General features: G+C 70.1%; 52 protein-coding genes and 2 pseudogenes (1 of these 54 cut by a window edge). 32 read left to right on the top strand and 22 right to left on the bottom strand.

All coding sequences use genetic code 11. From position 1 onward, the window contains the following. The 5 genes from ACFWP5_RS04810 to ACFWP5_RS04790 form a co-directional block, all read left to right on the top strand. On the top strand, positions 1-1,166 hold the 3' portion of the coding sequence (locus ACFWP5_RS04810; RefSeq protein WP_384150222.1) for a DUF6421 family protein. 232 nt of this gene lie to the left of the window's left edge; the window shows 1,166 of its 1,398 coding nt (coding positions 233-1,398); its start codon lies off the left edge, out of view; the stop codon is at positions 1,164-1,166. Between the two features lie 38 nt (positions 1,167-1,204). After that, positions 1,205-1,951 carry an SDR family NAD(P)-dependent oxidoreductase gene (locus ACFWP5_RS04805; RefSeq protein ID WP_384150549.1) on the top strand — a complete coding sequence of 249 codons (747 nt, stop codon included), beginning with the start codon at positions 1,205-1,207 and terminating at the stop codon, positions 1,949-1,951. Continuing rightward, on the top strand, positions 1,948-3,018 hold the full coding sequence (locus tag ACFWP5_RS04800) for a threonine aldolase family protein (protein WP_384150219.1): 1,071 nt from the start codon (positions 1,948-1,950) through the stop codon (positions 3,016-3,018). Before ACFWP5_RS04805 ends, ACFWP5_RS04800 begins: the two co-directional genes overlap by 4 nt. Before the next feature lie 97 nt (positions 3,019-3,115). Next, on the top strand, positions 3,116-3,688 hold the full coding sequence (locus tag ACFWP5_RS04795) for a transglutaminase domain-containing protein (RefSeq protein WP_384150216.1): 573 nt from the start codon (positions 3,116-3,118) through the stop codon (positions 3,686-3,688). An 8-nt stretch (positions 3,689-3,696) separates the two neighbouring features. Next, on the top strand, positions 3,697-4,389 hold the full coding sequence (locus ACFWP5_RS04790) for a B3/4 domain-containing protein (RefSeq protein WP_384150212.1): 693 nt from the start codon (positions 3,697-3,699) through the stop codon (positions 4,387-4,389). Between the two features lie 4 nt (positions 4,390-4,393). On the opposite strand, the gene ACFWP5_RS04785 is transcribed toward ACFWP5_RS04790, so the two are convergent. Then, a complete protein-coding gene (locus tag ACFWP5_RS04785) occupies positions 4,394-5,122 on the bottom strand; it encodes a 1-acyl-sn-glycerol-3-phosphate acyltransferase (RefSeq protein WP_019062581.1) in 729 nt (242 codons plus the stop codon). A 186-nt stretch (positions 5,123-5,308) separates the two neighbouring features. After that, positions 5,309-5,725 carry a DUF4395 domain-containing protein gene (locus tag ACFWP5_RS04780; protein ID WP_384150209.1) on the bottom strand — a complete coding sequence of 139 codons (417 nt, stop codon included), beginning with the start codon at positions 5,723-5,725 and terminating at the stop codon, positions 5,309-5,311. Between the two features lie 75 nt (positions 5,726-5,800). Between ACFWP5_RS04780 and ACFWP5_RS04775 the strand changes: the two genes are divergently transcribed. The 4 genes from ACFWP5_RS04775 to ACFWP5_RS04760 all read left to right on the top strand — a co-directional run bounded on the left by ACFWP5_RS04775 (position 5,801) and on the right by ACFWP5_RS04760 (position 9,050). Next, a complete protein-coding gene (locus ACFWP5_RS04775) occupies positions 5,801-6,214 on the top strand; it encodes a thioredoxin family protein (RefSeq protein WP_318014728.1) in 414 nt (137 codons plus the stop codon). 208 nt (positions 6,215-6,422) lie between these two features. Next, positions 6,423-6,938, top strand: a complete 516-nt coding sequence (locus ACFWP5_RS04770; RefSeq protein WP_384150205.1) for a flavin reductase family protein — start codon at positions 6,423-6,425, stop codon at positions 6,936-6,938. 242 nt (positions 6,939-7,180) lie between these two features. Then, positions 7,181-7,969 carry an electron transfer flavoprotein subunit beta/FixA family protein gene (locus ACFWP5_RS04765; RefSeq protein ID WP_266868343.1) on the top strand — a complete coding sequence of 263 codons (789 nt, stop codon included), beginning with the start codon at positions 7,181-7,183 and terminating at the stop codon, positions 7,967-7,969. Between the two features lie 118 nt (positions 7,970-8,087). Continuing rightward, entirely contained in the window at positions 8,088-9,050 is a 963-nt protein-coding gene (locus ACFWP5_RS04760; RefSeq protein WP_384150201.1) for an electron transfer flavoprotein subunit alpha/FixB family protein, read from the top strand. 81 nt (positions 9,051-9,131) lie between these two features. Here the strand turns inward: ACFWP5_RS04760 and ACFWP5_RS04755 are convergent, their stop codons facing one another. Further along, positions 9,132-10,025 (bottom strand): endonuclease/exonuclease/phosphatase family protein, encoded by an 894-nt coding sequence (locus ACFWP5_RS04755; RefSeq protein WP_384150198.1) that lies wholly within the window; start codon positions 10,023-10,025, stop codon positions 9,132-9,134. A gap of 184 nt (positions 10,026-10,209) precedes the next feature. Here ACFWP5_RS04755 and ACFWP5_RS04750 point away from each other — a divergent pair, with 184 nt between their 5' ends. Then, positions 10,210-11,514, top strand: coding sequence for a DUF6986 family protein (locus ACFWP5_RS04750; RefSeq protein ID WP_384150195.1), 1,305 nt, complete (start codon positions 10,210-10,212; stop codon positions 11,512-11,514). A gap of 71 nt (positions 11,515-11,585) precedes the next feature. Continuing rightward, positions 11,586-13,787 (top strand): serine/threonine-protein kinase, encoded by a 2,202-nt coding sequence (locus tag ACFWP5_RS04745; RefSeq protein WP_384150192.1) that lies wholly within the window; start codon positions 11,586-11,588, stop codon positions 13,785-13,787. Here the strand turns inward: ACFWP5_RS04745 and ACFWP5_RS04740 are convergent. Both ACFWP5_RS04740 and ACFWP5_RS04735 read right to left on the bottom strand, forming a co-directional pair. After that, entirely contained in the window at positions 13,733-14,545 is an 813-nt protein-coding gene (locus ACFWP5_RS04740) for a hypothetical protein (protein WP_384150546.1), read from the bottom strand. The genes ACFWP5_RS04745 and ACFWP5_RS04740 overlap by 55 nt on opposite strands. Positions 14,546-14,576: 31 nt before the next feature. Continuing rightward, a complete protein-coding gene (locus tag ACFWP5_RS04735; protein WP_384150543.1) occupies positions 14,577-15,614 on the bottom strand; it encodes a LacI family DNA-binding transcriptional regulator in 1,038 nt (345 codons plus the stop codon). Between the two features lie 205 nt (positions 15,615-15,819). On the opposite strand from ACFWP5_RS04735, the gene ACFWP5_RS04730 reads away from it, so the two are divergent. Then, positions 15,820-16,773, top strand: coding sequence for an ROK family protein (locus tag ACFWP5_RS04730; protein WP_384150189.1), 954 nt, complete (start codon positions 15,820-15,822; stop codon positions 16,771-16,773). 101 nt (positions 16,774-16,874) lie between these two features. On the opposite strand, the gene ACFWP5_RS04725 is transcribed toward ACFWP5_RS04730, so the two are convergent. Next, positions 16,875-18,899: an NPCBM/NEW2 domain-containing protein gene (locus ACFWP5_RS04725; protein WP_384150186.1), complete on the bottom strand. Its 2,025-nt coding sequence runs from the start codon at positions 18,897-18,899 to the stop codon at positions 16,875-16,877. A 184-nt stretch (positions 18,900-19,083) separates the two neighbouring features. Here ACFWP5_RS04725 and ACFWP5_RS04720 point away from each other — a divergent pair, with 184 nt between their 5' ends. From ACFWP5_RS04720 to ACFWP5_RS04685, 8 genes are all read left to right on the top strand, one after another. Then, positions 19,084-20,055: a TIGR01777 family oxidoreductase gene (locus tag ACFWP5_RS04720; RefSeq protein WP_384150183.1), complete on the top strand. Its 972-nt coding sequence runs from the start codon at positions 19,084-19,086 to the stop codon at positions 20,053-20,055. 30 nt (positions 20,056-20,085) lie between these two features. Further along, positions 20,086-20,280 carry a hypothetical protein gene (locus tag ACFWP5_RS04715; protein ID WP_384150180.1) on the top strand — a complete coding sequence of 65 codons (195 nt, stop codon included), beginning with the start codon at positions 20,086-20,088 and terminating at the stop codon, positions 20,278-20,280. A 143-nt stretch (positions 20,281-20,423) separates the two neighbouring features. Next, on the top strand, positions 20,424-21,464 hold the full coding sequence (locus ACFWP5_RS04710) for an NUDIX domain-containing protein (protein ID WP_384150177.1): 1,041 nt from the start codon (positions 20,424-20,426) through the stop codon (positions 21,462-21,464). Positions 21,465-21,714: 250 nt separating this feature from the next. Beyond that, positions 21,715-23,532: an ABC transporter family substrate-binding protein gene (locus ACFWP5_RS04705; protein WP_384150174.1), complete on the top strand. Its 1,818-nt coding sequence runs from the start codon at positions 21,715-21,717 to the stop codon at positions 23,530-23,532. 119 nt (positions 23,533-23,651) lie between these two features. Then, positions 23,652-24,638 carry an ABC transporter permease gene (locus ACFWP5_RS04700; protein ID WP_384150171.1) on the top strand — a complete coding sequence of 329 codons (987 nt, stop codon included), beginning with the start codon at positions 23,652-23,654 and terminating at the stop codon, positions 24,636-24,638. Then, positions 24,631-25,551, top strand: coding sequence for an ABC transporter permease (locus tag ACFWP5_RS04695; protein ID WP_327405882.1), 921 nt, complete (start codon positions 24,631-24,633; stop codon positions 25,549-25,551). Before ACFWP5_RS04700 ends, ACFWP5_RS04695 begins: the two co-directional genes overlap by 8 nt. Before the next feature lie 17 nt (positions 25,552-25,568). Beyond that, positions 25,569-26,666, top strand: a complete 1,098-nt coding sequence (locus ACFWP5_RS04690; protein ID WP_384150540.1) for an ABC transporter ATP-binding protein — start codon at positions 25,569-25,571, stop codon at positions 26,664-26,666. After that, positions 26,663-27,733 (top strand): ABC transporter ATP-binding protein, encoded by a 1,071-nt coding sequence (locus ACFWP5_RS04685; protein WP_384150167.1) that lies wholly within the window; start codon positions 26,663-26,665, stop codon positions 27,731-27,733. The genes ACFWP5_RS04690 and ACFWP5_RS04685 overlap by 4 nt, the downstream gene beginning before the upstream one ends. Here the strand turns inward: ACFWP5_RS04685 and ACFWP5_RS04680 are convergent. The 3 genes from ACFWP5_RS04680 to ACFWP5_RS04670 are packed head-to-tail and all read right to left on the bottom strand — an operon-like array spanning position 27,706 to position 30,480. Beyond that, positions 27,706-28,761 (bottom strand): protein kinase family protein, encoded by a 1,056-nt coding sequence (locus tag ACFWP5_RS04680; RefSeq protein ID WP_384150164.1) that lies wholly within the window; start codon positions 28,759-28,761, stop codon positions 27,706-27,708. The two genes, ACFWP5_RS04685 and ACFWP5_RS04680, sit on opposite strands and share 28 nt — an antisense overlap. Positions 28,762-28,775: 14 nt before the next feature. Then, complete coding sequence (locus tag ACFWP5_RS04675) at positions 28,776-29,078, bottom strand: DUF1905 domain-containing protein (protein ID WP_384150161.1); 303 nt, start codon at positions 29,076-29,078, stop codon at positions 28,776-28,778. 46 nt (positions 29,079-29,124) lie between these two features. Further along, positions 29,125-30,480: a dipeptidase gene (locus tag ACFWP5_RS04670; RefSeq protein WP_384150158.1), complete on the bottom strand. Its 1,356-nt coding sequence runs from the start codon at positions 30,478-30,480 to the stop codon at positions 29,125-29,127. Positions 30,481-30,612: 132 nt separating this feature from the next. On the opposite strand from ACFWP5_RS04670, the gene ACFWP5_RS04665 reads away from it, so the two are divergent. Continuing rightward, complete coding sequence (locus tag ACFWP5_RS04665) at positions 30,613-31,881, top strand: geranylgeranyl reductase family protein (RefSeq protein WP_384150155.1); 1,269 nt, start codon at positions 30,613-30,615, stop codon at positions 31,879-31,881. Here the strand turns inward: ACFWP5_RS04665 and ACFWP5_RS04660 are convergent. Next, positions 31,871-32,320, bottom strand: a complete 450-nt coding sequence (locus ACFWP5_RS04660) for a nitroreductase family deazaflavin-dependent oxidoreductase (RefSeq protein ID WP_384150152.1) — start codon at positions 32,318-32,320, stop codon at positions 31,871-31,873. The genes ACFWP5_RS04665 and ACFWP5_RS04660 overlap by 11 nt on opposite strands. A 209-nt stretch (positions 32,321-32,529) precedes the next feature. Between ACFWP5_RS04660 and ACFWP5_RS04655 the strand changes: the two genes are divergently transcribed. From ACFWP5_RS04655 to ACFWP5_RS04645, 3 genes are all read left to right on the top strand, one after another. Continuing rightward, positions 32,530-33,222, top strand: a complete 693-nt coding sequence (locus ACFWP5_RS04655; protein WP_384150149.1) for a TetR/AcrR family transcriptional regulator — start codon at positions 32,530-32,532, stop codon at positions 33,220-33,222. A 221-nt stretch (positions 33,223-33,443) separates the two neighbouring features. Further along, positions 33,444-34,679 (top strand): sensor histidine kinase, encoded by a 1,236-nt coding sequence (locus ACFWP5_RS04650; protein ID WP_384150146.1) that lies wholly within the window; start codon positions 33,444-33,446, stop codon positions 34,677-34,679. Next, positions 34,676-35,341, top strand: a complete 666-nt coding sequence (locus tag ACFWP5_RS04645; RefSeq protein WP_384150143.1) for a response regulator — start codon at positions 34,676-34,678, stop codon at positions 35,339-35,341. The genes ACFWP5_RS04650 and ACFWP5_RS04645 overlap by 4 nt, the downstream gene beginning before the upstream one ends. On the opposite strand, the gene ACFWP5_RS04640 is transcribed toward ACFWP5_RS04645, so the two are convergent. After that, a complete protein-coding gene (locus tag ACFWP5_RS04640) occupies positions 35,302-35,589 on the bottom strand; it encodes a DUF6332 family protein (RefSeq protein WP_384150140.1) in 288 nt (95 codons plus the stop codon). The two genes, ACFWP5_RS04645 and ACFWP5_RS04640, sit on opposite strands and share 40 nt — an antisense overlap. A gap of 212 nt (positions 35,590-35,801) precedes the next feature. Further along, positions 35,802-37,283, bottom strand: a pseudogene (locus ACFWP5_RS04635) (MFS transporter). An 87-nt stretch (positions 37,284-37,370) separates the two neighbouring features. On the opposite strand from ACFWP5_RS04635, the gene ACFWP5_RS04630 reads away from it, so the two are divergent. Continuing rightward, positions 37,371-37,748, top strand: a complete 378-nt coding sequence (locus ACFWP5_RS04630) for a MarR family winged helix-turn-helix transcriptional regulator (RefSeq protein ID WP_384150138.1) — start codon at positions 37,371-37,373, stop codon at positions 37,746-37,748. A 107-nt stretch (positions 37,749-37,855) separates the two neighbouring features. Here ACFWP5_RS04630 and ACFWP5_RS04625 read toward each other — a convergent pair whose 3' ends face one another. Beyond that, entirely contained in the window at positions 37,856-38,824 is a 969-nt protein-coding gene (locus tag ACFWP5_RS04625; RefSeq protein ID WP_384150135.1) for an alpha/beta hydrolase, read from the bottom strand. A 194-nt stretch (positions 38,825-39,018) separates the two neighbouring features. Here ACFWP5_RS04625 and ACFWP5_RS04620 point away from each other — a divergent pair, with 194 nt between their 5' ends. Together ACFWP5_RS04620 and ACFWP5_RS04615 are read left to right on the top strand one after the other, a co-directional pair. Next, positions 39,019-39,474 carry a MarR family winged helix-turn-helix transcriptional regulator gene (locus ACFWP5_RS04620; protein ID WP_384150132.1) on the top strand — a complete coding sequence of 152 codons (456 nt, stop codon included), beginning with the start codon at positions 39,019-39,021 and terminating at the stop codon, positions 39,472-39,474. A gap of 507 nt (positions 39,475-39,981) precedes the next feature. Next, positions 39,982-41,616 carry an MFS transporter gene (locus ACFWP5_RS04615; RefSeq protein WP_384150129.1) on the top strand — a complete coding sequence of 545 codons (1,635 nt, stop codon included), beginning with the start codon at positions 39,982-39,984 and terminating at the stop codon, positions 41,614-41,616. A gap of 129 nt (positions 41,617-41,745) precedes the next feature. Here the strand turns inward: ACFWP5_RS04615 and ACFWP5_RS04610 are convergent, their stop codons facing one another. From ACFWP5_RS04610 to ACFWP5_RS04600, 3 genes are all read right to left on the bottom strand, one after another. After that, entirely contained in the window at positions 41,746-41,892 is a 147-nt protein-coding gene (locus ACFWP5_RS04610) for a hypothetical protein (RefSeq protein ID WP_384150126.1), read from the bottom strand. After that, positions 41,892-42,386 carry a TetR/AcrR family transcriptional regulator gene (locus tag ACFWP5_RS04605; protein WP_384150123.1) on the bottom strand — a complete coding sequence of 165 codons (495 nt, stop codon included), beginning with the start codon at positions 42,384-42,386 and terminating at the stop codon, positions 41,892-41,894. Before ACFWP5_RS04605 ends, ACFWP5_RS04610 begins: the two co-directional genes overlap by 1 nt. A 112-nt stretch (positions 42,387-42,498) precedes the next feature. After that, positions 42,499-43,107 (bottom strand): flavin reductase family protein, encoded by a 609-nt coding sequence (locus ACFWP5_RS04600; protein WP_384150120.1) that lies wholly within the window; start codon positions 43,105-43,107, stop codon positions 42,499-42,501. Positions 43,108-43,197: 90 nt separating this feature from the next. Between ACFWP5_RS04600 and ACFWP5_RS04595 the strand changes: the two genes are divergently transcribed. Further along, positions 43,198-43,431, top strand: a complete 234-nt coding sequence (locus tag ACFWP5_RS04595; RefSeq protein ID WP_384150537.1) for a DUF2637 domain-containing protein — start codon at positions 43,198-43,200, stop codon at positions 43,429-43,431. 520 nt (positions 43,432-43,951) lie between these two features. Here ACFWP5_RS04595 and ACFWP5_RS04590 read toward each other — a convergent pair. From ACFWP5_RS04590 to ACFWP5_RS04565, 6 genes are all read right to left on the bottom strand, one after another. Continuing rightward, entirely contained in the window at positions 43,952-45,424 is a 1,473-nt protein-coding gene (locus tag ACFWP5_RS04590) for an aminotransferase class I/II-fold pyridoxal phosphate-dependent enzyme (protein WP_384150117.1), read from the bottom strand. Positions 45,425-45,672: 248 nt separating this feature from the next. Beyond that, entirely contained in the window at positions 45,673-47,211 is a 1,539-nt protein-coding gene (locus ACFWP5_RS04585) for an FAD-dependent oxidoreductase (protein ID WP_384150115.1), read from the bottom strand. A gap of 38 nt (positions 47,212-47,249) precedes the next feature. Continuing rightward, positions 47,250-48,305, bottom strand: coding sequence for a DNA topoisomerase IB (locus tag ACFWP5_RS04580; protein ID WP_384150112.1), 1,056 nt, complete (start codon positions 48,303-48,305; stop codon positions 47,250-47,252). Then, the gene (locus tag ACFWP5_RS04575; RefSeq protein WP_384150109.1) at positions 48,302-48,613 is read right to left on the bottom strand and encodes a DUF3040 domain-containing protein; all 312 of its coding nucleotides are present in this window, start codon (positions 48,611-48,613) and stop codon (positions 48,302-48,304) included. Before ACFWP5_RS04575 ends, ACFWP5_RS04580 begins: the two co-directional genes overlap by 4 nt. Positions 48,614-48,998: 385 nt before the next feature. Further along, positions 48,999-51,020 (bottom strand): CocE/NonD family hydrolase, encoded by a 2,022-nt coding sequence (locus ACFWP5_RS04570; RefSeq protein WP_384150106.1) that lies wholly within the window; start codon positions 51,018-51,020, stop codon positions 48,999-49,001. 7 nt (positions 51,021-51,027) lie between these two features. Then, complete coding sequence (locus ACFWP5_RS04565) at positions 51,028-52,338, bottom strand: acetyl-CoA carboxylase biotin carboxylase subunit family protein (RefSeq protein ID WP_384150103.1); 1,311 nt, start codon at positions 52,336-52,338, stop codon at positions 51,028-51,030. A gap of 169 nt (positions 52,339-52,507) precedes the next feature. Here ACFWP5_RS04565 and ACFWP5_RS04560 point away from each other — a divergent pair, with 169 nt between their 5' ends. The 4 genes and pseudogenes from ACFWP5_RS04560 to ACFWP5_RS04545 all read left to right on the top strand — a co-directional run. Further along, positions 52,508-53,560 (top strand): iron-containing redox enzyme family protein, encoded by a 1,053-nt coding sequence (locus tag ACFWP5_RS04560; protein WP_384150100.1) that lies wholly within the window; start codon positions 52,508-52,510, stop codon positions 53,558-53,560. Then, on the top strand, positions 53,557-54,210 hold the full coding sequence (locus ACFWP5_RS04555; protein WP_384150097.1) for a HemK2/MTQ2 family protein methyltransferase: 654 nt from the start codon (positions 53,557-53,559) through the stop codon (positions 54,208-54,210). Before ACFWP5_RS04560 ends, ACFWP5_RS04555 begins: the two co-directional genes overlap by 4 nt. Beyond that, entirely contained in the window at positions 54,191-54,427 is a 237-nt protein-coding gene (locus ACFWP5_RS04550; protein WP_384150094.1) for a CDGSH iron-sulfur domain-containing protein, read from the top strand. The genes ACFWP5_RS04555 and ACFWP5_RS04550 overlap by 20 nt, the downstream gene beginning before the upstream one ends. A 235-nt stretch (positions 54,428-54,662) precedes the next feature. Next, positions 54,663-54,826 (top strand): annotated as a pseudogene (locus ACFWP5_RS04545) (LLM class F420-dependent oxidoreductase); the annotation flags it as partial.

Raw genomic sequence — 54,826 nt, 5'->3', positions numbered from 1 at the left:
CGCATGACGCGGCCTACCACGCCGCACTTGTCAGGGATCTGGCGCAGTGGGCCGACGACGGCTTCCAGGTGCCCGACTTCCTCGACTCGCTGCTGGCCTTCCAGCCCGCCGCGAACCGCCGGGACGGACTCCAGCACTTGGTCGTCTTCCCGATGTACACGCAGAACGGCAACCCGGACCGCAACCTCGAAGCGGTCGTCCTGCGCATGGTCTGGCCCGACTGGCTGGCCGAGCTGGAGGCGACCCGCTACGACAATCCGCTGTTCTGCGGCATCACCTTCGAGGACTTCACGTCCGGCTACGACACCAACTCGGCCGTCCTCTTCCCGGAGACCATCGCCGTACGGCAGGCGCCGGAACGCTTCTCCTGGGGTGGCATCTTCTGCGACCGCGAGGCCGCCCGCTTCCGCCGGGTCACCGAGGCCGCCGTCGACATCCTGGGCATGCGACTGCCCGAGGACGTCGCCACGATGGTCGACGACCAGAAGCGCTGCGAGGAGGCCTTCGTCCTGTGGGACATGGTCCACGACCGCACCCACAGCCACGGCGACCTGCCCTTCGACCCGTTCATGATCAAGCAGCGCCAGCCGTTCTGGATGTACGGCCTGGAGGAGCTGCGCTGCGACCTCACCGCCTTCAAGGAGGCCGTGAAGCTGGAGGCCGACGGCGTCCCGCAGGCCCGTGACGTGCAGTACGCGGTCCTCTGCGACCGCATGTTCCGCTTCCCGGTCACCGGCGAACGCGTCCGCAACTACGACGGGCTCGGCGGCCAGCTCCTCTTCGCCTACCTGCACAAGCACGACGTCGTCCGCTGGACCGACAACAAGCTGCACATCGACTGGCAGCGCGCCCCCGAGGTCACCAACCAGCTGTGCGCCGAGATCGAGGACCTCTACCGCGCGGGCATCGACCGCCCCAAGCTGGTCCACTGGTTCAAGGCCTACGAGCTGGTCGCCGGCTACCTCGCCCCGCACCCGGGCTCCCGCTGGGCCAAGGGCCCGGACGCCCTGGATCTGAGCCAGCCGCCGCGGAAACTCGTGGATGACGTGCTTCCGGACGAGTTTCCGCTGAGCATGTTCTATGAGGCACTCTCCAAGAAGCTGAAGAACGTGATCGCCTCGACCAAGGGGATTCGTGTGGAGAGCGCCGAGCAGGTCGCCGCGTGAGCGACCGCACGACAGAACTGGCTCAGGAGGCGAGGACCATGGGGAACGGGGCGCTCAACGGCGCGGTGATCGCGGTGGCCGGAGCGGGCGGGCCCGCGGGCCGTGCCGTGCTGCTACGGCTGGCCGAGGCCGGCGCGACCGTCGTCGGCGCGGACGCGCATCCCGAACGCCTGGCGGAGGCCGTGGACGCGGCCCGCTACGCGCACGGCGGCGCCACCGTCGTCGGGGACACCGTCGACCTGCTCGACCCGCAGGCGACCCGCGACTGGGCCGAGCACATCGAGAAGGACTTCGGCCGTGTCGACGGACTGGTCCACCTCGTCGGCGGCTGGCGCGGCAGCGCGTCCTTCACCGACACCGACCTCGCCGACTGGGACCTGCTGGAGAAGCTCCTCATCCGCACCGTCCAGCACACCTCCCTGGCCTTCTACGACGGCCTGGAGCGCAGCGACCGCGGCCGCTACCTCCTGATCAGTGCCGCCGGCGCCAGCAAGCCGACAGCGGGCAACGCGGCGTACTCCGCCTCGAAGGCCGCCGCCGAGGCCTGGACCCTCGCCATGGCCGACGGCTACCGCAAGGCCGGCGGCGAGGACGGCCCCACCTCCGCCGCCGCCGTCATGGTGGTAAAGGCGCTGGTGCACGACGCGATGCGCGCCGAACGCCCCAACGCGAAGTTCGCGGGCTTCACCGACGTCAAGGACCTCGCCGAGGCCATCGTCGGCGTCTGGGACAAGCCCGCCACCGAAGTGAACGGAAACCGTCTGTGGCTGACCGAGAAGCCGTGAACCCTCCGAAGACCGACGCCCGTCGCCATCACGACCCGGAGATCCGCGGCTTCGCCAGCGACAACTACGCCGGCGCCCACCCCGAGGTGCTCGCCGCCCTGGCCCTCGCCAACGGCGGCCACCAGGTCGCCTACGGCGAGGACGACTACACCGAAAACCTCCAGGGCATCATCCGCAGCCACTTCGGCGCCACGGCGGAGGCCTTCCCGGTCTTCAACGGCACCGGCGCGAACGTCGTCGCGCTCCAGGCGGTCACCGACCGCTGGGGCGCGGTGATCTGCGCCGAGAGCGCGCACATCAACGTAGACGAGGGCGGCGCTCCCGAGCGCATGGGCGGCCTGAAACTGCTCACCGTGCCCACCCCGGACGGCAAGCTGACACCCGAACTGATCGACCGGCAGGCCTACGGCTGGGACGACGAGCACCGCGCGATGCCGCAGGTCGTCTCGATCACCCAGAGCACCGAACTCGGCACCCTCTACACGCCCGACGAGATCCGCGCGATCTGCGACCACGCCCACGCGCACGGCATGAAGGTCCACCTCGACGGCTCCCGGATAGCCAACGCGGCAGCCTCCCTGAACGTCCCCATGCGGACGTTCACCAACGCGGTCGGCGTCGACCTCCTCTCCCTCGGGGGCACCAAGAACGGCGCGCTGTTCGGCGAGGCGGTCGTCGTCATCAACCAGGATGCCGTCAGCCACATGAAGCACCTGCGCAAGCTGTCCATGCAGCTCGCCTCCAAGATGCGCTTCGTCTCGGTGCAGTTGGAGGCGCTGCTCGCCAAGGACCTCTGGCTGCGCAACGCCCGCCACGCCAACGAGATGGCCCAGCGCCTCGCCGAGGGCGTCCGCGCGGTGCACGGCGTGGAGATCCTCTACCCGGTGCAGGCCAACGGCGTCTTCGCCCGCCTCCCGCACGACGTGAGCGAACGCCTGCAGAAGCGCTTCCGCTTCTACTTCTGGGACGAGGCCGCCGGAGACGTCCGCTGGATGTGCGGCTTCGACACGACCGAGGACGACGTGGACGCGTTCGTGGCGGCACTCAAGGAGGAGATGGCCCGCTAGGCCTGTCGGCTCGGAGTCGTGTTGCGGTGTGCATAGATATGCGATCGAATGAAAAGTCATTGACTCTCGGGTGATCGCTTTCCTATGCTCTGCAGCCATGGAGCTGATCCAGAACACCCCCGACCTGTCCGCGTACTTGGCTGCCGACGAGGTCATCGACCACGACCATCCCCTCGTGCGGGAGACGGCCGCACGTCTCGCCAGGAGTGCCGCGGACTCGTATGGCTATGCACGGCTGGCGTTCGAGTTCGTGCGGGACGACATTCCCCACTCGCAGGACTCCGGCGACCCGCGCGTCACCTGGCGGGCCTCCGACGTCCTGGAGCAGGGCACCGGCATCTGCTACGCCAAGGCGCACGCTCTGGCCGCGCTGCTGCGCGCCGAGGACATTCCTACGGCGCTCTGCTACCAGAAGTTCGACGTGGTGCACGGGCTGGTCGCCGTGCGGTTCAACGGGGCCTGGCATCGGCAGGATCCGCGCGGCAACAAGCCGGGTGTGGACGCGCAGTTCTCGCTCGACGAGGAGCGGCTGGCCTTCGTACCCGATCCGGAGTTCAATGAGCTGGACTGTCCGGTCCTGTATGCTGAACCGCACCCGGTCGTGCTGAGCGCCCTCAAGGCCGCCCCCGACCGGTCGCACCTGTGGCAGACGCTCCCGACCACACTCTGAGGCACACCATGACCCTCACCCTGACCGTGTCCGACGAAGTCCGCGCCCTCGCACCCGGGTTCACCCATGTCGCGATCGAGGCCCACGGACTGGTCAACGGGCCGAGCACCGACGCGAGTTCGGCGCTCCTCGACGACGCGGCCCGCCGTCTTGCCGTACGACTGGACGGGCGTGCCCCGCACGAGGACCCGCACATGGTCGCCTGGCGCGAGGTGTACACGGCGTTCGGGTCGAAGCCGTCGCGCACCCGCAACTCGGCGGAGGCGCTGGCCAAGAGGGCGCTCTCGGACGCCGGGCTGCCCCGGATCAATGTGCTGGTCGACCTCTACAACGCCATCAGCGTCGCCCACTTGATCCCGGTGGGCGGTGAGGACACCGACCGCATCCAGGGCGGGATGACTCTCCAACGGGCCGCCGGGGACGAGGAGTTCGTGACTGTCGCGGGCGGCGAGGAGGTCGTCGAACATCCCGACGCGGGCGAGGTGGTGTGGCGTGACGCGGCCGGTGTCACGTGCCGCCGGTGGAACTGGCGGCAGGGGCCGCGCACCAGGCTCACGGAGGAAACGACCTCCGCTGTCTTCCTGTTGGAGAGTCTGGCGCCGATGCCCGTCGCCGACGTCGAGCGCGCGGGCACCGAACTCGCCGAACTGCTGGAGAAGTTCAGCCCCGGGGCGCGGATCACCGTCCACGCCCCGGCGTGACGGTTCAGCGTGCCTCGGCGGCCTTGACCTCTTCGGGAGTGGGTGCGGTGCCGCCGAGATGAGCCGGCATCCACCAGGTGTCGTCCGGGCCGTTGGGCCGTACCGGATAGGCGCGTTGGGCGGCTTCGAGGAGCTCCTGGATGCGCTCGCGCAGGCGGCGGGTGATCGCGCCCGCGTACTGGTCCTGCGGGGCCTCCACCGGCTCGCCGACCCGGATGGTGATCGGGGTGTGGCTGCGCTTGAAGTTCTTCGGGTGGCCCTTGGTCCACAGGCGCTGGGTGCCCCACAGCGCCATCGGGATCAGCGGGACGCCGGCCTCCTGGGCCATGCGCGCGGCACCGGACTTGAAGCTCTTCAGGGTGAAGGACTGCGAGATGGTCGCCTCGGGGAAGACGCCGACGATCTCACCGGATCGCAGCGACTCCAGCGCGTGCTGGTAGGCCGTCTCGCCCTGCTTGCGGTCCACCGGGATGTGCTTCATGCCGCGCATCAGCGGGCCCGAGATCTTGTGCCGGAACACCGACTCCTTCGCCATGAAGCGCACGAGGCGCTTCTGCGGCAGGGCGGAGAGACCGTCGAAGATGAAGTCCAGGTAGCTGATGTGATTGCTGACCAGCACAGCACCGCCTGAGCGCGGAATGTTTTCCGACCCCTTGCAGTCGATCTTGAGGTCCCAGGCCTTGAACAGCGTTTGGGCGAGACCGATGACGGGGCGGTAGACAAGCTCAGCCATGGACGGGGTGGACCCTTCTCTCTGCCTGGAAGGGGTTCTCCGGGCGGGAAAGTTACGCAGCCGTAGGTTTACGGCATTGCGCAGATCGTGCCCCAAGAACGAACGAGTGGCCAGTCCTCGTGCCGCAGAAAGGCGAGATCCTCGTCACGTCCATCACTTGATCCACCTCGGCCTTTTACAGGGCCTTTACTCTGCGCGAACCGTCACCCGACGCACGAGCAGGTACATCTCACACCCGAGGCAGTACCCGAACGCGGCATTGAGAAACGCGGCGGCGAGCGCGGCCCCGGTCGCCGCGAGACCCAGCCAGTCGGGACCCAGGCCGAAACCGACCAGCCCCACCGCGGCGAAGACCAGCCCGACCGCCTGCGCGAACCGCGGCGGCTCCGGTGACTCGAACTCGGTCGGCGGCCCGATCCGGGGCCGTACGGCCTTCCGGAACAGCCAGCCGTACGGCGAACGGCCCACGCCACCCGCCGCGCCCAGCGCGAACGCCAGGGTCTGCCAGGCCAGCAGCCAGAAGCTGCCGGTGATCAGCACGACCGCCAGTACTACGGTCGTCAGGGCCGCGCCGAAGCGCGGTCCTCTTACGTCGATGTCCATGAATCAAGGATTCCGCAGCGGAAACGATTCTGAGTGCCGGGAATCTTTGCAGTCTCGTGAACGCTGGAAGGGTCGATGAGCGGACTTGTGGTGTGCGTGGTGGTGCTCGCGGCGGCGAGCGCCTACGGAGTGCTGCATCGGCGGCGGAGCGGGAGAGTACGCGTGCGTGGGCGCGACGGCGGAAAACGGCTCGGCGCCGCCGAGCTGGGTGGCGACCTCGGCGAGAAGGCCACTCTGGTGCAGTTCTCCAGCGCCTTCTGCGCGCCCTGCCGGGCTACACGCCGGGTGCTGGGCGAGGTGGCCGGCATGGTCCCCGGCGTGAGCCACATCGAGATCGACGCCGAGGACCATCTGGACCTCGTACGGGAACTCGACATCCTGAAGACCCCCACCGTGCTGGTTCTCGACGCCGACGGCAGGGTCGTACGGCGCGCCACCGGCCTCCCCCGCAAGGCGGATGTCATCGCGGCTCTGGGGGAGGCGGTCTGACGGTCGTGACGACGACGGTGAGTCATCTCCCATATGCCGGCGCGTACTTGACTGCGCGTGCCACCTATCGTCAACCTGACCGTATGCCTTCGGAACTCCTTCTCTACGGGCGGGTGCACGTCGACTTGGCCCGCACCGCGAGTGCGCGCTGTCCGGGCTGTTGAGCAGCCACGGACCCCGCTCGTCCCCTCCCCAGAAGGACACGTCCATGACGGCCACGCCCGACCTCGGCACCCGTACTCCTCAGCACGCCTCTCCCGACCTGCTGCGTTCCGTCTTCCGGCAGCACGCGGCCGGTGTGGCGGTGATCACCGCGCGCGGTGAGAACGGCCCGGTCGGCTTCACCGCCACCTCGCTCAGCTCCGTCTCCGCGCAGCCCCCGATGCTGTCCTTCGGGATCAGCACCGGCGCCTCCAGCTGGCCCGCGATATCCGGGGCCGACCATGTCGGCGTCCACATACTCGGCGAGCACCAGGAGCAGTTGGCGGCCACCTTCGCCCGCAGCGGCGCCGACCGGTTCGGGGCGCCCACCGTCTGGCGCGAGGGCCCCGAGGGTGTGCCGGTCCTCGACGACGTGCTCGCCTGGCTGGTGTGCCGGGTCGTCGCGCGCGTGCCCGCCGGGGATCACCGCATCGTCCTGGCCGAGGTCGTCCTCGGTGACCCCGCGGGCTCCGGCCGCCCGCTCCTCTACCACCAGGGGCGCTTCAACGGGCTGCGTGACTGAGGCCACTCCCGGTGGGTGACGGGCCACCCTGCGGAAACGTCGAGTTCCGATTACGCTGCGTTGCACAGGTCACAGTTCAAAGCGCTTGCTTAGCGGGCACCCCTTGGGGGAGCGTAGGAGTGCGTACTGGCGAGTAATATTTCGCTCGGAGCACCGGTCGCCCCACCGGGAACGGCCGTTCAGGGCGCCTATGCTGCCTGGAAGTAGGCAGCCGAAAATGACGATGCAGTAGGAGAGCCGGCGTGAGCTTGAGGATCGTTGTCACTGTGAAGTACGTGCCCGACGCCACTGGCGACCGGCACTTCGCCGATGACCTGACCGTCGACCGGGACGACGTGGACGGTCTGCTCTCCGAGCTCGACGAGTACGCGGTCGAGCAGGCGCTGCAGATCTCCGAGAACTCGGACGACGACGTGGAGATCACCGTCCTGACCGTGGGCCCGGAGGACGCCAAGGACGCCCTGCGCAAGGCGCTGTCCATGGGCGCCGACAAGGCGATCCATGTCGAGGACGACGACCTGCACGGCACCGACGCCATCGGCACCTCCCTGGTGCTGGCCAAGGCGATCGAGAAGGCCGGCTTCGACCTGGTCGTCTCCGGCATGGCCTCCACCGACGGCACCGCCGGTGTGATCCCCGCCCTGCTGGCCGAGCGCCTGGGCGTCCCGCAGGTCACGCTGCTCTCCGAGGTCTCCGTGGCGGACGGCGTCGTCAAGGGCCGCCGTGACGGCGACACCGCCAGCGAGCAGCTGGAGGCCTCCCTGCCGGCCGTCGTGTCGGTCACCGACCAGTCGGGCGAGGCGCGTTACCCGTCCTTCAAGGGCATCATGGCCGCCAAGAAGAAGCCGGTTCAGGCCTGGGACCTCTCCGACCTGGAGATCGACACGGACGAGGTCGGCCTCGAAGGCGCCTGGACCGCCGTCGACTCCGCGGCCCAGCGCCCCGCGCGCACCGCCGGCACGATCGTCAAGGACGAGGGCGAGGGCGGCAAGCAGCTCGCCGAGTTCCTCGCGGGCCAGAAGTTCATCTGAGCGGCACAGGGGGAGTGCAGGCACGCCCCCACGCCGCCCGGCACGCACTCCCCTGGTGCCGCTCGCCCAACTCGCTTACCGCCCCTCAGACTTCGCACGCACGCAGGAGACCATTCCCATGGCTGAAGTTCTCGTCTACGTCGACCACGTGGACGGCGCCGTCCGCAAGCCCACCCTGGAGCTGCTGACCCTGGCCCGCCGCATCGGCGAGCCCGTCGCGGTCGCTCTTGGCCCCGGTGCCGAGAACACCGCCGCCGCGCTCGCCGAGCACGGCGCGGTGAAGGTGCTCACCCACGACGCCGCCGAGTACGCCGACTACCTCGTCGTACCGAAGGTGGACGCCCTCCAGGCCGCCTACGAGGCCGTCTCCCCGGCCGCCGTCCTGGTGCCGTCCTCCGCCGAGGGCAAGGAGATCGCCGCCCGCCTCGCGGTGCGCATCGGCTCCGGCATCATCACCGACGCCACCGACCTGGAGGCCGGTGACGAGGGCCCGGTGGCCACGCAGTCGGTGTTCGCCGCCTCCTTCACCACCAAGACCCGTGTCTCCAAGGGCACGCCCGTCATCACCGTGAAGCCCAACAGCGCCGCTGTCGAGGCCGCCCCGGCCGCCGGCACCGTCGAGGCCCTCGCGGTCACCTTCTCCGACAAGGCCACCGGCACCAAGGTCACCGCGCGCACCCCGCGCGAGTCGACCGGCCGCCCGGAACTGACCGAGGCCGCGATCGTCGTCTCCGGCGGCCGCGGTGTGAACGGCGCGGACAACTTCGCGATCATCGAGGCCCTCGCCGACTCCCTCGGCGCGGCCGTCGGCGCCTCGCGCGCCGCCGTCGACGCCGGCTGGTACCCGCACTCCAACCAGGTCGGCCAGACCGGCAAGAGCGTCTCCCCGCAGCTCTACATCGCCAACGGCATCTCCGGCGCCATCCAGCACCGCGCCGGCATGCAGACCTCGAAGACCATCGTCGCCGTCAACAAGGACGCCGAAGCCCCGATCTTCGACCTCGTCGACTACGGCGTGGTCGGCGACCTCTTCGACGTCGTCCCGCAGCTCACCGAAGAGGTCAACTCCCGCAAGGGCTGATCTCGGCAGGCTGTACGAGGCCCCCGCGACCCGCGTGGTCGTGGGGGCCTTCGCGTGCCCCTGAGTGCTCACCCGGGCGGCTCATCCCAGGCTGATCGTGGACTGCACGGGCAGATGGTCGCTCGGGAACTGGCTGTTCTCGGAGAAGGTGTTGAGGGCCGTCCGGCGCACGGCGACCCCCGGGGTGGTCAGGATCCAGTCGATGCGGGGACCGCCCGGCACGAGCGCGCGGTAGCCGTGGAAGCTGCCGTAGAGCTGCCCGCGCGCGGCTGCCGCGTCCCAGGTGTCCCTGAGGCCCGCGCCCAGCATCGTGGTGTAGACCGAGGTGGTGTACGCGGCGGTGTTGAAGTCGCCGGTCACCACGAACGGCAGGGAGCGGTCGAGGCGGGCGATCCGTTCGGCGATGAGTGTGGCGGCACGCTCGCGTGCGTACTGACTCGCGTTGTCCAGATGGGTGTTGAGGACGTAGAACTCCCGCTCGCCGTCCCCGAGATCGCGGAAGCGGATCCACGTGGCGATGCGCGGGTGGGCGCCGCCCCAGGTGTTCGACCCGATCACGGCGGGTGTGTCGGAGAGCCAGAACTGGTCGTACTCGACGGGGGCGAGCCGACGGGTGTCGTAGAAGATCGCCGTCTCCTCGTCGTGGCTGCCGCCCTTGCGTCCGCCGCCGATCCAGTCGTAGTGCGGGGCGAGGTCGTGCTTGATGTCCTGGAGCTGCGCGTAGAGGCCCTCCTGGGTGCCGATGATGTCGGGGGCCGCGCGGAGCAGCAGGTCGCGCATCACCGGGCGGCGGACCTTCCAGCTGTTGGGTTCGTCGGTGCTGGCGTAGCGCAGGTTGAACGTCATGACGTCCAGCAGGCGGGTCTCGTGCCGGGCGGAGGCGGAGCGTACGGTTCCGATCAGTGGCAGGGCGATGGCGGCCGCCACCAGCGTGGTCAGCCCGGCCCGACGCGTCACCGTCCTGGCAGTCGACATATGCGTCCCCTCCCCTTGCGAGTCAGGATGAAGGTGCGAGGCGCTGGGCGGAAGAGGGCCTCGGGGCGGTAGTGAATGCCACGGGTTCACGGCGTGGACAGGGTGTTGACCGGCGGGAAGCTCCATGGATAACTTCGTTCTACGGATTGTTGATTCCGTAGAGCGGAAAACTGGAGGGTGTGGGATGGGTCAGGGCGAGCAGGAGAAGGTGGCGACGAGCCTCGGCGGCGCGGTCAGCGAGGAGATCAGCGCCTCCCTGGCACCGGTCGACGCCGAACTGGAGCGCCGCTACCCCGGCGACCCCGGCACCCGCCAGCCCGTCCACACGGTCTACGTCCCCGGTGACGTCTTCGCCGCCGACACGATCCGCACCTGGGGCGACCGGGCCCTCGCCGCCCTCGACGAGCACGCCCCCGACGCTGCCTCCTTCGCCGCCGTCCTCGGCCTCTCCGACGACCTCGCGGAGCCTGTCCACGCGCGCGTGCGGGCGAAGTTGGAGCGCGAGCCCATCGAGGACCTGCGCGTCGACTTCGAGGACGGCTACGGCCCCCGCCCCGACGCCGAGGAGGACGAGGCCGCCGCCCGCGCGGCCCGGCTGATCGCCGAGGCGTACGAGAAGGGCACGGCGGCGCCGTGCATGGGCATCCGTATGAAGTGCATGGAGGCGCCGGTGCGCGACCGGGGCATCCGCACCCTCGACATCTTCCTGACCGGGCTCATGGAGGCCGGCGGACTGCCGGACGGCCTGGTTCTGACCCTGCCCAAGGTCACGTACGCCGAGCAGGTCACCGCGATGGTGCGCCTCCTGGAGGCCTTCGAGAAGGCGCGCGGGCTGGAGCAGGGCCGGATCGGCTTCGAGATCCAGATCGAGACCAGCCAGTCCATCCTCGCCACGGACGGCACCGCCACGGTCGCCCGCATGATCCAGGCCGCCGAGGGCCGCGCCACCGGCCTGCACTACGGCACCTTCGACTACAGCGCCTGCCTCGGCGTCTCCGCCGCCTACCAGGCCAGCGACCACCCGGCCGCCGACCACGCCAAGGCGATCATGCAGGTCGCGGCGGCGGGGACGGGCGTGCGTGTCTCGGACGGCTCGACGAATGTTCTTCCGGTCGGGCCCACCGCGAAGGTCCACGACGCCTGGCGGCTCCACTACGGCCTCACCCGGCGGGCCCTGGCCCGCGCGTACTACCAGGGCTGGGACATGCACCCCGGCCACATCCCCACCCGCTACGCGGCCGTCTTCGCCTTCTACCGCGAGGGCTTCGAACAGGCCGCCGCCCGCCTCGCCCGCTACGCCAACCACGCCGGCGGCGACGTCATGGACGAGCCCGCCACCGCCAAGGCGCTCAGCGGCTATCTGCTGCGCGGCCTGGACTGCGGCGCGCTCGACATCGCCGAGGTGGCCAGGGCGACCGGGCTGACCCGGACGGCCCTGGAGGGCTTCGCGTCGCCCCGGCGAGGTGACCTCACCGCGTCCGCCAAGTAGCGGACCTGTCACAGGTGTTGCCGCCGGCTTCTGTTGTCACTGCCGCCCCGTAGGCTGTACGGCGTTCATGGATGTGCCACAGGGACGGAGCGGCGGTGCCTTCGGGGGAGAGCGGACGCGTGGACGGGGTCGACCGGTTGCTGGCCGGGCGCTATCGCGTCGTGGGTCAACTCGGACGCGGCGGCATGGGCGTCGTGTGGCGGGCCGTCGACGAGGTTCTCGGCCGAGAGGTCGCCGTCAAGGAACTGCGCACCTTCACCGACGCCCACGGACCCGAACTGGCCGACCTGCGCCTGCGGATGCAGCGCGAGGCGCGGGCGGCGGCACGGGTCCGCCATCCCGGCGTGGTCGCCGTGCACGACATCGCCGAGGTCGACGGACGCCCGCTGATCGTCATGGAGTTGATCGACGGCCCGTCCCTGGACGACGTGTTGGGCGAGCGCGGCCCGATCGACCCGCGCGAGGCGGCCGGGATCGGCGCGAAGGTGATGGAGGCGCTCGCTGCGGCGCACGCCGTGGGCGTCCTGCACCGCGATGTGAAGCCGGGCAACATCCTCCTGGACCGCTCGGGCCGGGTGGTCCTCACGGACTTCGGCATCGCCACGATGGACGACCCGGGCGACGGCTCCGCCACGCACCTCACCCGGAGCGGCGAACTCATCGGCTCCCTGGACTACTTGGCCCCCGAGCGAGCCCAGGGCGCGGACCCGGGCCCGGCGTCCGACGTCTGGGCCCTGGGCGCCACGCTGTACGCGGCGGTCGAGGGCGCGTCCCCGTTCCGCCGCACGTCCACGTACTCCACCCTCACGGCGATCGTCTCCGAGCCCTTGCCGGAGCCTCGGCGCGCGGGGCGCCTTGGGCCTGTTCTGCGGCAACTGATGGACAAGCGGCCGGAGTTGCGGCCTGGGGCCGAGGCGGCGCAGGGGTTGTTGGAGGGGGTCGCGGGGGCGGCTGCGGAGGATTTGCCTACGGCCGTGTTGCGGGGGACCGGGGGCAGGGTTCCTGCGGTGCCGCCGGGGTTCGGAGCGGTGGAGTCGCGGGGGAGCGCGGGGCCGGGAGCGGGGGTTCCGGAACCGACGGAGTCAACGGAGGCGCGGGCGGCGGGCCTTGGGGCTTCGGGGGCGGCCCTGGTCGATGCCGATGCCGACGCCGATGCTGGGGCCGGGGCCCGGGGAGTGGACGCCGCTGAACCGACGGAGAGCGGGCGGGGTCTCTGGGCTGCGCAGCACGTGGCTCCAGCCGGGAAGGCCTTTGGTGTCGCCGAGCCGGTCGGAGGCGGCGGGCCGGGGACCGGAGGTTCGCCTGAGGAAGCGGGACCGGAGGAGGCCGGGGTCAGCGCCTCGGGGTGGTCCGGATCGGGAGGGGCAACACCTGGGTCGCCGGGGCGACTTGGAGTATCTGCGTACGGGGCAGGTGCGGCAGGCCTGCCCGGACCGGGAGAGCAGGGCTCTGGTTCCTTGGAGCGGCCGGGTTCGGATGCTCTCCCGCCCGCTGCTACGCCCCCTCCCACCCCCGTACCCCAAGGCTTCGGCCCGCCCCTCGCCCCCCTGGCTCCCGTGCCTCAACCATCTCCACCGACCGGGCCCATGACCAGCGCAGCCGCACCCCGCCGCAAAGCCCGCATCCTGATAGCCGCCGCTGCTGTGGCGGCCGTCCTCGCCGGCGCCGGAGTGGTCGTCGCCCGGATGGTCAACTCCGGTGACACCACGGTCACCTCGCAGCCCAGCACCTCAGCCCCGGCCGGTGCCGGGGTCGGCCCCGCCTCGCCCAGTGGACGTACGGACGCCCATCGCTCGGTCGGTCCCAAGCCCACAGAACAGGGCGACGACGGTTCCCGGGAACCGACACAGCAGCACACCGGCAAGGGGGAGAGCACGACGGCGGGTCAGGCTCCCAGCGTCGCCCCGACCAAGTCCACGTCGTCCGGCGGCGGAAACGTCGGCGGGGGCGCCCCTACGACGGGCGGAGCCAGCCCCAGCTCCAGCCCCGACCCCGCCTGTCAGTCCATCGGCGGAGGCAAGTACAACTGCCAGGTGTGGCGCAGCGCCAAGTCCTACACCGCGTCCGGTACCGAAGTCGGTGTCCTCGGCGCGGGTACCAACTACTTCTTCTGCCAACAGAACTTGGGCCGCCGCGAGACGTACGGCCAGTGGACCAACATCTGGTGGGCGAAGACGGACGACGACAGCGGCAACACCAACGTCTATGTCAGCGACGTCTACCTCAAGGGCGGGGACAACGACGAGCCGATTCCGGGGCTGCCGGTCTGCTGAGGCCGTACGTAGCGTTCCAGGCCGGACGCCGTCACCCGCCCTTCCTTCCGGAACAGCCGTGCACCCCGCTCGCACAACTCCCGGTCCGCGCGCGCCTGTTCGCAGAACTCCTCCGGCGTCCGCCCGAACAACGTCCTCAACTCCGCCGAACCACCCAGCAGTTCGGTGAGCAGCGCCCGCTCGCCCGGATGGCGGCGCGGCACGCCCGTGCCGTCGTGCAGGACACCGTGCCGGTTGACGTAGACGTACGCGCCCCGCAACAACTCCCCTGAGCCCGGCTCGAAACGGAACTCGGAAGTGGCGCCGGAGCCGGGCAACCACGCGCGGTCGTACGCCCCCTCACTCGCGTCCACCACCGCAAGCTGCCGCGCGTCGAACCACGTCACGAACAACTCCCGTACGACACCGGGCGAGTTGACAGGCGACGCCGACACATACCCCACGCGGCTCACATGGGCGGAGACGCCGATGTCGATACCCGTGACCCGCACCTTCACCATCGGGACGGGAGAGGTGATCCCGAACTCGGCCATCTTGTGCCGCAGTTGGCCGGGGCAGGCGTTGGAGCCGATGGCGAGGACCGGGGTGCGGTTCCCGTAGGTGGTGTGGCCGTCGAGGGGCAACAGCCGGTCTCCGACGAGGAGTCCGGACTCGGCGGGCCACGCGCCCGGGTAGGTCAAGGGATCCTCGCGCGGCGCCCGAGCCAGCCCCAGCGCCTCCAACGTACGGTCCACGCGGTCGTACACACCGTCGTCCATACGGTCGTTCACGTGGTCGTCCAGCCGCCGCTCAGTCCGACGGCGGCAGCTCGCCCGAGCCCCGGGTGATCAGCCGGGTAGGCAGTTCGATGCGTTCCGGGGCGAGAAGCGTGCCGTCGAGTTGGCGGAAGAGACGGTCGGCGGCCGTGCGGCCGAGGGTCGCCGCGTCCTGGGCGACGACGGTCACGCCCGGCTGGAGCAGGTCGGCGAGTTCGAAGTCGTCGAAGCCCACCAGGGCGATCCGGCGGGACTGTTCGGCCAGGACCCGGACGACGGTGACCGTCACACGGTTGTTGCCGGCGAAGATCGCGGTGACGGGGGAGGGGCCGGTCAGCATCTCCTCGGCCGCCCGGCGCACCCGGACGGGGTCGGTCACGCCGAGGGACATCCAGGCGCCCTCGACCTGTATGCCCGCGTCCTCCATGGCGGCCCGGTAGCCGCGCAGTCGCTCGGCGGCCGTGTGGATGCGGGGCATGTCGCCGATGAAGCCGATGCGCCGGTGGCCGTGCGAGATGAGGTGGGTGACACCGTCGCGTGCGCCGCCGTAGCTGTCGGACAGGACGACGTCGGCGTCGATCCTTCCGGCCGGACGGTCCACGAACACGGTCGCGACGCCCGCCTTGATCTCCGGCTCCAGGTAACGGTGGTCGTCACCGGCCGGGATCACCACCAGCCCGTCCACGCGCCGGGCGCACAGCGCGAGCACCAACTCCTGCTCGCGGTCCGGGTCTTCGGCGCTGGAACCGTTGATGAGCAGGGCGCCGTGGGCTCGGGCGACCTCTTCGACGGCGCGGCTGAGCGGGCCGTAGAACGGGTCGGCGAGATCCTCCAGGACGAGACCGATGCTCGCGGTGCTGCCCTTGCGCAGGACGCGGGCGCTGTCGTTGCGGCGGAAGCCGAGGGCGTCGATGGCCTCCTGGACCCGGCGCTCGGTGTCCGGGGTGACACCCGGTTCGCCGTTGACCACGCGCGACACCGTTTTCAGGCCGACACCCGCGCGTGCGGCCACGTCCTTCATGGTCGGACGGTTGCCGTAGCGGTTCTCGGGGCGGCGGGCGGTCTCTGGCACGATGCGCTGTCCTGTCCTGTCGTCCACGGGGGATGCATAGGTCCATGGGTTTGTATGAGGATGTGGCGTCGAGCATAGAGCCTGGACAACGTTGTCATATGCGAGAGAGACTGTCCACCGATATCAACGGCCTGCGCCCCCACCGCGAGACCGGCCCAACTCACCTTCTGGTGGTTCTCATGTTTGACGGGGAGATCTGACACTGATGCACACCGACCTCGTGGCCGCGCTCGACATCGGCGGCACCAAGATCGCCGGGGCGCTGGTGGACGGCCACGGCAAGATCCTGGTGCGAGCACAGCGCCCGACGCCCTCGCAGGACGACGGCGACACCGTGATGCGAGCCGTGGAGGAGGTGCTCGCGGAGCTCACCGCATCGCCCTCGTGGTCCCGCGCGAGCGCCCTCGGCATCGGCAGCGCGGGTCCCGTGGACGCCTCCGCCGGCACCGTGAGCCCGGTCAACGTGCCGGGCTGGCGCGACTATCCGCTGGTCGAGCGGGTGCGTGCGGCGGCCGGGGACCTGCCCGTCGAGCTGATCGGCGACGGCGTGGCGATCACGGCGGCCGAGCACTGGCAGGGCGCCGCGCGCGGGCACGCCAACGCGCTGTGCATGGTGGTGTCCACGGGAGTCGGCGGCGGCCTCGTGCTCAACGGCCAGCTGCATCCCGGGCCCACCGGCAACGCGGGCCATATCGGCCACATCAGCGTGGACCTGGACGGCGACCTCTGCCCGTGCGGTTCGCGCGGCTGCGTCGAGCGGATCGCCAGCGGTCCCAACATCGCCCGGCGCGCGGTCGAGGGCGGTTGGCGGCCGGGCCCGGACGGCGACGCCTCGGCCGCCGCGGTGGCCGCCGCCGCCCGCGCGGGCGACCCGGTCGCCGTGGCCTCCTTCGAGCGGGCCGCACAGGCCCTCGCCGCCGGTATCGCGGCCACCGCGACCCTCGTAGAGATCGACATCGCCGTGATCGGCGGGGGCGTGGGCAAGGCCGGCGACGTGCTGTTCACGCCGCTGCGCAAGGCCCTGAGCGACTACGCGACACTGTCCTTCGTGCAGCGGCTGACGGTGACGCCGGCTCAGATGGGCACGGACGCCGGGCTGGTGGGAGCGGCCGCGGCCGCGCTCGCCGGACAGGCGAGCACGACCTCGGCCGTGGTGTGAGCAACCGACCGGCCGAAACGTTCGGTCAGCGGCCTTCGCCCCTGTTCAGCACGTGAGCCGAGTTGTACGCCGTTCTGCGCGTGAAGGGCGATGTGCCTTGTTCAGCACGTGAGTTGCGCGTCCGCCCAGTCCGCGTGGTCCGAGTCGATCCCGTCGCCGCCGTCGGTGACGACGAGTCGGACCACCTGGGCGCCGGTCACGTCCGCCGTGACCGGCTGGGCGGGCATCGCGTTGGTCAGGACACCGGTCGAGGCGACCTTCGTGCCGTCCGCCCAGATCTCGAAGGCGACGGTCCCGTTGGCGCCCTTCTCGTCGTCCACACCGACGTCCGCGGTGACCTTCTCGCACGTCTTCCCGGTGTAGTACTCGACGTCGCTCTCGGCGTGCACGCCAAGCCCCTTGGCGTACACCACTCCGCCCAGGGTGATCGGGTGACCGTCTCCCGCCGTGCTCTCCCCGTTGCTGGTGTTGCGCTCAACGGGCCCGTATCCATTGGCCGTTGACATCCACGGAAGATCGCCGAGATACGAAGTCCCCGCAGGCGGTGCCACCACCACGGACGCGGTGAACGGCAGGGTGCTGCTGACGCGCGCGCCGCTCGGCGAGCGGTAACTCGCCTTGAGCGTCAGGTCGTACGACCCCGTCGGCGTCCCCGCGGGCGCGGTGACCGTCCACTTCGTGCGCAGCGACTTGCCAGTCCGTACGGCCTTCGCAGTCGTCGACGAGTTGGCCCGTATCTTCCAGCCCGCGGGCCCGGTCAGGCTCACCGAGACGTGCTCGGCGGTCGTACGGCCCAGGTCGGTGACCGTCGTCGTGAGCGGGGTCGGGGCGGCCGCCTGGACCAACGGGGCGCTGTCCAGGCCGAGTTCGACGGCGGGCGGGTTCTTGAGCGCGTGCCGGTCGGCGAAGACCCGTACGAGGACCGTGCCGTGGGCCGGGACGGTCGCGGAGATCGCGCCCGCGGTGTTGTAGCTCTTGTGCTGCCACAGGTCGCGCAGGGTGTAGGCGCGGGAGTTCGGGAGGCCTACGGCCGCCGCGGTCGTGGCGATGCGCTGGGCGCCGGCGGACTCGTTGAAGAGCGCGACCGTACGGCTGCCGTCCTTCATCTCCTTGGCGACGACCCAGCGCCCGCCCTCGGACGTGACAACGTTGCCCTGCTTGCCCAGCGGGTCCTGGTCGACCGCGATGACCTCCTTGTTGTCGAGGATGTCGAAGGTCGCGGGGGTCGCGGTGCGCAGGTCCGAGCCGATGAGGAGGGGCGCGGCCATGATCGACCACATCGAGAAGTGCGAACGGTACTCGGTGTCCGTCATGCCGCCGTTGCCGACCTCCAGCATGTCGGGGTCGTTCCAGTGCCCGGGACCGGCGTGCGGCGCGAGCGGCAGGTTCTGCTTGAGGATCGACAGCATCGAGCCCCAGTTGTCGCTGATGTCACCGGTCGTGCGCCACAGATGTCCGACGTCCGCGGCCCACTCCCAGGGCTTGTTCTCGCCCCACTCGCAGATGCTGAAGACGATGGGCCGACCGGTGGCCTTCAGCGCGTCGCGCATCGTGTTGTAGCGCAACTTGGCGTCCACGCCTTGGTTGTTGCAGTTGTCGTACTTGAGATAGTCCACGCCCCAGTCGGCGAACTGCTGCGCGTCGCTGTACTCGTGACCCAGGCCGCCCGGGAAACCGGCGTCGTTGCACGTCTTCGTGCCCGCGCTGGTGTAGATGCCGAGCTTGAGCCCCTTGGAGTGCACGTAGTCCGCGACGGCCTTGATCCCGTGCGGGAAGCGGACCGGGTCGGGGACGAGTTTGCCGTCGGCGTCACGGGAGGGCAGGGCCCAGCAGTCGTCCAGGTTGACGTACTGGTAACCGGCCGCCTTGAGGCCCTTGCTGATGAAGATGTCCGCGATGCCCTCGACCATCGACTCGTTGAACTCGGCGCGGCAGTTGGTGGAGTTCCAGTTGTTGAAACCCATCGGAGGGGTGAGCGCCTGACCGTCGGCCAGGGCGGGGGAGACGGGGTCCTGCGAAGGAGCGGCTATGGTCGGCGCGGCGAGGCCGGCCGTGCACAACAGGCTTGCGGCGAGCGCTCCGACCACTCTTCGGCGGGTCGTGCGGGTGTGAGGGTGACGCGTCATTACGTTCCTCCGGACTCGCGAAAGATGGGATCACTTCCTGTGCATGTCATGTGCGCGATTACGTTAGGACGTGTCGGACTCTGTTGGAAGGGCTGGGTATTGGGTGTTCGATATTTTGCCGAACAGGTTTTGAACACGTTCAACTTTCTGCGCTAGGCTCACTTCCGACAGAAGGGGGAGCCCGGTGAAGATCGTCATTCCCGGTGGCACGGGACAGGTGGGCGCGATCCTGGACCGCGCCTTGACCGAGGCCGGTCACGAGGTCGTCGTCCTGACCCGGCGGCCGAGGCGCGACCGCGAGGTGTGGTGGGACGGCGAGAACCCGGGCTCCTGGGCCCGGGAGATCGACGGCAGCGACGTCGTGATCAACTTGGCGGGCCGCAGCGTCAGTTGCCACTACACCCCCGCCAATCTCAAGGCCATGATGGACTCGCGCGTGCACTCCACCCGGGTCGTCGGCGAGGCCATCGCGGCCGCCGTACACCCGCCGCGCGTCTGGCTGCAGATGAGCACCGCCACCGTCTACGCCCACCGCTACGACGCCCCCAACGACGAGGCCACCGGCGTGATCGGCGGCGACGAACCGGACGTACCCGACTACTGGTCCTACAGCGTCGAGATCGCCAAGGCCTGGGAACGCGCGCAGGAGCGGGCCGAGACCCCGCACACCCGCAAGGTGGCGCTGCGCGCCGCCATGGTGATGAGCCCGGACCGGGGCGGTGTCTTCGACGTCCTGTCGAGCATGGTCCGGCTGGGCCTCGGCGGTCCGGTCGCGGGCGGCGCCCAGTACGTCTCCTGGATCCACGACCAGGACTTCGTCCGCGCGGTCGAGTTCCTCGTCGACCGGGACGACATCGCCGGACCGGTGAACCTCGCCGCCCCCGGCCCGCTCCCGCAGCGTGCCTTCATGCGCGTCCTGCGCGCTGCCCGGGGCGTCCCCGTCGGACTGCCCGCCACCAAGTGGATGGCGGAACTGGGCGCCTTCGCGCTGCGCTCGGACACCGAACTCCTGCTGAAGAGCCGACGGGTCGTCCCGGGACGGCTGCTGGCGGAAGGGTTCACCTTCGACCATCCGCAGTGGCCCGAAGCTGCTGTGGACCTCGTACGACGGACACAGGACGGGGCAGGTTCCGTCCGGCGGGCCGTCCGGGCGTGACCCCGGCGCGCTTCGTCAGTTGAACGGGGCATGAAGAAGCGCAGCATGCTGGCCATCGCCTCCCTCGCCACCGGGTTCGTCGTCGCCGCGATCTCCCCGTCGCACTCCCACGACCACGACGTACTCGGCGATCTGAACGTCAAGGACACCGTGGGTTCCGTGGATCACCTCGTCAGCGACGGCAGCTTCGCCGTCGACGAGGGTGCCCTGGGGCAGAACAGCTGATACCCGTCGAAAGAGCTCGGCGCCGGTGCCTCGTCGGAGGGGGCACCGGCGCCGACGTATGTGTGCTCTCAGCTGCGGCTGGTTTCCGTGGCAGGGTGGAACGGGCAAGCCTCAGGGGGCCAATAGAAGAGGGGGAACTGTCCGTGATCGTCTGGATCAACGGCGCGTTCGGTGCAGGCAAGACCACCACCGCACGGGAACTGATCGAACTGATCCCGAACAGCACGCTCTTCGACCCCGAGGTCATCGGCGGAGCACTTCCGTACCTGCTCCCGCCCAAGCACCTCGCAGAGGTCGGCGACTTCCAGGACCTGCCGATGTGGCGACGGCTCGTGATCGACACGGCGGCGGCCATGCTCGCCGAGCTGGGCGGGACCCTCGTCGTCCCGATGACCCTGCTGCGCCAGGAGTACCGGGACGAGATCTTCGGCGGTCTCGCGGCCCGCCGGGTCACGGTCCGGCATGTCCTCCTCGCCCCGGCGGAAACGATCCTGCGCGAGCGAATATCCGGCCGGGAGATCCCACCGGACCTCCCCGACGGCGAGATCCGGACGCGCCAGTGGGCGTTCGACCACATCGAGTCCTACCGCGCCGCGCTCGGCTCCTGGCTCACCGCCGACGCCCATCTCGTCGACACCAGCGCGCTCACCCCGTACGAGACGGCCGCCCGGATCGCCGGGGCCGTCGGCAGCGGTGCCGTGCCCGTGTGCGACATCGTGCAGACCCCGGAGCCCACCTCCGAGACCCTCGCGGCCGGAGTGCTCCTCTTCGACGAACAGGACCGGGTGCTGCTCGTCGACCCCACCTACAAGGCCGGCTGGGAGTTCCCCGGCGGCGTCGTCGAATCCGGCGAGGCACCCGCCCGGGCCGGCATGCGCGAGGTCACCGAGGAGACCGGCATCGTGCTCGACGAGGTCCCCCGACTGCTCGTCGTCGACTGGGAACCGCCCGCCCCACCCGGCTACGGCGGACTGCGCCTCCTCTTCGACGGCGGCCGGCTGGACGCCGCCGAGGCAGACCGACTGCTGCTGCCCGGACCGGAGTTGCGCGGCTGGTGCTTCGCCACCGAGGAGGAGGCCGCCGACCTGTTGCCGCCGGTCCGCTACGAGCGGCTGCGCTGGGCGCTCAGGGCCCGTGAACGCGGGGCCGCGCTCTATCTGGAGGCGGGCGTCCCGCTTGGCTGACGACCCGTCAATTTGCGGTCTGATCAACGATGTTGGACGTGACTTTGCCTTTCCGGGGGCACCACCTGGCGATTTTACGGGGTGTGGGTCATTCCGATAACAAAGCGAGGGTGAATTGTCGCCTTCCCGGTATGAACAAGAACGTGAAGAAGGTACATCGGAGCTCTAACGTCTTTGCGCAGCTCAGTTCTCTCGCGGCCGCCGGCCGCCTTGACGGGACCGGACCTTTCGCCGGTCGAAGGAGAGGAACATGCGCGCGCCATCCTCGGCCCTCACCCGGGCCCTCACTCTCGCCGCCGGGCTCACCCTGGTGCTCACCGCCTGCAGCAGCGGCGGCGGGGGCGGCGGCTCCGGCAAGGGCAGCTCGGCCGGGCTCACGTCCTGCAACACCGTGGGCAAGGCCAACACCTGCAACTCGGCCACCACCAAGTCCGGCGGAACGTTCACCTATGTGCTGGAGAAGAACATCCAGCAGTGGAACGTCCAGGACGTCAACGGCAACACCTTCGAGAACGGGGAGGCCCTGGAGGTCGTCCTGCCGCAGGTGTTCATACCCCAGCCGGACTTCACCGTCGCCCTCAACACCGACCTGGTGACCTCGGCGACGCAGACCAGCACCGGCCCGCAGACCATCGTCTACAAGATCAACCCGAAGGCGGCGTGGAACGACGGCACGCCCATCACCGCCGACGACTTCATCTACTACTGGCGCACCAACAACGGCAAGGACTGTCCGCCGCCGCCCGCCAGCGACTCCACCCAGACCAAGGGCTGTCTGCCGCAGAGCACCGCGGGCTACGACCGGATCAAGTCCCTCACCCCGTCCGACAACGGCAAGACCTTCACCATGGTGATGTCGAAGCCGTACTCCGACTGGAAGTCCCTGTTCGGCGCGGGCTATCCCCTCTACCCGGCCCACACCGCGGAGAAGGTCTCCGGCGCCAAGGCCGGTGACGCCACCGCCATGACGGCCACGCAGATGGCTCAGGCCTGGCAGTACTTCCTGAAGACACCGCCCACCAAGTACCCCACCGCGGGCGCCTACAAGATGCAGCAGTGGGTCGACAACGACCACGCCACCTATGTGCCCGACCCCAAGTGGACGGGCGCGAAGAAGGCGACCCTCCAGCGGCTGATCTTCAAGGTGATCTCGGACGCCACCCAGGAGCCAACGGCCCTCAAGAACAACGAGGTTCAGGCGATCTACCCGCAGCCCGAGGTGGACCTGGTCAACCAGGTCAAGAACATCCCCGGCGTCACCTACGTCATCGGCAACGGCCTCACCTGGGAACACTTCGACCTCAACCTGCACAACCCGGTGATCGGCAAGTACCTGGCGCTGCGTCAGGCGATGTTCACGGCGATCAACATCAAGGACATCATCGCCAAGACCGTCGGCCAGTTCGACCCGGCTGTGAAACCGCTCGGCAACCACAACTTCGTTCCCGGGCAGGCCGGTTACAAGGACGTGGTCACCGGCACCGGCCAGGGATCCGGTGATCTGGCCAAGGCGAAGCAGTACCTCACGGCCGCCAAGTTCACCGGCGTGGGTACGGCGTTGAAGACGCCGGACGGCAAGGCCGTCGGACCCTTCAACTGCCGTTACACCACCGGCAACCAGATCCGGCAGAGCGAGTGCCAGATCCTGCAGAGCAACCTGGCGAGCCTCGGCATCAAGATCACCATCAAGCCGATCGGCGCCGCCGACCTCGGCACGGTCCTCGCCGGGCACCAGTACGACATCATCGTCTTCGCCTGGGTGGCGCCGCCGTTCCCGAGCAGTGGTGCCCAGCAGAACTGGTTCACCGGCGGTGGCGGCAACTACGGCGGCTACAGCAACAAGACGGCCGACTCCCTGATCTCCCAGGCCATAGGCGAGACGGACGCGACGAAGTCCGCGGCGCTTCTCAACCAGGCCGACCAGCTCATGGTGAACGACGCCTATGTGCTGCCGCTCTACCAGAAGCCGACGTTCTTCGCCACGCAGACGCGGTTCGTCAACATGCGGAACAACGCCACGAACGTGGGCCCGGCCTACAACACCGGCACGTGGGGCCTGAAGAAGTAGCCCCACCGACTGAGGGAACAGCTCCACCGGCACGCCCGTCGAGCCCGGCCCCGGCGACACCGGGGCCGGGCCCGGGCTCGACGGCATCTCCGACCCGCCGGCCTCCGAGAGAAGACCGCATGCTCGCCTACACCGTGCGCCGCATCCTCGTCTCCATACCCGTCCTCATCATCTCGACGTTCATCGTGTTCCTGGTCGTCATCAACTCCGGCGACCCGGTGGCCAACTTCGCCACCTCACGGCAACCCGCGCCCAGCAAGGCGGCGGTGGCCGCCTTCGCCCGGCACATCCACGCCAACCAGCCGGTGATGGAACGCTATTGGAACTGGATCACCGGCGTCCTGCACGGCGACTTCGGCCCGTCCGTGCAGGCCAACCTGAACATCGGGCACGACCTGTTCACCCGGTTCAAGGTGACCATCACCCTGGTCGCCGCGGCGATGATCCTCGCGCTGATCCTGGCCGTCGTGTTCGGCGTGTTCAGCGCCATCCGCCAGTACTCCGCCGCCGACTACACCATCACCTTCTTCGGCTTCCTCTTTCTCGCCATGCCCGTGTTCTGGTTCGCGGTCCTGCTCAAGCAGGCCGGGATCTGGTTCAACCAGAAGACCGGCAGCCAGTTCCTCGGCACCATCGGCGAGAAGTCGCCGTACCTCGAAGTCGACACCACCTGGAACGAGTTCACCGATCACGTGGGCCACCTCATCCTGCCCACCATCACCCTCGCGCTGGTCTCCTTCGCGTCCTGGACCCGCTACACCCGCGCCTCCATGCTGGAGGTCCTCAACAGCGACTACGTACGGCTCGCCCGCGCCAAGGGACTTCGGCGCGGCAGGGTGATGACACGGCACGCGCTGCGCACCGCCCTCATCCCGCTCGCCACCGTCACCGCGCTCGACATCGCGATCATCCTGGGCGGCGCGGTGATCACGGAGACGATCTTCCAGTGGCACGGCATGGGCGAGATGCTGGTCCAGGCGGCGACCACCCTCGACATCTACCGCACCATGGCCTGGCTGTTGCTCTCCGCCGTCGTCGTCATCGGGTTCAACCTCATCGCCGATCTGCTCTACGCCGTACTCGACCCGAGGATCCGCTATGACTGACATCGAGGCACCGGGGTCCGCGGGCACTCAACTACCGCGTGGCGACCACGAGTTCACCGTACGGCAGCGCACCCAGACCCAGCTGGTGCTGCGCCGCTTCGTGCGCCACCGGGCCGCGATGGTCAGCCTGGTCGTGTTCGTGCTGATCATCCTGTGGGCGTTCATCGGCCCGCACCTGTGGCACTACTCGTACCAGAAGTACACCGAGGACAACTCCAAACCCCCTTCCCTGAAGCACCCGTTCGGCACCGACTCCTCGGGCTACGACGGCTACGCGCAGGTCATGCGCGGCACCCAGACCTCGCTCAAGATCGCCATCATGATCGCGCTCGGCTCCACGCTGCTCGGCGCGATCTGGGGAGCCGTCGCCGGCTTCTACCGGGGCATCGTCGACGCGGTCATGATGCGCATCGCCGACCTGGTGCTGACGCTGCCCCTGTTCGCGATCGCCCTGGTCATCTCCTCCCGCACCGGCGGCTCCTGGTACTGGATCGCCATCGTGATCGCCGGACTCACCTGGGCGTACGTGGCCCGGGTCGTGCGCTCGGCCGTACTGTCGCTGCGCGAGAAGGAGTTCATCGAGGCGGCGCGGGCGCTCGGCGCCTCGGACACCCGGATCATCTTCCGGCATCTGCTGCCGAACGCCCTCGGCCCGATCATCGTGAACGCGACGATCCTGGTGGCGACCGGCATCCTCACCGAGACCGCGCTCTCCTTCCTGGGCTTCGGCGTCCAACCCCCGGACACCTCACTGGGGTTGCTGGTCTCCCAGGCGCAGACGGCGGTCGACACCCGGCCCTGGCTCTTCTACATCCCCGGCGCGTTCATCATCGCCATCGCGCTGACCATCAACTTCATCGGCGACGGACTGCGCGACGCCTTCGACCCACGGCAGCAAAGGGTGCGACAGTGACGACCACGAGTCATGGAGTGCGGGAGGTCCCCGTGACGTCCGCGGTGCTCGAAGTCGAGGACCTCAGCGTGGAGTTCGCCACGGAGGACGGGCTGGTGCGGGCCGTACGCGGTGTCGGCTACCGGCTCGACCGGGGCGAATCGCTGGGCATCGTCGGCGAGTCCGGGTCCGGGAAATCGGTCACCGCCCTCGCCGTGATGGGGCTGCTGCCGTCCGGCGCGCGGGTGCGCGGCTCGGTCCGCTTCGAGGGCACGGAGTTGCTCGGCCTCTCCGACGCGCGCCTGTCCGACCTGCGCGGCAGCGGCATCGCGATGGTCTTCCAGGACCCGATGACCTCCCTCAACCCCGTGTACAACGTGGGCTATCAGATCAGTGAGACCCTGCTCCGCCACAACCCCGAGATGAAGCACCGCGACGCCCGCAAACGGGCCGTGGAGCTGCTCGGCACGGTCGGCATCCCCAGCCCCGAGCGGCGCGTCGAGAGCTACCCGCACGAGATGTCGGGCGGTATGCGCCAGCGCGTCGTGATCGCCATCGCGATGGCCAACGACCCGGACGTGATCATCGCCGACGAGCCGACCACCGCCCTCGACGTCACCGTGCAGGCCCAGATCCTCGAAGCCCTGGAGACCGCCCGCGCCGAGACCGGAGCGGCGCTCGTCCTCATCACCCACGACCTCGGTGTGGTGGCCGGCCACACCGACCGGGTCGCGGTCATGTACGCCGGCCGGATAGTGGAGACCGGCTCCGTCGAGGACATCTTCTACACCCCGCGCATGCCCTACACCCTGGGCCTGCTCGGCTCCCTGCCCCGCCTCGACCGCGAGGAGGAACGGCTCACCCCCATCACCGGATCGCCGCCGAGCCTGCTGAACCTGCCACCCGGCTGCCCCTTCTCACCCCGCTGCCCCATGCGCCGCGACGTGTGCGACACGGACGAACCCGCCCTGCGCAGGGCCGGAGGCGACCTCCACCTCAGCGCCTGCCACTTCGCCGACGAACTCGTCGACACCGGCGCCGGCCAGGTCTTCGACGCCGTCGGCGCGGACACCGAGGCCCTGGCCCGCTTCGCCGACGCGGCCTCCACCACGAACCCCGAGGAGGACCCCGTATGACCGCGCCCGCGCAGGCCGCCACCCCCCTGCCGCCGCTGCCCGGCCACGGCGGCACCGGCGAACCGGTCCTCCAGGTCCGGGACCTGGTCAAGCACTTCCCGGTGATGTCCAAGGGCGTCATCCGCCGCCGCGTCGGTGACGTGCACGCCGTGTGCGGGGTCTCCTTCGACCTGTACGAGAACGAAACCCTGGGCCTGGTGGGGGAGTCGGGCTCGGGCAAGACGACGATCTCCCGCACCGTCCTCGGCCTCGAACGCGCCACCTCGGGCCGGGTCCGCTACGGGGCACACGAGCTCACCGAGCTGAGCAGACGTCAGATGCGGCCCCTACGGCGCGAGTTGCAGATCGTCTTCCAGGACCCGTACGCCTCCCTCGACCCGCGGATGACCGTCCACGAGATCGTCGCCGAACCCCTGCGCATCCACGGCCGGTACGGGTCCGGAGCCGGCGGCGAGGTCAGCGAACTCCTGCGCCTGGTCGGACTCAACCCCGAGCACGGCAACCGCTTCGCCCACGAGTTCTCCGGCGGACAGCGTCAACGCATCGGCATCGCACGGGCGTTGGCCCTGCACCCGAAGGTGATCATCCTCGACGAGCCGGTGTCGGCGCTCGACGTGTCGATCCAGGCGGGCGTCCTCAACCTGCTGATGGACCTGCAGAGCGAACTCAGCCTGTCCTTCCTCTTCGTCGCCCACGACCTGTCGGTGATGCGACACGTGGCCGGCCGGGTGGCCGTCATGTACCTGGGCCGCCTGGTCGAAATCGCCCCGGCCCGGCAGCTGTTCGCCCGCCCGGCGCATCCGTACACCCAGGCCCTGGTCTCGGCCATCCCGCTGCCCGACCCGCGCAAGGAACGCGCCCGCAAACGCATCACCATCCAGGGCGACGTCCCGAGCCCGGTCCGCCCGCCCAGCGGCTGCCGCTTCCGCACCCGCTGCCCCAAGTTCGCCAACCAACTCACCGACAGCGAACGGACGTCGTGCGTCGAGGAGATACCGGCGCTGGTGGACCGGGGTGGTGGCAACCCGGTCGCCTGTCACTACGCGGAGAGCGTGGAGTTGCTGTAGTCGAGGCCGAGTTCCTCGGCGGACGGGTACGGAGTGAGCCTGCTCTCGTCCTTGAGACGACGGTTGAAGTCGCCCACCGACGCGCCGAGTTGGGCGTACCGAGAGATGAGCCCTGCGGCGGCATCGGGGATGCCCTCGGGCCGCTTGCCGTCGGCGCAGGCGCGGATGAAGTCCTGGCGCTCGTCCAGGCCATAGCCGTACTGGTCCACGACGAGCCAGTGCACCAGGTAGGAGAAGGCGTAGGCGCGGTCGTAGTGCCGGTGACGGTCGTAGAAGTCGCGTTCGTCCGGGCCGAGTTGGAAGCGCGGGGAGAGGGCGAGGCCGTAGTCGGCGAGGTAGAGCTGGTGTCCGTCGGTGAGGATGTTCCTGAAGTGGGCGTCGAAGTGCAGGAGTTGATGCTCCTGGAGGAAGCCGATGACGGCTTCCAGGCCCCGCTCCACGAGGGCACAGGCCGTGTCGGGATCGTCGGTGCGCAGCTGCTCGGAGAGCCAGTCGTGCAGGGTGTGCGGCAGGTGTTCCATGAACAGCGTCAGGCTCGCGGACGCCGTCCGCAGCGCCTCGATGTGCTCACGACCGCCGCCCCAGTAGGCCACGTTCCGCTCCACGTCGGCGAGTTCGTCGGGCAGCGACGGTCCCGCGTCGGGCAGCACACGCCAGTGGTGCAGCAGCGGGAAGCCCGGGAAGCGGCCGGACACAACCCAGTTGGTCGTCATCTCGTGCACGGCCAGGTCACGCCAGACACCGAAGCCGGCGTTCGGGACGGCACCGATGCCGTAGTGGCAGTAGGCGGGCGCCCCGAACACGTTGGCCGTGGACCGGACGTTCTCCGGCCGCCGCTCGACATCGGTGAGCGGCATCCGCTTCACGAACACCTTTCTGCCGTCCACCTCGATCAGCGCCGAGCGACCGCCGACACTGGACCCCAACGGCGCGCCGGCCTCGACCAGTTCGGCGAGTTCGTGGTCGGAGAGCAGCGCGAGGGACGTGGCGATGTCACTGTGGGCGACGAGGCGTGAGGTGTTAGCCATACCCCCATCTTCGGTCAGTCGACCCGGAGTTGGAGGCGGACGGTCATCTCCACGCGCACCTCGTCGTCCGCCGCGAGCCCCTGCGGCTTGCGCACGGCGTTCTTGAGCGGCAGCAGATAGCCGCCGTCCTTGGGGAAGAGGGACGTCGTGAACACGACCTCGCCGATCCTGGCCTCGACCGGGATCACACCCCAGCCGTACGAGGCCATGGCGGCGACCTCACGGATGTCCGCCGACTCCTCGTCCGGCACGGGGACGAAGTGGTACGGCGACGGCCCGCGCCACTCGATCACCCGGCCGGTGAAGACGAACCTCATGGCTTCGGTGCCCTTCCTCAAGCCCTCAAGGACGGTCGGGACACGCTCAGTTGCCCGCGTAGTTCTGCAGGAACAGCGCCTCCGCCACCGACAGCCGCTCCAACTCCTCAGGAGACACGCTCTCGTTGAGCGCGTGGATCTGGGCCTCCGGCTCGCTGAGGCCGATGAGGAGGATCTCCGCCCGCGGGTAGAGGGCCGCGAGGGTGTTGCACAGCGGGATGGAGCCGCCCTGCCCGGCGTACTGCATCTCCTGGCCGGGGTAGGCGACCGCCATCGCGTCGGCCATCGCCGTGTACGCCGGGCTGGTCGTGTCGGCGCTGAAGGGCTGGCCCTGGCCGATCTGCTCGGTGCGGACTCGGGCGCCCCACGGGGTGTGGGCCTCCAGGTGGGCCTGGAGCAGTTTGGTCGCCTCGGCCGCGTCCACGCCCGGTGGCACCCGCAGGCTCACCAGCGCGCGGGCGCCGGCCTGCACGGACGGGGTGGCGCCGACGACCGGCGGGCAGTCGATGCCGAGGACCGTGACGGCCGGACGCGCCCAGATGCGGTCGGCGACCGAACCGGAACCGATCAACTCGACGCCGTCCAGCACCTTGGCGTCCTTGCGGAACTGTTCCTCCTCGTACGTAAGCCCCTCCCAGGACGACTGGGCGTCGAGCCCGTCGACCGTCGTGGAGCCGTCCTCGGCGCGCAGCGAGTCCAGGACGCGGATCAGCGCGGCCAGCGCGTCGGGCGCGGCGCCGCCGAACTGGCCCGAGTGCAGGTTGCCTTCGAGGGTGTCGACCTGCACGCGCAGCATCGTCATACCGCGCAGGGTCGCGGTGACCGTCGGCAGGCCGACCCGGAAGTTGCCCGCGTCGCCGATGACGATCGTGTCGGCCTTCAGCAGGTCGGGGTGCTCCTCGGCGTACCGCTCCAGGCCGCCGGTGCCCTGCTCCTCCGAGCCCTCGGCGATCACCTTGACGTGTACCGGGACACCGCCGTTGGCCTTGAGGGCGCGCAGCGCGAGCAGGTGCATGATCACGCCGCCCTTGCAGTCGGCGGCGCCGCGCCCGAACCAACGGCCGTCGCGCTCGGTCAGTTCGAACGGCGGGGTCGTCCAGCCGGCCTCGTCCAGCGGCGGCTGCACGTCGTAGTGGGCGTACAGCAGCACGGTCTTGGCGCCCTCCGGGCCGGGCAGGAAGCCGTAGACCGACTGGGTGCCGTCCGGGGTGTCGAGCAGGGCCACGTCCTGGAAACCCTCGGTGCGCAGCGCGTCGGCGACCCAGTTCGCGGCGCCCTCGCTCTCGCTCTTCGGGAACTGGTCGAAGTCCGCCACCGATCGGAAGGCCACCAGCTCGGTGAGCTCCGTCCTCGCCGTGGGCATCAGCGAGGCGACGGTCTCGGCGACCGGATTCGACGACATGGGCACGCTCCTTGTGGGTGCGACGTTGTACGAATGATGCCGTCGATCCTCCCACAGCGGTCTGTGGCGATGTCCGCCGTAGGATGCGGGGGACAGGTGCGGCAGCGTCTTGATCGGGAGCAGTAGACCATCGTGAGCAGCGAGAACTCGTCGGCGGACGACGAACAGCGGGTGTGGGACGTCGTCGTGGTGGGCGCGGGACCCGCGGGGGCTTCGGCCGCCTATGCGGCTGCGGTCGCGGGACGGCGTGTGCTGTTGTTGGAGAAAGCCGAGCTGCCCCGCTACAAGACGTGCGGCGGCGGCATCATCGGACCCTCGCGCGACTCCCTCCCGCCCGGCTTCGAACTGCCGTTGAAGGACCGGGTGCACGCCATAACGTTCTCGAACAACGGGCGGTTCACGCGGACACGCCGCTCCCGCCAGATGCTGTTCGGGCTGATCAACCGGCCCGAGTTCGACCAGCAGCTGGTCGAGCACGCGCAGAAGGCGGGCGCCGAGCTGCGTACGGGCGTCACAGTGACACGAGTCGAGCAGCACGGCTCCGCGGTCCCGGACCGGCGCACGGTCGCCGTGGTCCTGCAGGGCGGCGAGACGTTGCTCGCGCGGGCCGTCGTCGGCGCCGACGGCAGTGCCAGCCGCATAGGGGCGCACGTCGGGGTCAAGGTCGACCAGGTGGACCTGGGCCTGGAGGCGGAGATCCCGGTGCCGGAGACGGTCGCCGAGGACTGGAAGGGCCGGGTCCTCATCGACTGGGGCCCGATGCCCGGCAGTTACGGCTGGGTCTTCCCCAAGGGCGACACGCTCACGGTCGGGGTGATCTCCGCGCGCGGTGAAGGCGCCGCCACGAAGCGGTACTTGGAGGACTTCATCGCCCGGCTCGGCCTCGCCGGCTTCGAACCGAGCATCTCCTCCGGGCACTTGACCCGCTGCCGGGCGGACGACTCACCGTTGTCGCGCGGGCGGGTGCTGGTGTGCGGTGACGCGGCGGGACTCCTTGAGCCGTGGACCCGTGAGGGCATCTCGTTCGCGCTGCGGTCCGGACGGCTCGCGGGGGAGTGGGCGGTGCGGATCGCCGAGGCGCACGACGCCGTGGACACCCGCCGCCAGGCACTGAACTACGCGTTCGCGATCAAGGCGGGGCTCGGCGTCGAGATGAGCGTCGGCAAGAGCATGCTGTCGATGTTCGAGCGGCGCCCCGGTCTCTTCCACGCCGCGCTCACCGGATTCCGGCCGGCCTGGAAGGCCTTCATGGACATCACCCGGGGCTCGACGACGCTGGGCGAACTCGTGCGCAGCCATCCGATGGCCCAGCGCGCGCTGACCGCGATCGACCGCAGGAACGCGGAGCCGGTGGAGCGCGAGGAGCCCGCGGAGCCCGTGGAGGGCGAGGTCAGCTCCTGACCGTGACGTGGAACACCGGGTGGTCGGGGGCGATCCGGCGCAGCTCGTCGTCGGAGGAGTCCGGGCCGACTCCTCCGAAGAACACCCCGACCTCGGCCTTCCAGCGCTTGAGGTAGGCGCGCAGCAGCGGCACCTTGTCGTCGCCGGTGACCTCGGTCGCGGTGAACGCGTCGACCTTTTTGCCGAGCCGCAGCTCGCCGCCGCCCGCCGCGCGCATGTTGTGCGTCCACTGGACGTGCCCGCGCGGGGCGACGAGGTACTGCTGTCCGTCCACCGTCAGCAGGTTCACCGGAGTGGTCCGCCACTCGCCGCTCTTGCGACCGCGGACCGCCAGCACCCGTGAACCCCAGACGCTGAGACCGCGGCGGGCGAACCAGGCGACGGCGCGGTTGAAGACGTTCACGGTGAACCAGCCGGGCTTCTGGACGTGCGTGCTCATGACGACTCCGAGAGGTGAGAAGGGAACCTTGAAGGCAAAGTCCCGAATGGGAAAGTCCTGGCGGGAACGGCGCTCACTTTTGTGAGCACTGCTCTCGCTTGAGAACAGTCTGCATCGGTACGGCGATCCAATGCAAGAGCAGTGCTCTTGTTTTTGTTCGCCGCTCTTGTTTGTGTGCACTGATCCGATTCCATGCCACACTGGCTCGTATGAGCACCACACAGGGCGCCCGCGCCCGAGCCAGGATCGAGGTCACCGCGGCCATCAAGGACGAGGCGCGCGGACAGCTCGCCGCGGAGGGTGCCTCGAAGCTTTCGTTGCGTGCCGTGGCGCGTGAGCTGGGCATGGTCTCCTCCGCGCTGTACCGGTACTTCCCCAGCCGTGACGACCTGCTGACCGCTCTCATCATCGATGCGTACGACTCTCTGGGCGAGGCCGCGGAGGCGGCGCACTCCGAGGTGGCGGACGCGGTTCCGGTGCGGCGCTGGGTCGCTGTGTGTGAGGCGGTGCGGGGGTGGGCGCTCGGGCATCCGCACGAGTACGCGCTGATCTACGGCTCGCCGGTTCCTGGTTACGTCGCTCCCGAGACCACCGTCCCGTCCGCCGCCCGTGTCGCCCTTCTCCTCATCGGCATCGCGCGGGACGCCCACCAGGCCGGCACCCTGACCGAGCCCCTGCTCCCGGCGGACCTCCATCCCGAGGGGGAGCGCATGGTCGCGGACTTCGCCGGTGACCTTCCGCCCGCGGTGGCGGTGGCCCTGGTCGCCGCGTGGGCCGAGCTGTATGGACTGGTCAGCTTCGAGCTCTTCGGTCAGTTCCGCCGGGTGGTGGAGGATCGGGAGGCGTTCTTTCGGCATGCGGTACGACGGCTTGCGCTCGGAGTGGGGCTCGCCGACGCGTGAGTGCTCCGCTGGGTGCGCGGTTCTTTGTCTGCGGGCCCGGTGGGGGCTGGTCGCGCCCACGCGGCGGAGCCGCATATTGGTACCGCCCCGCGCCCCTTATGGGGCGCCGTAGTGGACCGGAGTACATGGCCCCGCCCGCCGGACGTACTCCCCGGGAAGTACGCGTGATCACCCCGTCCGGCTGACGCCGCCGACGTCGCCCGGCGTCTAGCGTGAGGTGCATGGACGAGCAGCGGGTACGCCGCGGGGGACCGCCCTGGTGGCGTCAGGGGCCGCCGTGGTGGAACGGCCGGGACGGCGGCCCGGCGGACGTCACGCACCGTTGGCCGTGGCGCTCCACCCTGCTGATCACCGTGTTCGTGCTCGTCGGCAGCGCCTTCGCCTCGCGCGGCCAGCCCGGCCGCGTACCGCTGGACCCCTATGCCCGCGCGCTGCTCCTCGCCGGCGGCGCGATGCTGCTGTGGCGCCACCGGTATCCGGTCGCGGTGGCCTTCGGTACGGCGCTGGCGGCCGTGGTCTACCTCGGGGCCGGATATCCGTACGGGCCCGTCTTCGTGACGGTCGCCTTCGGCTGCTTCAGCGCGGTCGTCGCCGGGCGCCGCTGGGCGGCCTGGACCGCGCTCGGTGTGCTGTGGGCCGCGCATCTCCTGGTCGGGCACTGGCTCTACCGGTGGCTGCCCCCGGCCCACGACAACGCCGCTCCCTGGGGCGGCGAGGTGGCCGTCACCACCGGGTTCGTCGCCATCGCCGCGATCTCCGAACTGGCCCGCACCCGCCGCGAACAGTGGGCCCGGGAACGGGCCGAGCGCGCACAGGCGGTCAGGCGCCGCGCCGACGAGGAACGGCTGCGGATGGCCCGCGAACTGCACGACGTCCTCGCGCACAGCATCTCCGTCATCAACGTCCAGGCGGGCGTCGGCCTCGCGCTCCTCGACTCCGACCCCGAGCAGGCCCGCACCGCCCTCACCACCATCAAGGCCGCGAGCAAGGAAGCACTCGGCGAGGTCCGTCAGGTCCTCGACACCCTGCGCACCCCGGGCGACGCCCCGCGCGCCCCGGCCCCCGGCCTCGACCGGCTGCCCGAACTGGCGCAGCAGGCGGCGAGCGCGGGCCTCACCGTCGCGCTCGACGGAACACCGCCCCGCCTCCCGCCCGGCACCGACCTCGCCGCCTTCCGCATCGTCCAGGAGGCGCTCACCAATGTCGTACGACATTCCGGTTCGCGGCACGCGCGCGTGCACGTCGACCACGACCCCCGGGAGCTACGGCTGCGCATCGACGACGACGGGCCCGCGACCGGCGCGGACGCCGGGGGCAGCGGCAACGGGCTGGCCGGAATGCGGGAGCGGGCCGCCGCGCTGGGTGGCACGATCGAGGCGGGCCCGCGCCCGGACGGCGGCTTCCGGGTGCTCGCCGTACTGCCGTTGAAGGTCACGCCGAAGGAGGACGACCGGTGATCCGCGTACTGCTCGCCGACGACCAGGCCCTGGTCCGGGCCGGCTTCAAGGCGCTGCTGGACGCGCAGCCGGACATCGAGGTGGCCGGTGAGGCGTCCGACGGTGAGGAAGCGGTGCGCGCGGTGGGCGAACTGCGCCCCGATGTCGTCCTGATGGACATCCGCATGCCGCTGCTCGACGGCCTCGCCGCGACCCGCCGGATCACCGGGGACGGCGACCTCAAGGACGTGAAGGTGGTCATGCTGACCACTTTCGAACTCGACGAGTACGTCTTCGAGGCGATCCGCTCCGGCGCCTCCGGCTTCCTGGTCAAGGACACCGAACCTGACGAACTCCTGCGCGCCGTAAGGGCGGTGGTCGACGGCGACGCGCTGCTCTCACCCGGGGTGACCCGCCGCCTCATCGCCGAGTTCGCGGCCCGCTCCAAGGAACCCGCGACCGCCGACGCCCTCACCCAACTCACCGAGCGGGAACGGGAGGTGATGGCCCTGGTCGGCATCGGCCTCTCCAACGACGAGATCGCCCGCCGCCTGGTCGTCAGCCCGCTGACCGCGAAGACCCACGTCAGCCGCACGATGGTGAAACTGGGCGCCCGGGACAGGGCCCAACTCGTCGTGCTGGCCTACGAGTCGGGGTTGGTACGCCCCGGCTGGCTGGGCTGAGCCGACCCCTGCCGATACCCGTACAGCACCGTCGCCACCCGGACGAAGAACACCACCGGCACGAGCACGAGCGCCCCGCGCACCAGCAACGTCTCGACGGTGCCCGGCAGTTCGAACAGCAGCGCCGGACCGGCCACCGCCCCGAAGAGCACCGCCGCCACGAACGCCGCGCTGACCAGCGCGTACCCGATCTCGACGGTCATCGCGTCCCGCTCGGCCTGCGTGCGCCGTCCCCCGATCGTCGTCATCCCGAAAGTCTCACACGTGTGCGCCCGGCGGAACAAGCAGCTCCGCCGGGCGCACACCAGGGGAGGCGTCCCCATGAGCTGGTCCGTCGTGAATCGGTCCCGCTCAGCCGCGCCCTGAAGGCCGCGGGGCTGTATCGACATGCGGCTCCGCCGCGTGGGCGCGACCGGCCACGACGGACCCGCGGACGACGCACCGGCCATCCGCGGAGCGCCTAGTCACGGACCGCCACGCGCTCCGCCTCCGCCTCCGTCGCAGTGGACTTGGCTACGACGATGGACTCTTGGGTACGGCGGGTGCGCAGCCCCGGCAGCGTGATCAGCAATCCGGCGAGCGCGATGAACGTCACCACGACCAATCCGGGCCGGTAACTGTCCAGCACCGCCTACGGGGTGGCATGTGCGGGGGCGTGGGCGGTGACCACGGCCGTGACGACGGCCAGGAAGATCGCGCCGCCCACCTGCACCGAGGTGTTCAACAGCCCGGAGACCATGCCCTGTTCGTGGTCCTCGACCCCGTTGGTGGCCTGGATGTTGAGCGAGGGGAAGACCAGCGCGAAGGCCGCTCCGATCAGCAGCATCGACGGCAGGATCACCGCCGCGTACCCGGGATCGACGCTGACCCGCAGGAACAGGGCGTACCCCACGACCATCAGCGCGAAGCCCACCACGATCAGCCGCTGGGTGCCGAACCGGTCGACGATCGCGCCCATCTTCGTCGAGGACGCCGCCACCAGCGCGCCGGCCGGCAGGAAGGCGAGCGCCGTGTGCAACGCCGACCAGCCGAGCAGCTGTTGCATGTACAACGTGACGAGGAACTGGAAGCCGACGTAGGACCCGAAGAGGGCCATCGCGCCGAGCTGGGCGCGGATCTGGTTGCCGGAGCGCAGCACCCCGAGCCGGATCAACGGCCCCGCGGAGCGCCGCTCGACGAACACGAAGACGGTCAGGAGGACGGCAACTGCCAGGAAGGAGAGGAGGGTTCGGGCCGACGCCCATCCGGCCTGCGGTGCCTGTACGACGGTGAACACCAGCAGCAGCATCGACGCGGTACCGAGGACCGCGCCCGGGATGTCGTAGCCGTTGTGGTCCTTCTCGCGTTCACTGCGCGGCAGGAGCTTCAGGCCGGCGAGGAGGGCGAGCAGCGCGATCGGTGCGGGCAGCAGCATGGTGAGCCGCCAACTGGCCTCCGTGAGCAGGCCGGAGAGCACCAGGCCCATCGAGAAACCGGTGGCGGCGCAGGTGGTGTAGATGGACAGGGCGCGGTTGCGCAGCGGGCCCTCGGCGAAGGTCGTGGTGATGATCGACAGGCCGGCCGGTGCGGTGAAGGCCGCGCTGAGGCCCTTGATGAAGCGGCTGGCGATCAGCAGCGGGCCCGAGTCGACGAGCCCGCCGAGCAGTGAGGCCACCGCGAAGACACCCAGGGCGACCAGGAAGACCTGACGCCGGCCGAGCAGGTCGGCGGTCCGGCCGCCGAGGAGGAGCAGCCCGCCGTATCCCAGGATGTAGCCGCTGACGATCCATTGGAGCGTCGAGGTGGAGAGGTCGAGTTCGGAGCCGATGGAGGGCAGGGCGACACCGACCATCGACACGTCGAGCGCGTCCAGGAACATCGCGGCGCAGAGCACCAGCAGGGTGCCCCACAGCCGGGGAGTCCAACGTCCCTCGGACAGGGAAGGGGAGAGCGGAGAGGTCATGCCGCAGACGCTACATGCGCATGCATCGAATGCGAACGCATTTAATTACGATGCAACAAACTCGCTTCTCTGCTACGGTGCGCTGTCATGGCGGCGAAGAAGGCCGAGCAGGCGCTCGTGGACCAGTGGCGGGAGATGCTGGCGTTGCACGCCCGCACGCAGTGCGAACTCGACCGCGCTCTGCATCAACACGGCCTGTGCGGCAGCGACTTCGAGGTGCTCGACGTGCTGTCCGGCGAGTGCTGCACGTTCCGCGTCCAGGAGATCTCCGAGCGCGTCCACCTCAGTCAGAGCGCCCTGTCCCGCCTGATCGCCCGGCTGGAGAAAGACGGCCTCGTCGAGCGCGGCATGTGCGCGGAGGACCGGCGCGGCGTACGCGTGACCCTCACGGACAAGGGGCGCACGCTGCACGGTGAGGTACTCCCGTTGCAGCGTGCGGTGTTGACGAAGATGCTGACCGGCTGACGCTCCCCGCTCATGCGGCGGGCGTGGCCGGCGACGCGTCATCCCCGAGTGAGGCGGCAGATCCCGCACCTGCCGCCCCTGGGGAGGGCTGCCCGGCGTGCCGTACGTCAGCCGGAGGCGAGCGCCCTGCGCAGCGTCTCGACGGCCAGGGTGATGGCGGCTTCGGCGGCGTGGGTCTCGCGCAGGGCGTTGAGCATCACGAAGTCGTGGATGATGCCCTGGAAACGGACGGCGGTGACCGCGACTCCGGCTTCGCGGAGCTTGTTGGCGTAGGCCTCGCCCTCGTCGCGGAGGACGTCGGCCTCGCCGGTGATGACGAGGGCCGGGGGCAGGTCGGTGAGCTGTTCGGTCGTGGCGCGCAGCGGGGAGGCCGTGATCTGGGCGCGCTCGGCCTCGTCGGTCGTGTACTGGTCCCAGAACCACTGCATGCCGTCGCGGCGCAGGAAGTAGCCGGTGGCGAACTGGTCGTAGGAGCCGGTGTCGAAGGCGGCGTCGGTGACCGGGTAGAAGAGCACCTGCTGGAGCAGCGGGACGTCGCCGCGCTGCTTGGCCATGAGCGTCAGCGCGGCGGTCATGTTGCCGCCCACGGAGTCGCCGGCCACCGCGATGCGGGTCGGGTCGAGATCCTTGGTCGCGCCCTGCTGAACGACCCACTGGGCGACGGTGTAGTTCTGCTCGATGGCGACCGGGTAGCGGGCCTCGGGGGAGAGGTCGTACTCCGGGAAGACCACGGCGGCGTTCGCGCCCACGGCGAGTTCGCGGACGAGCCGGTCGTGGGTGTGGGCGTTGCCGAAGACCCAGCCCGCGCCGTGGATGTAGATGATCACGGGGAGCGTGCCGGTGACCCCGGCCGGGCGCACGACGCGGGTCCTGACCTGGCCGGTCGGGCCGCCGGGCACGGTGATCCACTCCTCGTCGACAGCGGGCCCGGCGATGGCGCCGGACTGGACCTCGTCGACCGCCTTGCGGCCCTCCGCGGGGGCGAGGTCGAACAGGTACGGCGGGTTCGCGGTCGCCTCGACGAAGGCCTGGGCGGCGGGTTCGAGAACGGGGCGGGGTGCGCTGCTGTCGGTCATGACGATCTCCTCGGATCGGGTGCCGCGGGCGGGTTCCGGCGGGGACTCGGCCGGTGGTGCGGTATGGGGATGACAGTAGCGCGCTATTAAGTCGTGCACAACTGAAGCGTGCTCGATAGAATCGACCGAACCCGAACGATAAGGTGGTGATTGCCCTGAAGAGCGCCGGAGGCGCCGGAGCGAGGAGTCGCACCATGAGCCCAGCCGCCGCGGAACCGGCCGAGGGATCGCTGCTCCTCGACGACCAGTTGTGCTTCGCGCTGTACGCGGCGTCCCGCGCGGTGACCGCCCGCTACCGGCCGCTGCTGGAAGAGCTGGGGCTGACCTACCCGCAGTACCTCGTCATGCTCGTGCTCTGGGAGCAGGACTCGATCTCCGTACGGGACCTGGGCACCGCGCTCCAGCTGGAATCCAGCACCCTCTCCCCCCTGCTGAAGCGGCTGGAGGCGAACGGTCTGCTGCGCCGCGAACGTCGGCGGGACGACGAACGCTCGGTCGCCATCCGGCTCACCGACACGGGGGAGCGGATGCGGGAGCAGGCGGCCGCCGTGCCCCTCGCCATCGGCGACGCGATGGGCCTGACCCCCGCTCAGGACGCCCTCGCCAAGCAGCTCCTCCGGCTGATCACCACCAACGTCTCCGCGGGCTGAACCGCCCGCCACCTGCGCGTTTCCGCTCGGCGGGGCGGTGTGTCGTCGCCGCTGTTCAGCTTAGTTTGCAGGTCCAACGGCATCTCCTGGACCGGGTCCCCGGTATACGGTCCGAAGCGATTTCCCGAAAAGAAATGGCTTACGTCAATGGAGATTCGAGCCGGACAACCACGTCAAGTTCCGGGCCGCGGGACGCGATTGACGGAGTCGGCACCGTCACCCCCGCCTTAGGGCCTGTCTGACAATTCCCGTCTGCCTCGCGACGCCATGCACGCTCCCCCACTGCCTTAAGGGCGTGGGAGGTGCCCCCACTCGCCGCACCGGGCGCAGACCCAAGTACGTCCAGTACGAGGGTCTACGCCCGGCACGCCGAGAGCACGCACCTGACGCCGCGCGGCCGCCCTCCGGGCGACGACGGGAATTGTCAGACAGGCCCCTAGCCACGCACGGAACGCCACGCGCAGTTCACACCCCGTCAACCCGCCCCGTACGACGTCTTGAGGTGCCATGCCGACCCTGGTTTCCGAAGTCTCGCCTCCGTCCCCTCAGCCGGACTCCCCGTCCCGGAACGTCACCGCCACCATCGCGCTGGCCTGCGTGGGAGTCTTCGTCTCCTACCTGCCGGTCGTCGGTGTGTCGGTCGCGCTCCCGGTGATCCAGCAGGCGCTCGACGCCTCCACCACCGGGCTTCAATGGATCACCGACGCCTTCATCCTGCCGACCGCCGCACTGCTCCTGACCTGCGGTGTCATCGGTGACCTCTTCGGCCGCAAGAAGATGTACCTGATCGGCCTGACGCTGTCCTGCATCGGCTGCCTCGTCGCCCTCACCGCTCACAGCGTCGTCCAGGTCTGTGTCGGCCAGGCGCTCACCGGCGTCGGCACCGCCGCCCTGCTGCCCGCGACCCTCGGTCTGATCAGCCACGTCTGCCCCGACCACCGCAAGCGGGGCGCCGCGATAGCCCTGTGGACCGCCGCCCTCGGCCTCGGTCTGACCCTCGGCCCGCTCTTCAACGGCCTGATCGTGGAGCACGCGAGCTGGCGCTGGATCTTCCTGCCCACCCTGGCCATCGGCGCCGTCACGGTCCTGGTCGGCGCCTTCGCCCTGGTCGACTCCCGCTCGGACCGCGAACGCCACCTCGACATACCCGGCCAACTCCTCGCGATCGTCGCCATCACCGCCATCGTCTACGGCGTCATCGAGGGCGGGGGCGCCCCGGGCTGGGGCTCGGCCGAGGTCGTGGCCGCGTTCGTCGTGGCGGCGCTCGCCCTGCCGGCCTTCGTCCTGGTCGAACTGCGCTCGCGCTGCCCGATGTTGGACATGCGCCTGTTCAAGTCCTCGGCGTTCTCAGGGGCCGCGTTCGTCATGGCGCTCACCCTGTTCGCGCAGGTCGGTCTGGTCTTCTCGCTCAGCGAGTACTTCGGCCTCGTCCACCACGCCTCGACCTGGGACATCGGGGTCCGCCTGATCGCGCTCAACGGCTTCACCGTCGTCCTCGGTCCGGTGGTCGGCCGGCTGATGCACCGGTTCTCGCCGGGCCTCGTGCTGGTGACCGGCCTGCTCGTCGGCGGTATCGGGGCACTCCTGGTCAACCTCTTCGACGCCACCACCGGCACCGGCGAAGCGGCCCTGGTCATCGCGGTGTTGGGCATCGGCATCGCGCTGGCGATGGCCCCGATCACCACGATCGCCATGAACAGCCTCCCGCGCCGCCAGGGCAGCACCGCCGGTGCCGCCAACAGCGCGCTCCGGCAGATCGGCAGCGCCCTGGGCCCCGCCATCTTCGGTGTGGTCCTCACCCAACGCACCCTGGGCACCCTGCCCGCACACGTCGCCGCGTCCGGCCTCGCACCGGCCGACCAGGGCCAGGTCATCGGCATGGTCAACGGCGCCGGCATCCAGGCGGGCGCCTTCCTCCACCTGAACACCGGCGAGGCGACGGGCCAGGCCCTGGCCGCCTACGGCGCGAGCTTCACGGACGCGCTGCACACCTGCGCCCTGGTCGGAGGCATCGGCATGCTGGTCGCCGCGGCCGTCGCCTTCGTCACGATCGGCATCCGCGCCCGCGCGCCGCACAGCGAGGCCGCTGCCGCTGCGACGCATCCGGCCGCCGGGGCGACGGCTGTTGGGGAGGCCGGCTGAGCAACGGCCTGTGCGTGAGGGGTGGTTGTCCTTCGGGTGAAGAGTCCCGAGGGGCAGCCACCCATGCGATACGTCCCGTTGGCCGTCGGTCGATGCCCGCACCTACGAGTCGATGCGTGCGGCCCGCCGTCAGCCGATGCCGCTGTCGTTCTCCAACGCGGGGGCGAGGAGGTGGCACAGGGAGTCGGCCGTCAGGTGCAGGGGGTCGGCGGTCTCCAGCGGCCACTCGACGGCGATCCAGGCGGCGGAGAACGACTCGGTTTGCAGCACGGCCATCAGCGCTCGTTGGCGAGCCCCCCGGGATCGACGCCCCGCCAGCGCTCCGGGGGACCGACCAGCATCGCGACATGGCGCTCGTGCGCCTCGACGTACTGCACCCGGCCCTCGCCGAGACTGCGGAGCGCCGCCGGAGCCGCCGCGTTGGCGACGCGGCGGACGGGTGCCATCTCGCGCCGGCGGGTCGCGGCCTCGTCCAGCCAGGTGCGGATGCCGGCCCGGGTCCAGCGCGGAAGCGCGGCGAGGTCGGCGAGGTCGGCGTACGCCTCGCCCACCACGCCGTACACACCGTCCACCAGCGCGTCGACGATCTCGGCCTTGCTGGGGAAGTGGGCGTAGACCGTGGCTCGTGTCACCCCTGCCGCCTGGGTGTCCTCCATCCGCGCATCGAGAAACGGCTTCTCGGTGAACACCGTGACGGCCGCGTCGAGCAGTCGGCGATGCGTGAGGATCTTCTGCTCTTCGCGCAGGTTCCTGCGGGGCGTCGGCTCCATCCGCCCAGTTGCTTGCATGGGTCGGCTATATGCCGCCGTGTACGGGACGGCGTGCTTGGAATTGGGGCTCTGACCAGGTCTTTTACCTCAAGTGCCGAGAGGGGACGCCCTCTCAGCTCGACTCGGGCCAGTCGGCGTATCGGATGCGGCGCAGGTCGAGAACCTCGCCGAGGGTGCTCCACTCGTCCTTGCCCAGGCGGGCCAGGGGACGCAGCCGAGTGATCTCCGGATGGCCGTCCTCCAGGACGGTCTCGTCGATCGCGAGGTGGACCACCCGCCCGAAGACCACGGTGGAACTGCCCAGCCGGAGCGTGCTGTGCAGTTCGCACTCCAGGGCCACGGGGGAACGGGCGACGCGCGGTGCCTTCACCCGTGCGCTGGTCTCGCGCTCCACCCCCACGGCGTCGAACTCGCTGACACCTTCCGGGAAGTCCGTGGCGGTCTTGTTCACCTCGTCGATGAGCGACTCCGGGGCGAGGTTGACCACGAACTGCCCGGTGGCCTCGACATTGCGCAGCGAGTCCTTACGACCGACCGAGGTGAACTGCACGATGGGCGGCGCGGCCGACGCGACGGTGAAGAAGGAGTGGGGAGCGAGATTGTCGACGCCGTCGGCGGAGACGGTCGAGACCCAGGCGATGGGGCGCGGAACGACAGTCGACGTGAGCAGGCGATAGACCGCCATCGGCTCCAGCCGGGCCGGGTTGAATTCAGTGCGCATACCAGCGATATACCAGATGCCCACGAGGCCGAGGCCACCAGTCGTGGCTTTGACCCTGAAGTCTGGATCCGTCCTCTGTGTGCGTTGGTCGTGGCGGGGGTGGCCGCCGATGCCTCCTACGTGCACCAGCGGGAGTTTGCCCGTCAGGGTGGAGCGGACGCGGTCAGTGCCTCGTTGTGGCCGCTGTCGGTTGACGGGCTGTTGCTCTTGGCGACAGTTGGTCTGCTGAAACGGTCGGTGCGAGGGCTGACGTGTCTGAAAGCAATGGTCCGGCGAAGGGTGACCGTTTGCAGGGCGACGATCCCTTGTTGGCACGGGCGCTGATGCCTGATGCCCGACACCGGGGTCCGCGTCAGCGGTCCATGTCTGCTGAGACCTTGCGGAAGGAGCTGTGTGTCGGCGCGCGGCGATCGCGACAGCTGACCGCTCTTGTTCGCTTGAACCGTGGCGATATCAGAGGTGTTGGTGGACTTGGTGATCCGGCGGACAGATCTGGCTGAGGGCATCACGGCGTCCTGCGTGTGTGGTCCGAGGGCGTCAGCGACGGGTCGGCCGGGGCTTTACGTCTTCGCCGACTCAGCCCTGACGACGAGGACTCTGTCATCCGGACGGCCACCATCCGTCCTGCCAGGTTCAGCCGGCCCTGCAGTCGCCGGTCGCTGCGCCAACTCGTCGCTACCTGCACAGGAGATGTCCGAAGCCGGGCATCGTCTCTCCCGGTGGAGCGAGTGGCGGCGGTTCTCCGGGCACCCTCGCGAGTACTCCGGGGGCGAGGGTCTGGCGGGGCGTGAGTCGCGTCGCTGGTAAGGGGGCGGGCTCGTGGCTTCGGCGCGCGGGGCGCGGGTCAGTCCTCCTCGACGACCCGTACGGTGTTCAGTCGCTGGTCGGCCGCGTCCGGCAGGAACATGCCGGCCTCGACTCCAGTGACCAGGTATTTCAGCACGGGCTCAGTGAGGCGTTCGCCGGGCAGGGCCACGGGGATGCCGGGCGGGTAGGGGGTGATCATCTCGGCGGCGATCCTGCCGACGGCTTCGGCCGTGGGGACCTTCGTGTGCTGGGCGAAGTAGGCGTCGCGGGGCTGGCGGGCCTGGTCCATCCGCAGTTCGGCGGGTGACGGGACGGCGACCTCGGGGGCGTCCCGCAGTTCGGCGGTGTGGTCGGCCAGGTCGCGCAGGGCCGTCAGGAGACGGGTGGTGGTCTGCTCGTCGTCGGCGTGGGTGAGCTGTGCGCTGATACGGCGGTGATCGAAGAGGTGGGCGTCGATGTGATGGTGGGCCCGCAGCCAGTCGGCGGCGCGGTAGCCGGTGGTGCCCAGTTCGCCGATGTCCATGACGACCGGGAGCGGGTCGAAGTCGTGGGCGAGGTCGGGGCCGCAGAAGTCCTTCGCGTCGTTGACGTGGAAGCCGTCGATCGCTTCGACGGCCGTGCGGGTGCGTGCCGCCAACTCCAGTGCCCGGCCGAGGAGTTCGTTGCCGTGCTGGACCATCTGCCGACGCCAGGCGTCGATGCCGGCGTAGATCAGGACGTTCGGACTGGTCGTGCCGAGGAGGTCGGCCCGCGACGCCAGTTCGGCGGGATCGATGAGGTCGCCCTGGAGGTGGAACACCGAGCCCTGTTCCAGGCCGCTGCCCATCTTGTGGATGCTGGTCACGCAGATGTCGGCGCCGGCGTCCATGGCCCATGACGGCAGGTCGTCGTGGAAGGGGAGGTGGGCTCCCCATGCCTCGTCCACGATGAGCGGCTTGCCGAGCCGGTGGCAGACGTCGGCGATGCCGTTGAGGTCGGCGGCGGCTCCGTACGGGGTGGGGCTGGTGACCAGGGCACCGTCCGCGTCCGGATGCTCCGCGAACGCCTTGGCGTAGGCCGCCGCCGAGGGGGGATGGGCGAGGTGGCGGGAGGTGTCCCATCGGGGTTCCACCCACACGGGCTCGACACCGGACAGGATGAGTCCGGCCACCACCGACTTGTGGGCGTCACGTCCGACGAGGAGCCGGTGGCCGGGGGAGGTGACCGCCAGCATGGCGGCCTTCACCGACAGGGAGCTGCCGCAGGTCGAGAAGAACGTGTGGTCCGCGTGTACCGCGTCGGCCATCAGGTTCTCGGCCCGCTCCAGTACGCGGCCCCGGGTGAGCCGGTCGTCCAGGCCGCCGTTGGCCAGGACGTCACCGTAGAAGACGGCGTCACCCAGTACCGCGCGGGCGCGGGGGTCCGCGCCGCGTGCCTGTTTGTGGCCCGGGGGAGTGAACCCCAGTTCGTCCGCGTCCGCGTAGCGGGCGAGCGCTTCGAGAATCGGGGCCTCAGCCTGGTTCGCAGCCATGGCGGCCGGGTTCCCCGCGGCGTGGCGATCATGCAGGCCGGGGATGCCGGCACCGCCGTGACCACTTGCCGCTCGGTCCTCGCCCCGGACGATGTTCCACTCCGCGCCCGTTGTGCGCCGTAACCGGGGAACCACTGCTCTCCACCGCGCGGACCCACGTACGTACGCCGTTGGTCTGGTTCGTCTGGCATTCTCGACGGGGTGTTCACCGGGTTCCCGTCGGCAACGGCCGTGAAACGCCGTGCCGTTCAGATGTCGTGCTTCTCCAACGGCCGTACGGCGGGCCCCTGGAGGATCTGTCCGTCCGGGGCGAAGCGGGAACCGTGGCAGGGGCATTCCCATGCCTGCTCCGCGGGGTTGAAGGCCACGATGCAGCCCAGGTGGGTGCAGCGGGCCGAGACCGCGTGGAGCTGGCCGGTCTCGTCGCGGTGAACGGCGCACTGCCGGCCGCCCGTCCGTACCACGGCACCCTCGCCGCGAGGGATGTCCTCCAGTGCGGGGCCCGTCAGCGGTGGCAACCGGTCACCGACGAAGTGCTGGGCCACGTGCGCCTGTTGCCTCAGGAAGGACCCGCCCTCCCGGATCACGGAGGCCAGGCGGCGTGGATCGTAGAGGCCGCTCCACTCGCATTCGCGTCCGCGGACGAGGTCGCTGAGCAGGCCGCCCGCCATGATGCCGCCGCTCAGTCCCCAGCCGCCGAAGCCGGTGGCCACGTAGGTGTGGCGGCTGCCGGCGTGGAGCGGTCCGACGAGGGGCACCGAGTCGGTGGAGTCGTTGTCCTGGGTGGCCCAGCGGTGCGTGAGGGTGAGACCCGGGAAGCGGTCCTGGGCCCAGGCGGACAGTCGGGCGAAGCGTTCCTCGACGTCGGCGGCACCGGGGGTGAAGTGCTCCCCGGTGACGATCAGCAGGCGTTTGCCCTCGTCGTACGGTGCGCTGCGGACCGACCTCGTGGCCTGCTCGGGCGTGATGTACATGCCCCGAGGTGCCAGGGCCTCGTCGACGGTGCCGGCCACCACCAGTTCCCGCCTCGGGGACAGCCTGGTGAAGAGCAGGGCCCTGTCGAACACGGGGTAGTGCGTGGCGATCACGACCTCTCCGGCGCGGATCGACACGCCGGCGTCGGTCGTCAGCACGCAGGGTTCGCCCTCGCTGAGGCCCACGACCCGCGTGTTCTCGTACACGGCACCGCCGCGCCGTCGCAGGTCGTCCGCGAGCGCCAGCAGGTACTTCCGGGGATGGAACTGGGCCTGCCCCGTCACCCGGACCGCGCCGGCCACCGGGAAGGGCAGGTCGGTCTCCGTGACGAAGTCGGCCGGCAGTCCCGCCCCGCGTGCGGCCTCTGCCTCGGCTCGCAGCTCCGCCACGCCCCGGGGGTCCTCGGCATAGGTGAAGGCCGCCGCCTCCTCCCACTCGCAGTCGATGCCCAACTCCTCGACGATCTCGGCGGCGTGGCTGATCGCGGCGGACTGCGAGCGCGCGTACAGCCGCGCGCCCTCAGGGCCACGGGTGCGGCGGAGATGGTCGTAGACCAGCGTGTGCAGGGCGGTCAGCTTGGCCGTCGTGCGACCGGTGACCCCGGCGGCGAGCCGTCCGGCCTCCAGTACGGCCACCTCGCGTCCCTGCCTGGCCAGTTCCCAGGCCGCGCTGAGTCCCGCGATGCCGCCGCCGACCACCGCGACGTCGACGGAGAGGTCATGGGACGGCGGGGGAGCGGGCTCGCCGGGCGGTGCGGTCTCCAGCCAGTACGATCCCTCGGTTCCGGCCTCGGTTCCTGTCTCGGTGTTCATGGTCGCCGGGTGCCCACGGGGCGACGGGATACGCGAGGCTACGCCAGCAGCCGCAGCACGGCTTCCTCCACGACACCCTGCGTGGCCGGTTCGCCGAAGCGGACCCCCGCGCCCAGGTCGTCGAGGGCCGGGGCGATCGTCCGGCCCTCCTCGAAGAGTTCGACGACCCTGGGGTTGATGTACGAGGCGCGGCAGACCGCCGGCGTGTTTCCCAGGTAGCCGGCCACCTCACGGACGGCGTGTGTCACCGCGCGTCTGCGGGCGGTGCGGGATGCCGCGGCGACGGGTTCCGCCACGGCGAGGGCGACGGCCGCGAGGACGGTGGCGTGCCAGGTGCGGAAGTCCTTGGCCGTGAGGTCGGTGTCCGTGCGCTCGCGCAGATAGGCGTTGAGATCGTCCGCGTGCACGTCGTGCCAGGCACCGGCCCGCCAGTAGGCGAAGAGGCGCTCGCCGTCGTCACGGCGGCGCAGCAGCGAGCGCAGGGCCCGGCAGACGGACTCCTCGGCCAGCGCCTGCGACACGTCCTTCGCGTCCTTGGCCGGATAGGCGAGGCGCACCTCGCCGTGGTGGCACGAGGCGTGTTCGCGGAGCAGCGTGGTGAGGCCGTGCGTCTCGTTGTCGCGGCGGTACGACTCGTTCCCGATCCGGAAGAACCCCAGGTCGAGCAGGCGCGCCGCGCAGGCCAGCACACGGTCCCGGCACAGTCCCCGGGCCTTGAGGTCCTCGGCCGTGTGCTTCCGCAGCCGGGGCAGGGCGGGGGCCACTTCGAGGACGTGCTCGTGCTTGGCCGCCTCCTGCTGCTCCCGGAACCGTGGGTGGTAGAGGTACTGGCGTCGCCCCGCGGCGTCGGTACCGGTCGCCTGGATGTGCCCGTTGGCCTCAGGGCAGATCCACACGTCCTTCCACGCGGGCGGTACGACCAGGTCACGCAGGCGTTGCCTCTCGACTTCGCCGGTGATGGAGCGGCCGCCGGGATCGACGTAGCGGAACCCTCGCCCGCAGCGGATCCGGGTGATTCCCGGCCGGTGGATGTCGCTGTCGCGCAACCGGACCCGCCGTGAACCGCCGTGCGACGGCGCGGAGTTCACGGTCATGACCTGGTGTGGTCCTCGGCGCCGGCCGGACGGCGCAGCATCCGGGAAGCCAGCAGGAGGGTGATCGGCCACAGCGCGGCGAGGCACCACAGGACGGCGGAGTCGGAGGTGAGGATCCCCACGACGAGGAGGAGCAGCGACGCACACGTCAGGGCGGCCACCGACAGGGGCAGCCACGGCCGGGCCACCGGGTGGCGCATCCGCCGGGCCAGGCGTCGGTCCTGGCGGAGTTCCGCCTCGATACGCCACAGCGCGAGGCGTTCCTGCGACGACAGTGCGACGTCATCGGGGTTGTTTCGGCTTTCCACGGTGAGTACCTCGTTCGTCCCGTGCTGAGGCACCGGACCGCTCCGCTCCGGGTCGGCGCGGGAGTCCTCGGTGCTGATGACCGGACGAGTTCCCCGCAAAAGCCGACCGACGCCTTCCAGCGGCCGGGCCGGAGCCTTCGTACGGCTTTCCCGGCACTCGGTGCCTCGCACGCGCCGTAGAAGGGGCCGGCCTCGGCGAGAACCGCATTCGGACTGGCCGGTTTTGGTGGTCGCTGCCGTGCTTCCCCTCGGCGCGCACATCGCCTTCGCCGTCCCCTTGCTTCTCTGCCTGCTCACCGCGCTTCTCGCGACCCTGCCGTCTTGAGCGAGTCGGGTCGTGCCCGAGCGAGCGGAGTCCCGTCTGAACGGCCTGTCGGCGCACGGTCTACAGCGCGTCCCTCGGGATCGATTCGTTCCACGTCCGGGAGGCGACGCGTCGACCGCGTTCGTACGCGTCCAGCGTGGCGTTGACGTGGAACGTCTCGGCGTCGCAGGTCAGCCGGGTGCTGGTGCGGACCTGTACGTCCCAGTCCCTGCGCCGGAAACTCATCGTCCAGGTCACCTCGCCGGCCGGTGAGGTGAAGTCGTCGGCGACCGAGGTGTACCGCTCCTCGGCACGGCAGCCGACGTCCAGGTCCATGGCGTCGTAGTGGACCGTGCCGCGGTCCTTGACGATGTTCAACGCCGCGCCGTAGTCGATCAGGTCGCGGGTGACCTCCCAGCGCTGTTCGGGCGGTGTGATCTGTGTCGTCGCGAGGGGGGCCGTGCCCTCGGGCGCCTCGAAGGGGGCCGGGGTGTCCGGTTCGTCGGCCGGGCGGACCGGCAGGACGAGGCGGCACGGCTGCTCGTGCACGGTCAGGAGCGTGGGCCTCGGCGGTGGCCAGGCCAGCGGCCAGTACGACGTGGACAGGGAGAGCCGTACGCGATGGCCCGGCGGGAAGGCCTGCGCCACACCGTTCAGGTGCAGCGTGGCCCGCTCGCGCCGGCCCGGTTCCAGCGGGGCGGGCTCGTCCGTGCCGTCCCGGCGCGTCAGGTTGAGGACGCCGTAGGTGACCCGGGTGGCGCTGCCGTCGGGGGCCACGTCCGAGAGCCGGGCGGCCACCATGGCCACCGGCTGGTCCGCGCTCACCTCCAGTTCGACGCGCGGGGCCCCGAGGATCTCCAGCCGGTCCGTCAGCGGCTCGGTCTCGTAGACCAGGGAGCCGCCGTCCTCCTCGCGCTGGTCGTAGGGCAGGTCCGGCGGGGCGTTGTAGGAGGCCCACTTTCCGGCGAACTGGCCCACGGACAGCGGGGACTTCAGCGTCTGGTTCCCTCCGTCGGCGAGGGCTTCGTCCTCGGCGGTGAGGTGTCGGGAGCGCAGCGCGTACGCGGTGTCGCGCACGTGCCCCGAGGGCCATGTGGGCTCGCCGACCCACCGGCCGGGGCGATCCTCGTACGAGGTGGACGGCGGCACGCTGTCCTGCATCCACGCCCGGAGCATCGGGCCGTCCATCGCTCCGTTGTCCGCCCCCTTGAGCCAGTGGTCCCACCAGCGCACCACTTCCTGGAGGTAGCCGATGGCGGGTCCGGGCTCGCCCAGGTGCGGGTACTTGTGGGACCAGGGGCCGATCATTCCCTTGCGCGGCCCGTCCAGGTGGGCGAGCAGGCGGGTCACCGCGTTGGAGTAGCCGTCGGCCCAGCCGCTGGAGGCGAGGACGGGGACGCGGACGGCGGCGTAGTCCTCGCACACCGACGCGTGCCGCCAGTAGCCGTCGCGACGCTGGTGGCGCAGCCAGTTCAGGACCCACGGTTCGGCGGCTTCGAGCCTTTCGTGCCACATCTCGCGCCAGCGCTCGCCCACGGCGGACGGGTCCGGCGGGCACGTGGCGTAGGCGAACATGGTGCCCGCCTCGGCGAGGTTGTCGGACAGCATCGCGCCGCCCATGTAGTGCATGTCGTCGGCGTAGCGGTCGTCGGTGAACGAGGAGATGACGATGGCCCGCAGACTCGCGGGCCGCCGGGCGGCCACCTGCAGCGCCGCGAACGCGCCCCAGGAAATGCCCATCATCCCGGTCGTGCCGTCGCACCAGGGCTGCGCGGCCAGCCAGTCGAGCACCGCCTCGGCGTCGCTCTGCTCGACCTCCAGGTACTCGTCGGTGAGGATGCCCTCGGAGTCGCCGGTACCGCGCAGGTCGACGCGGACACAGGCGTAGCCGTGCCCGGCGATGTACGGGTGGTGGATCGAGTCGCGGACCGAACTCAGGTCGCCCTTGCGGTACGGGATGTACTCCAGGATCGCGGGGACGGGGGCGCCGTCCGAGGACACCGGGCGCCAGACGCGTGCCGAGAGGTGGACGCCGTCCGGCATCGGGATCCTGACGTGGTCCTCTTGCCTGGTGGCATGGGGGAGATTCTCGATGTATCGCATACGTCTCTCAGGTCGTGCGGTCGGTCTTGCGGTCGGTCGGGTGGTCGAAGGTGAGTCGTAGCGCGGCGACGCAGCGGTCGTACTTCTCGCGCAGCTCGTGTTCGTCGGCGCCGCCGGTGAAGATGTGCGCCACCTCGTAGCTGTAGCTGTCCTGCTGGTCGACGTCCGAGAGGCGTTGCCCCTCGTCGGGCACGATGTCGACGCGGACGCCGGGTATCTCCTTCTCGACGCGGGCCAGTTGCTCGGGCGGAGGCACCCTGCCGACGACTCCGTCGGTGAACCAGCGGTAGTACCACTTGGCGGCCAGGGCGTACGGACCCTGCCGGAACGGCATCGCGGGATCCCGGCCCAGCGCGAGGGCGAGCATGCAGTGGTGGTTGGGTACGCCGTCGACGAAGGCGAAGAGCTCCGCGTGCGCCTGGGAGTGGCGGGGGTTGATCTCCAGGATCGAGATCGCGTCGGTGGCCGGATCGTAGAAGAACTCGATGCTGAAGGTCGCCTGCCGCCAGCCGATGTGCCGCATCACCCGTTTCGACACCTCGCGCAGGCGCTGCTGCACCGGATCCGGCAGGGACGAGGGGTACTGGTGGCGCAGGAAGCTGGTGGAATCCGGGTAGTTGATCGAGTCGAGAACGCCGTACACCGTGATCTCGCCGTCGTGCTCGTACCCTTCGACCGCGACCTGGACACCGTTGAGCGTCTCCTCGGCGAGGCAGACCTGGCCGCCGACGCCGGCCATCTCCTGGGGCAGGTCGAGCTGGTCCAGGATGTACTCGAAGGGGCGGCCGACGCGGTGGATGCCCTGGCCGATGTGCTCCACGGCCGTGCGGAACTCCTCCATGTCGCCTACTCCGTAGGCGAGTTCGGAGGAGTACGACAGCGCCGGCTTGAGCCACATCGGGAAGCGCACGCCCTCCGGAGGCCGCGGGTCGGCCGCGTCGAGATCCACCCGGCCGAAGCGCGGATGCTCCTCGGTGACCTCCTGCTGCACGAGACGGCTCCAGTACTTGTGCTCGCACTTGACCACCGATTCCAGAGTGGTGGCGCGCGTCCCGTACTCCTTTCCGAGCAGGGCCACGAGTGTGCTCACCGGGAAGTCCCAGTAGCCGACGATCGCGTCGATCGGCCCGTCGAAGCCGTCCAGCACGCTCCGGGCCCGGTCGATCAGGTCCGGTACGGTCACCTCGCCGTGCTGGAGCTCCTGGATGGTCAGCAGGCGGTGGAAGCGCAGTTCTTCGGCGCGGGGAGCGGCCCGCAGGGTTCGCAGGTTGGCCTCGTCGAGACCGACGACGAATACGTTGCGGGGGCGTGGGCTCACTGACGGCTCCAGGGATCGGGGTACGGAACCCGCCGTGTACCCGCGCCGCGACCAGGCATACGGCGACAGCCCCGACGGCGTCAGGGCCTCTCGGGTGGAACGGGTCCCTACCGCGAACGCCCCACAACCGCTCATGTGCGAGCTTCTGGATCACGGGTACCCGGCGTGCATGAGCGTCACATCGTCAGAGCCGGCCCTGCCGTCCGCCCGTGGTCGGATCTCGGCGGCGATCATCGAATATCTGCGTGATACGGGACCACTACCGGACAGCAAGGAGGTCTCCTTCGCCGCCCCGCTCGGAGACGATCTCCAGCTCGCCCTCTACATCTGCTACGAACTGCACTACCGGGGATTCGCCGACGTCGAGGCCGACCGTGAGTGGGACCCCGAGCTGCTCAAGGTCCGGGCAGCCCTGGAGCAGCTGTTTCTCCGGACCCTCCGTGACACCGCGACCGTCCACAAGCACGCCGACGAGGCACTGGACGAACTGCTCGTCGAACCCGTCGACGGCTCGGGCGTCAGCCACTTCCTGCGGGACGAGGGAGAGCTGTGGCAGGTGCGTGAGTACGCCGCCCAGCGCTCTCTCTACCACCTCAAGGAAGCCGATCCGCACGCGTGGGTGCTGCCCCGGTTGTGGGGCCGGGCGAAGGCGGGCATGGCGGCCGTGGAGTTCGACGAGTTCGGCGCGGGCCGTGCGGATCGCGTGCACGCCCGCCTGTTCGCCGATCTCATGGCCGACCTCGAACTGAACACGGCGTACGGGCACTATCTCGACGCGACCGGTGCCGAGGCCCTCGCCACCGTGAACCTGATGTCCCTCTTCGGCCTGCACCGCGCCCTGCGAGGGGCCCTGGTGGGACATTTCGCCACTGTCGAGATCACCTCGTCGCCGGGTTCACGGCGCCTGGCCCAGGCCATGCGGCGCACCGGCGCCGGGTCGGCCGCCGAGCACTTCTACGACGAGCATGTCGAGGCCGACGCGGTGCACGAACAAGTCGTCCGCCGGGACGTCGTAGCGGGTCTGCTCGAAGAGGAGCCGCACCTCGACGGCGATGTCGCCTTCGGTGCGGACGCCACCACGTATCTCGAAGACCGCCTCGCCGAACGCCTTCTCGGTGCGTGGCGGGCGGAGGAGTCGTCACTGCGCATACCTGCCCGACCGGCGTTCCGACCACCAACAGGTTCCCGGGCATCCGTGAGAACCGGAGACGAGACCCCATGACCACGGTCACTCTGCCCGGCGTCTACAGCCCGCAGGACGACACCGACCTGCTCGTCCGACTCCTGCGCGACGAGCATCTTCCCCCGCACGCCGAAGTCCTCGACGTGGGCACCGGAACAGGTGCCGTCGCACTGGTCGCGGCGCGGCTCGGCGCCCGCGTCACGGCGATCGACATCTCCTGGCGAGCGGCTCTCAACACCAAGGTCAACGCGCTGCTGGCGCGTCTGCCCGTCCGGGTCAGACGGGGCGACCTGCTGGCTCCCGTCTCGGGCCGGGCCTTCGACCTCATCCTGTCCAACCCGCCGTATGTGCCTGCCCCCACCAGCGCCTGCCCCCGCCGGGGCGTGGCCCGGGCCTGGGACGCGGGGCACGACGGCCGTCTCGTGCTGGACCGGATCTGCCAGGACGCACCCGGACTCCTGAAACCCGGCGGAGTGCTGCTCGTGGTCCAGTCCGCGCTGAGCGGCCCGGAAGAATCGCTGCGGCGGTTGCGGGCGGCGGGACTGCGCGCCGACATCGTGGAACGCCGCAGCGTCGCCTTCGGTCCCGTCCTGCGTTCCCGCAGCGGCTGGCTGCGCGGCCGGGGCCTGATCGAAGGCGACGCCGAGAAGGAAGAGCTGGTGATCATTCGTGCCGTACGACTCGGATGAACGGCGCTGCCGCATAGTGGCCCGGCGCGCGGGGCCCCTACTGGTGGAAGGACCGGTGGACGTCACGCTGGAGGACGGCACCACCGTGTCGTCCGACCGGTTCTGTGTCGCCCTGTGCACCTGCCGACGCAGCCGCACCTACCCGTGGTGCGACACCAGTCACCGCAGGTCCGAACGGCCGAGACGGCCGGACGACGGAGCCGCCTACGACTCCTGAACCCTTCGATGGTGCTCGACCGGCCGACCGGCCGACCGGTCGGCTCCGTGTGGCGCGGGGAACTTCGGCCGTGCGAGAGGTCACGAGAGGGGTACCCGCCCCGGTGTGGGGCCACCGACAGCTGACGGGGTCGGCCGTGTGGCCCTTCGGCGTTCCGTGGACGGGGCCCGCGAGCAGGCGGTGACGGGACCGAGGATCGTATTCGCGCAGGTGACCAGCGAGGGAGATGAGCGTCATGGTGAAGATCGGGTACACGATGATGACCGAGCAGGCCGGTCCGCGGGAGCTGGTGGGCCATGTGGTCGGGGCCGAGCGCGCGGGTTTCGACTTCTCGGTCACGTCCGACCACTACTTCCCCTGGCTGGAGTCCCAGGGTCACGCCCCCTACGCGTGGAGCGT

Origin of the sequence: Streptomyces sp. NPDC058469 (assembly GCF_042721125.1) — a bacterium.
In the GTDB taxonomy this organism is placed as follows: Bacteria; Actinomycetota; Actinomycetes; order Streptomycetales; family Streptomycetaceae; genus Streptomyces.
The sequence above is the reverse complement of the archived record's forward strand: the minus strand, read 5'-3'. Positions and strand labels throughout refer to the sequence as shown.

What these genes read in the sequence shown, in the direction of transcription:
- ACFWP5_RS04805 (WP_384150549.1), top strand. Translation starts at nt 1,205, where the DNA reads ATGGGGAACGGGGCGCTCAACGGCGCGGTGATCGCGGTGGCCGGAGCG.
- ACFWP5_RS04795 (WP_384150216.1), top strand. Translation starts at nt 3,116, where the DNA reads ATGGAGCTGATCCAGAACACCCCCGACCTGTCCGCGTACTTGGCTGCC.
- ACFWP5_RS04790 (WP_384150212.1), top strand. Translation starts at nt 3,697, where the DNA reads ATGACCCTCACCCTGACCGTGTCCGACGAAGTCCGCGCCCTCGCACCC.
- ACFWP5_RS04785 (WP_019062581.1), bottom strand. Translation starts at nt 5,122, where the DNA reads ATGGCTGAGCTTGTCTACCGCCCCGTCATCGGTCTCGCCCAAACGCTG.
- ACFWP5_RS04780 (WP_384150209.1), bottom strand. Translation starts at nt 5,725, where the DNA reads ATGGACATCGACGTAAGAGGACCGCGCTTCGGCGCGGCCCTGACGACC.
- ACFWP5_RS04775 (WP_318014728.1), top strand. Translation starts at nt 5,801, where the DNA reads ATGAGCGGACTTGTGGTGTGCGTGGTGGTGCTCGCGGCGGCGAGCGCC.
- ACFWP5_RS04770 (WP_384150205.1), top strand. Translation starts at nt 6,423, where the DNA reads ATGACGGCCACGCCCGACCTCGGCACCCGTACTCCTCAGCACGCCTCT.
- ACFWP5_RS04760 (WP_384150201.1), top strand. Translation starts at nt 8,088, where the DNA reads ATGGCTGAAGTTCTCGTCTACGTCGACCACGTGGACGGCGCCGTCCGC.
- ACFWP5_RS04755 (WP_384150198.1), bottom strand. Translation starts at nt 10,025, where the DNA reads ATGTCGACTGCCAGGACGGTGACGCGTCGGGCCGGGCTGACCACGCTG.
- ACFWP5_RS04750 (WP_384150195.1), top strand. Translation starts at nt 10,210, where the DNA reads ATGGGTCAGGGCGAGCAGGAGAAGGTGGCGACGAGCCTCGGCGGCGCG.
- ACFWP5_RS04745 (WP_384150192.1), top strand. Translation starts at nt 11,586, where the DNA reads ATGTGCCACAGGGACGGAGCGGCGGTGCCTTCGGGGGAGAGCGGACGC.
- ACFWP5_RS04740 (WP_384150546.1), bottom strand. Translation starts at nt 14,545, where the DNA reads ATGGACGACGGTGTGTACGACCGCGTGGACCGTACGTTGGAGGCGCTG.
- ACFWP5_RS04730 (WP_384150189.1), top strand. Translation starts at nt 15,820, where the DNA reads ATGCACACCGACCTCGTGGCCGCGCTCGACATCGGCGGCACCAAGATC.
- ACFWP5_RS04725 (WP_384150186.1), bottom strand. Translation starts at nt 18,899, where the DNA reads ATGACGCGTCACCCTCACACCCGCACGACCCGCCGAAGAGTGGTCGGA.
- ACFWP5_RS04715 (WP_384150180.1), top strand. Translation starts at nt 20,086, where the DNA reads ATGAAGAAGCGCAGCATGCTGGCCATCGCCTCCCTCGCCACCGGGTTC.
- ACFWP5_RS04705 (WP_384150174.1), top strand. Translation starts at nt 21,715, where the DNA reads ATGCGCGCGCCATCCTCGGCCCTCACCCGGGCCCTCACTCTCGCCGCC.
- ACFWP5_RS04700 (WP_384150171.1), top strand. Translation starts at nt 23,652, where the DNA reads ATGCTCGCCTACACCGTGCGCCGCATCCTCGTCTCCATACCCGTCCTC.
- ACFWP5_RS04695 (WP_327405882.1), top strand. Translation starts at nt 24,631, where the DNA reads ATGACTGACATCGAGGCACCGGGGTCCGCGGGCACTCAACTACCGCGT.
- ACFWP5_RS04685 (WP_384150167.1), top strand. Translation starts at nt 26,663, where the DNA reads ATGACCGCGCCCGCGCAGGCCGCCACCCCCCTGCCGCCGCTGCCCGGC.
- ACFWP5_RS04680 (WP_384150164.1), bottom strand. Translation starts at nt 28,761, where the DNA reads ATGGCTAACACCTCACGCCTCGTCGCCCACAGTGACATCGCCACGTCC.
- ACFWP5_RS04675 (WP_384150161.1), bottom strand. Translation starts at nt 29,078, where the DNA reads ATGAGGTTCGTCTTCACCGGCCGGGTGATCGAGTGGCGCGGGCCGTCG.
- ACFWP5_RS04670 (WP_384150158.1), bottom strand. Translation starts at nt 30,480, where the DNA reads ATGTCGTCGAATCCGGTCGCCGAGACCGTCGCCTCGCTGATGCCCACG.
- ACFWP5_RS04660 (WP_384150152.1), bottom strand. Translation starts at nt 32,320, where the DNA reads ATGAGCACGCACGTCCAGAAGCCCGGCTGGTTCACCGTGAACGTCTTC.
- ACFWP5_RS04655 (WP_384150149.1), top strand. Translation starts at nt 32,530, where the DNA reads ATGAGCACCACACAGGGCGCCCGCGCCCGAGCCAGGATCGAGGTCACC.
- ACFWP5_RS04650 (WP_384150146.1), top strand. Translation starts at nt 33,444, where the DNA reads ATGGACGAGCAGCGGGTACGCCGCGGGGGACCGCCCTGGTGGCGTCAG.
- ACFWP5_RS04640 (WP_384150140.1), bottom strand. Translation starts at nt 35,589, where the DNA reads ATGACGACGATCGGGGGACGGCGCACGCAGGCCGAGCGGGACGCGATG.
- ACFWP5_RS04630 (WP_384150138.1), top strand. Translation starts at nt 37,371, where the DNA reads ATGGCGGCGAAGAAGGCCGAGCAGGCGCTCGTGGACCAGTGGCGGGAG.
- ACFWP5_RS04625 (WP_384150135.1), bottom strand. Translation starts at nt 38,824, where the DNA reads ATGACCGACAGCAGCGCACCCCGCCCCGTTCTCGAACCCGCCGCCCAG.
- ACFWP5_RS04620 (WP_384150132.1), top strand. Translation starts at nt 39,019, where the DNA reads ATGAGCCCAGCCGCCGCGGAACCGGCCGAGGGATCGCTGCTCCTCGAC.
- ACFWP5_RS04615 (WP_384150129.1), top strand. Translation starts at nt 39,982, where the DNA reads ATGCCGACCCTGGTTTCCGAAGTCTCGCCTCCGTCCCCTCAGCCGGAC.
- ACFWP5_RS04610 (WP_384150126.1), bottom strand. Translation starts at nt 41,892, where the DNA reads ATGGCCGTGCTGCAAACCGAGTCGTTCTCCGCCGCCTGGATCGCCGTC.
- ACFWP5_RS04605 (WP_384150123.1), bottom strand. Translation starts at nt 42,386, where the DNA reads ATGGAGCCGACGCCCCGCAGGAACCTGCGCGAAGAGCAGAAGATCCTC.
- ACFWP5_RS04600 (WP_384150120.1), bottom strand. Translation starts at nt 43,107, where the DNA reads ATGCGCACTGAATTCAACCCGGCCCGGCTGGAGCCGATGGCGGTCTAT.
- ACFWP5_RS04590 (WP_384150117.1), bottom strand. Translation starts at nt 45,424, where the DNA reads ATGGCTGCGAACCAGGCTGAGGCCCCGATTCTCGAAGCGCTCGCCCGC.
- ACFWP5_RS04585 (WP_384150115.1), bottom strand. Translation starts at nt 47,211, where the DNA reads ATGAACACCGAGACAGGAACCGAGGCCGGAACCGAGGGATCGTACTGG.
- ACFWP5_RS04580 (WP_384150112.1), bottom strand. Translation starts at nt 48,305, where the DNA reads ATGACCGTGAACTCCGCGCCGTCGCACGGCGGTTCACGGCGGGTCCGG.
- ACFWP5_RS04570 (WP_384150106.1), bottom strand. Translation starts at nt 51,020, where the DNA reads ATGCGATACATCGAGAATCTCCCCCATGCCACCAGGCAAGAGGACCAC.
- ACFWP5_RS04560 (WP_384150100.1), top strand. Translation starts at nt 52,508, where the DNA reads ATGAGCGTCACATCGTCAGAGCCGGCCCTGCCGTCCGCCCGTGGTCGG.
- ACFWP5_RS04555 (WP_384150097.1), top strand. Translation starts at nt 53,557, where the DNA reads ATGACCACGGTCACTCTGCCCGGCGTCTACAGCCCGCAGGACGACACC.